The organism is Chelativorans sp. AA-79, from assembly GCF_029457495.1.
In the GTDB taxonomy this organism is placed as follows: domain Bacteria; phylum Pseudomonadota; class Alphaproteobacteria; order Rhizobiales; family Rhizobiaceae; genus Chelativorans.
The window spans coordinates 3858270-3915760 of the sequence record NZ_CP120361.1 but is presented as its reverse complement, the minus strand read 5'-3'; the positions used below and the strand labels follow the sequence as shown (position 1 = coordinate 3915760).

At 64.7% G+C, this 57491-nt stretch carries 50 protein-coding genes and 1 pseudogene (2 of these 51 cut by a window edge); 20 read left to right on the top strand and 31 right to left on the bottom strand.

What is annotated here, in order from left to right:
* The 3 genes from PVE73_RS19220 to PVE73_RS19210 all read right to left on the bottom strand — a co-directional run.
* Positions 1-2549: the 5' portion of an efflux RND transporter permease subunit gene (locus PVE73_RS19220; RefSeq protein ID WP_277363782.1), read on the bottom strand. The gene continues 673 nt to the left of window position 1, outside the view; the window shows 2549 of its 3222 coding nt (coding positions 1-2549); it begins with the start codon at positions 2547-2549; its stop codon lies beyond the left edge, outside the window.
* Between the two features lie 104 nt (positions 2550-2653).
* Entirely contained in the window at positions 2654-3871 is a 1218-nt protein-coding gene (locus tag PVE73_RS19215; RefSeq protein WP_277363781.1) for an efflux RND transporter periplasmic adaptor subunit, read from the bottom strand.
* Between the two features lie 30 nt (positions 3872-3901).
* The gene (locus PVE73_RS19210; protein WP_277363780.1) at positions 3902-4729 is read right to left on the bottom strand and encodes an alpha/beta hydrolase; all 828 of its coding nucleotides are present in this window, start codon (positions 4727-4729) and stop codon (positions 3902-3904) included.
* A 187-nt stretch (positions 4730-4916) separates the two neighbouring features.
* Here PVE73_RS19210 and PVE73_RS19205 point away from each other — a divergent pair, with 187 nt between their 5' ends.
* Positions 4917-5891, top strand: a complete 975-nt coding sequence (locus tag PVE73_RS19205) for a LysR family transcriptional regulator (protein ID WP_277363779.1) — start codon at positions 4917-4919, stop codon at positions 5889-5891.
* 57 nt (positions 5892-5948) lie between these two features.
* Here PVE73_RS19205 and PVE73_RS19200 read toward each other — a convergent pair.
* Positions 5949-6287: pseudogene (locus PVE73_RS19200) on the bottom strand (Lrp/AsnC family transcriptional regulator); the annotation flags it as partial.
* Between the two features lie 148 nt (positions 6288-6435).
* Between PVE73_RS19200 and PVE73_RS19195 the strand changes: the two are divergent.
* The 5 genes from PVE73_RS19195 to PVE73_RS19175 all read left to right on the top strand — a co-directional run bounded on the left by PVE73_RS19195 (position 6436) and on the right by PVE73_RS19175 (position 12486).
* A complete protein-coding gene (locus tag PVE73_RS19195) occupies positions 6436-7437 on the top strand; it encodes a LacI family DNA-binding transcriptional regulator (RefSeq protein ID WP_277363778.1) in 1002 nt (333 codons plus the stop codon).
* A gap of 45 nt (positions 7438-7482) precedes the next feature.
* Positions 7483-8718 (top strand): sugar ABC transporter substrate-binding protein, encoded by a 1236-nt coding sequence (locus PVE73_RS19190; RefSeq protein WP_277363777.1) that lies wholly within the window; start codon positions 7483-7485, stop codon positions 8716-8718.
* 62 nt (positions 8719-8780) lie between these two features.
* Positions 8781-9707: a sugar ABC transporter permease gene (locus PVE73_RS19185; RefSeq protein ID WP_277363776.1), complete on the top strand. Its 927-nt coding sequence runs from the start codon at positions 8781-8783 to the stop codon at positions 9705-9707.
* Positions 9704-10558, top strand: coding sequence for a carbohydrate ABC transporter permease (locus tag PVE73_RS19180; protein ID WP_277363775.1), 855 nt, complete (start codon positions 9704-9706; stop codon positions 10556-10558). The genes PVE73_RS19185 and PVE73_RS19180 overlap by 4 nt, the downstream gene beginning before the upstream one ends.
* 14 nt (positions 10559-10572) lie before the next feature.
* The gene (locus tag PVE73_RS19175; RefSeq protein ID WP_277363774.1) at positions 10573-12486 is read left to right on the top strand and encodes a beta-L-arabinofuranosidase domain-containing protein; all 1914 of its coding nucleotides are present in this window, start codon (positions 10573-10575) and stop codon (positions 12484-12486) included.
* Positions 12487-12600: 114 nt separating this feature from the next.
* Here PVE73_RS19175 and PVE73_RS19170 read toward each other — a convergent pair whose 3' ends face one another.
* Entirely contained in the window at positions 12601-12975 is a 375-nt protein-coding gene (locus PVE73_RS19170; RefSeq protein WP_277363773.1) for a hypothetical protein, read from the bottom strand.
* Positions 12976-13152: 177 nt separating this feature from the next.
* Between PVE73_RS19170 and PVE73_RS19165 the strand changes: the two genes are divergently transcribed.
* Positions 13153-13737 (top strand): 2'-5' RNA ligase family protein, encoded by a 585-nt coding sequence (locus tag PVE73_RS19165; RefSeq protein ID WP_277363772.1) that lies wholly within the window; start codon positions 13153-13155, stop codon positions 13735-13737.
* Between the two features lie 234 nt (positions 13738-13971).
* Here PVE73_RS19165 and PVE73_RS19160 read toward each other — a convergent pair whose 3' ends face one another.
* From PVE73_RS19160 to PVE73_RS19105, 12 genes are all read right to left on the bottom strand, one after another.
* Complete coding sequence (locus tag PVE73_RS19160) at positions 13972-15078, bottom strand: DUF1513 domain-containing protein (RefSeq protein ID WP_277363771.1); 1107 nt, start codon at positions 15076-15078, stop codon at positions 13972-13974.
* A complete protein-coding gene (locus tag PVE73_RS19155) occupies positions 15059-16141 on the bottom strand; it encodes an imelysin family protein (RefSeq protein ID WP_277363770.1) in 1083 nt (360 codons plus the stop codon). Before PVE73_RS19155 ends, PVE73_RS19160 begins: the two co-directional genes overlap by 20 nt.
* A gap of 116 nt (positions 16142-16257) precedes the next feature.
* Positions 16258-17775: a di-heme oxidoredictase family protein gene (locus PVE73_RS19150; protein ID WP_277363769.1), complete on the bottom strand. Its 1518-nt coding sequence runs from the start codon at positions 17773-17775 to the stop codon at positions 16258-16260.
* A gap of 54 nt (positions 17776-17829) precedes the next feature.
* On the bottom strand, positions 17830-19083 hold the full coding sequence (locus tag PVE73_RS19145) for an imelysin family protein (protein WP_277363768.1): 1254 nt from the start codon (positions 19081-19083) through the stop codon (positions 17830-17832).
* A 216-nt stretch (positions 19084-19299) separates the two neighbouring features.
* A complete protein-coding gene (locus PVE73_RS19140; protein WP_277363767.1) occupies positions 19300-20259 on the bottom strand; it encodes a LysR family transcriptional regulator in 960 nt (319 codons plus the stop codon).
* 86 nt (positions 20260-20345) lie between these two features.
* Positions 20346-21998, bottom strand: coding sequence for an OFA family MFS transporter (locus tag PVE73_RS19135; RefSeq protein ID WP_277363766.1), 1653 nt, complete (start codon positions 21996-21998; stop codon positions 20346-20348).
* A 991-nt stretch (positions 21999-22989) separates the two neighbouring features.
* Positions 22990-25002, bottom strand: a complete 2013-nt coding sequence (locus PVE73_RS19130) for a cache domain-containing protein (RefSeq protein ID WP_277363765.1) — start codon at positions 25000-25002, stop codon at positions 22990-22992.
* Complete coding sequence (locus PVE73_RS19125) at positions 24995-26386, bottom strand: sigma-54 dependent transcriptional regulator (protein ID WP_277363764.1); 1392 nt, start codon at positions 26384-26386, stop codon at positions 24995-24997. Before PVE73_RS19125 ends, PVE73_RS19130 begins: the two co-directional genes overlap by 8 nt.
* 114 nt (positions 26387-26500) lie before the next feature.
* Positions 26501-27634 (bottom strand): alpha/beta hydrolase, encoded by a 1134-nt coding sequence (locus tag PVE73_RS19120; RefSeq protein WP_277363763.1) that lies wholly within the window; start codon positions 27632-27634, stop codon positions 26501-26503.
* A gap of 275 nt (positions 27635-27909) precedes the next feature.
* Positions 27910-28239, bottom strand: a complete 330-nt coding sequence (locus PVE73_RS19115) for an HPF/RaiA family ribosome-associated protein (RefSeq protein WP_277363762.1) — start codon at positions 28237-28239, stop codon at positions 27910-27912.
* Positions 28240-28393: 154 nt separating this feature from the next.
* Positions 28394-29434, bottom strand: a complete 1041-nt coding sequence (locus PVE73_RS19110; protein ID WP_277363761.1) for a glycosyltransferase family A protein — start codon at positions 29432-29434, stop codon at positions 28394-28396.
* A 40-nt stretch (positions 29435-29474) separates the two neighbouring features.
* On the bottom strand, positions 29475-30923 hold the full coding sequence (locus PVE73_RS19105; protein ID WP_277363760.1) for a glycosyltransferase family 2 protein: 1449 nt from the start codon (positions 30921-30923) through the stop codon (positions 29475-29477).
* A 667-nt stretch (positions 30924-31590) separates the two neighbouring features.
* On the opposite strand from PVE73_RS19105, the gene PVE73_RS19100 reads away from it, so the two are divergent.
* The 3 genes from PVE73_RS19100 to PVE73_RS19090 are packed head-to-tail and all read left to right on the top strand — an operon-like array spanning position 31591 to position 34641.
* Positions 31591-32160 (top strand): family 16 glycosylhydrolase, encoded by a 570-nt coding sequence (locus PVE73_RS19100; protein ID WP_346772377.1) that lies wholly within the window; start codon positions 31591-31593, stop codon positions 32158-32160.
* Positions 32161-32206: 46 nt separating this feature from the next.
* Entirely contained in the window at positions 32207-33706 is a 1500-nt protein-coding gene (locus PVE73_RS19095) for a lipopolysaccharide biosynthesis protein (RefSeq protein ID WP_277363758.1), read from the top strand.
* Positions 33703-34641, top strand: a complete 939-nt coding sequence (locus tag PVE73_RS19090) for a polysaccharide pyruvyl transferase family protein (RefSeq protein WP_277363757.1) — start codon at positions 33703-33705, stop codon at positions 34639-34641. The genes PVE73_RS19095 and PVE73_RS19090 overlap by 4 nt, the downstream gene beginning before the upstream one ends.
* On the opposite strand, the gene PVE73_RS19085 is transcribed toward PVE73_RS19090, so the two are convergent.
* The 3 genes from PVE73_RS19085 to PVE73_RS19075 form a co-directional block, all read right to left on the bottom strand.
* Complete coding sequence (locus tag PVE73_RS19085; RefSeq protein WP_277363756.1) at positions 34592-35836, bottom strand: O-antigen ligase family protein; 1245 nt, start codon at positions 35834-35836, stop codon at positions 34592-34594. The genes PVE73_RS19090 and PVE73_RS19085 overlap by 50 nt on opposite strands.
* Before the next feature lie 39 nt (positions 35837-35875).
* Positions 35876-37147 carry a polysaccharide biosynthesis/export family protein gene (locus PVE73_RS19080; protein ID WP_277363755.1) on the bottom strand — a complete coding sequence of 424 codons (1272 nt, stop codon included), beginning with the start codon at positions 37145-37147 and terminating at the stop codon, positions 35876-35878.
* A gap of 98 nt (positions 37148-37245) precedes the next feature.
* Positions 37246-37914: a sugar transferase gene (locus PVE73_RS19075; RefSeq protein ID WP_277367511.1), complete on the bottom strand. Its 669-nt coding sequence runs from the start codon at positions 37912-37914 to the stop codon at positions 37246-37248.
* A 587-nt stretch (positions 37915-38501) separates the two neighbouring features.
* Here PVE73_RS19075 and PVE73_RS19070 point away from each other — a divergent pair.
* The 7 genes from PVE73_RS19070 to PVE73_RS19040 all read left to right on the top strand — a co-directional run bounded on the left by PVE73_RS19070 (position 38502) and on the right by PVE73_RS19040 (position 46447).
* On the top strand, positions 38502-38744 hold the full coding sequence (locus PVE73_RS19070; RefSeq protein WP_277363754.1) for an exopolysaccharide production repressor exox: 243 nt from the start codon (positions 38502-38504) through the stop codon (positions 38742-38744).
* A 436-nt stretch (positions 38745-39180) separates the two neighbouring features.
* Entirely contained in the window at positions 39181-39564 is a 384-nt protein-coding gene (locus tag PVE73_RS19065) for a hypothetical protein (RefSeq protein ID WP_277363753.1), read from the top strand.
* A gap of 217 nt (positions 39565-39781) precedes the next feature.
* Positions 39782-40951: a glycosyltransferase gene (locus tag PVE73_RS19060; protein ID WP_277363752.1), complete on the top strand. Its 1170-nt coding sequence runs from the start codon at positions 39782-39784 to the stop codon at positions 40949-40951.
* 26 nt (positions 40952-40977) lie between these two features.
* Complete coding sequence (locus tag PVE73_RS19055; RefSeq protein WP_277363751.1) at positions 40978-41970, top strand: glycosyltransferase family 2 protein; 993 nt, start codon at positions 40978-40980, stop codon at positions 41968-41970.
* Complete coding sequence (locus PVE73_RS19050; RefSeq protein WP_277363750.1) at positions 41967-42917, top strand: glycosyltransferase family 2 protein; 951 nt, start codon at positions 41967-41969, stop codon at positions 42915-42917. Before PVE73_RS19055 ends, PVE73_RS19050 begins: the two co-directional genes overlap by 4 nt.
* A gap of 126 nt (positions 42918-43043) precedes the next feature.
* Complete coding sequence (locus tag PVE73_RS19045) at positions 43044-43937, top strand: UTP--glucose-1-phosphate uridylyltransferase (RefSeq protein WP_277363749.1); 894 nt, start codon at positions 43044-43046, stop codon at positions 43935-43937.
* A 146-nt stretch (positions 43938-44083) separates the two neighbouring features.
* The gene (locus PVE73_RS19040; RefSeq protein ID WP_277363748.1) at positions 44084-46447 is read left to right on the top strand and encodes a polysaccharide biosynthesis tyrosine autokinase; all 2364 of its coding nucleotides are present in this window, start codon (positions 44084-44086) and stop codon (positions 46445-46447) included.
* A gap of 22 nt (positions 46448-46469) precedes the next feature.
* Here the strand turns inward: PVE73_RS19040 and PVE73_RS19035 are convergent, their stop codons facing one another.
* The 11 genes from PVE73_RS19035 to PVE73_RS18985 form a co-directional block, all read right to left on the bottom strand.
* The gene (locus PVE73_RS19035; RefSeq protein WP_277363747.1) at positions 46470-47180 is read right to left on the bottom strand and encodes a metallophosphoesterase family protein; all 711 of its coding nucleotides are present in this window, start codon (positions 47178-47180) and stop codon (positions 46470-46472) included.
* Between the two features lie 240 nt (positions 47181-47420).
* Entirely contained in the window at positions 47421-48743 is a 1323-nt protein-coding gene (locus tag PVE73_RS19030) for a folylpolyglutamate synthase/dihydrofolate synthase family protein (protein ID WP_277363746.1), read from the bottom strand.
* A gap of 28 nt (positions 48744-48771) precedes the next feature.
* Positions 48772-49698 carry an acetyl-CoA carboxylase, carboxyltransferase subunit beta gene (accD, locus tag PVE73_RS19025; RefSeq protein ID WP_277363745.1) on the bottom strand — a complete coding sequence of 309 codons (927 nt, stop codon included), beginning with the start codon at positions 49696-49698 and terminating at the stop codon, positions 48772-48774.
* A 48-nt stretch (positions 49699-49746) separates the two neighbouring features.
* A complete protein-coding gene (trpA, locus tag PVE73_RS19020; protein WP_277363744.1) occupies positions 49747-50589 on the bottom strand; it encodes a tryptophan synthase subunit alpha in 843 nt (280 codons plus the stop codon).
* A gap of 297 nt (positions 50590-50886) precedes the next feature.
* Entirely contained in the window at positions 50887-51168 is a 282-nt protein-coding gene (locus tag PVE73_RS19015; RefSeq protein WP_277363743.1) for a hypothetical protein, read from the bottom strand.
* A 66-nt stretch (positions 51169-51234) separates the two neighbouring features.
* Positions 51235-51564 carry a divalent-cation tolerance protein CutA gene (cutA, locus tag PVE73_RS19010; protein WP_277363742.1) on the bottom strand — a complete coding sequence of 110 codons (330 nt, stop codon included), beginning with the start codon at positions 51562-51564 and terminating at the stop codon, positions 51235-51237.
* Between the two features lie 3 nt (positions 51565-51567).
* The gene (trpB, locus tag PVE73_RS19005) at positions 51568-52788 is read right to left on the bottom strand and encodes a tryptophan synthase subunit beta (protein ID WP_277363741.1); all 1221 of its coding nucleotides are present in this window, start codon (positions 52786-52788) and stop codon (positions 51568-51570) included.
* Between the two features lie 10 nt (positions 52789-52798).
* Positions 52799-53455 carry a phosphoribosylanthranilate isomerase gene (locus PVE73_RS19000; protein ID WP_277363740.1) on the bottom strand — a complete coding sequence of 219 codons (657 nt, stop codon included), beginning with the start codon at positions 53453-53455 and terminating at the stop codon, positions 52799-52801.
* A gap of 102 nt (positions 53456-53557) precedes the next feature.
* Complete coding sequence (locus PVE73_RS18995; RefSeq protein ID WP_277363739.1) at positions 53558-54313, bottom strand: M48 family metallopeptidase; 756 nt, start codon at positions 54311-54313, stop codon at positions 53558-53560.
* A gap of 106 nt (positions 54314-54419) precedes the next feature.
* Positions 54420-54836, bottom strand: a complete 417-nt coding sequence (locus tag PVE73_RS18990) for a DUF2852 domain-containing protein (protein ID WP_277363738.1) — start codon at positions 54834-54836, stop codon at positions 54420-54422.
* Between the two features lie 155 nt (positions 54837-54991).
* Positions 54992-55759: an alpha/beta hydrolase gene (locus tag PVE73_RS18985; protein ID WP_277363737.1), complete on the bottom strand. Its 768-nt coding sequence runs from the start codon at positions 55757-55759 to the stop codon at positions 54992-54994.
* A gap of 180 nt (positions 55760-55939) precedes the next feature.
* Here PVE73_RS18985 and infC point away from each other — a divergent pair, with 180 nt between their 5' ends.
* The 3 genes from infC to rpmI form a co-directional block, all read left to right on the top strand.
* The gene (gene infC, locus PVE73_RS18980) at positions 55940-56476 is read left to right on the top strand and encodes a translation initiation factor IF-3 (RefSeq protein WP_277367510.1); all 537 of its coding nucleotides are present in this window, start codon (positions 55940-55942) and stop codon (positions 56474-56476) included.
* Between the two features lie 57 nt (positions 56477-56533).
* A complete protein-coding gene (locus PVE73_RS18975) occupies positions 56534-57154 on the top strand; it encodes an isoprenylcysteine carboxylmethyltransferase family protein (RefSeq protein ID WP_277363736.1) in 621 nt (206 codons plus the stop codon).
* Between the two features lie 164 nt (positions 57155-57318).
* On the top strand, positions 57319-57491 hold the 5' portion of the coding sequence (gene rpmI, locus PVE73_RS18970) for a 50S ribosomal protein L35 (protein WP_277363735.1). 28 nt of this gene lie beyond the right edge of the window; the window shows 173 of its 201 coding nt (coding positions 1-173); its start codon is at positions 57319-57321; the stop codon falls past the right edge of the window.

The window sequence follows — 57491 nt, the reverse complement described above, 5'->3', positions numbered from 1 at the left end:
GCGGCTTCCGCTTCGCCCGACGAATAGCCGGGTGCCGGCCCGCCATTGATATCGGCGGCCAGGAAACCGTTGTAGCGCATCGCCCGCTCGGGACCGGAGCTTTGCTGCACGTCGAGCAAGGCGGAAAGCGGGATCATCTCGCCGGAACGCGACCTGACTTCGAGCCGGCCGATATCCTCCGCATGGCTGCGGAAATCGGCATCCGCCTGCACGCGCACAGAATAGGTGCGGCCGAACTGGTTGAAGTCGTTGACGTAGAGCGAGCCCAGATAGATCTGCAGCGTATCGAAAACGTCCGTCACCGCGACGCCCAGCTGATGCGCCTTGGCGCGGTCGAGATCGGCATAGAGCTGCGGAACGTTGATCTGGTAGCTCGAGAACAGTCCCGCCAGCTCCGGCGCCTGATAGGCCTCGGCGAGGAATGCCTTGGTGGCCTCGTCCAGCGCTTCGTAGCCCAGGCCGACGCGGTCCTCGATCTGCAGCTTGAAGCCGCCGATCGTGCCGAGGCCCTGCACGGGCGGCGGCGGGAACATGGCGATGAACGCTTCCTGGATGCCGGCGAATTGCTGGTTGAGCTGCATGGCAATGGCGCCGCCGGACAGTTCCGGCGTCGTCCGCTCTTCGAAAGGATCCAGCGAGAGGAAGACGATGCCGGCGTTGGAGCTGTTGGTGAAGCCGTTGATCGACAGGCCGGGAAAGGCGATGGCGCTTTCCACGCCCGGCTGTTCGAGGGCGATGTCGCTCATGCGCCGGATGACGTCCTCCGTGCGATCCAGCGTCGCTCCGTCGGGCAGCTGCGCGAAGCCCACCAGATACTGCTTGTCCTGCGCCGGCACGAAGCCGCCCGGCACCTTGTTGAAGACGAACACCGTGGCGGCCACCAGAACCAGATAGAGCCCCATCACCAGCGTCTTGCGCGACAGGATGCCTCTGACCCCGCCGCTATAGGCGTTGGAGCTTGCACCGAAGGCGCGGTTGAAGCCGCGGAAGAACCAGCCGAACAGGCGGTCGATGAGCCGCGTGAGCCAGTCCTTCGGCGCATCGTGGCCACGCAGAAGCATGGCCGCCAGCGCCGGCGAAAGCGTCAGCGAGTTGAAGGCCGAGATCACGGTCGATATCGCGATGGTGAGCGCGAACTGCCGATAGAACTGGCCGGTAAGCCCCGAGATGAAGGCCAGCGGCACGAACACCGCCACCAGCACCATGGCGATGGCGACGATCGGGCCGGAAACCTCCCGCATGGCGCGGTAGGTGGCGTCGCGCGGCGACAGGCCCTCCTCGATGTTGCGCTCCACATTCTCCACCACGACGATCGCATCGTCGACGACGATGCCGATGGCGAGCACCAGGCCGAAGAGGCTGAGCGCGTTGATTGAGAAGCCGAAGACATAGAGCACCGCAAACGTGCCGACGATGGAGACGGGAACCGCCACCAGCGGGATGATGGAGGCGCGCCAGGTCTGCAGGAAGATGATGACCACCAGTACCACGAGCGCAATGGCTTCGAGCAGCGTGTGCACCACCGCGTCGATGGAGGCGCGGACGAACTGGGTCGTGTCGTAGACGATGCGGTATTCCACGCCTTCGGGCATGGCCTGCTGCAATTCGTCCATCACCGTCTGGATGTCGTCGGAGATCTGGATGGCGTTGGAGTTCGGCGCCTGGAAGATGCCGATGGCGACCGCCTGCTTGTTGTCGAGGAGCGAGCGCAGCGCATATTCGGCCGAGCCGAGCTCGATGCGGGCGATGTCGCGCAGCCGCGTGATCTCGCCGGCCGTGCCGGTCTTGACGATGATGTCGCCGAATTCCTCCTCGGTCTGGAGGCGGCCCTGCGCGTTCACCGAAAGCTGCAGGTCGACACCGGGTACGCTCGGCGAGGCGCCCACGACGCCGGCGGCAGCCTGTATGTTCTGTTCGCGGATGGCCTGCACCACCTCGCTCGCCGAAAGCCCGCGCTCGGCTATCTTCTGCGGGTCGAGCCAGACACGCATGGAGTAGTCGCCCGAACCGAAAACCTGCACCTGGCCGACGCCCTCGATGCGCGCCAGCCGGTCCTTCACGTTCAGCACCGCGTAGTTGCGCAGATAGGTGATGTCATAGCGGTCGTTCGGCGAGAGCAGGTGCACGACCATGGTGAGATCGGGCGAGCTCTTGACCGTGGTCACACCCAGACGCCGGACCTCCTCCGGTAACCGTGGCTCCGCCTGGGAGACGCGGTTCTGGACGAGCTGCTGCGCCTTGTCGGGATCGGTGCCGAGCTTGAAGGTGACGGTCAGCGTCATCACGCCATCCGTGGTGCCCTGGCTCGACATGTAAAGCATGTCCTCGACGCCGTTGATGGCCTCCTCGATGGGGGTCGCCACCGTTTCGGCGATGACCTTGGGGCCGGCGCCCGGATATTGCGCGCGCACGACGATGGAAGGGGGCACGACTTCCGGGTATTCGGAGATCGGCAGGGCCCTGAGACCCAGGAGCCCGGCGACCAGGATGAGCACCGAGAGCACGCCGGCAAAGACCGGGCGGTCTACAAAAAATTGGGAAATATTCATCTTGCCGCCCTTTCACGAAGCGGGAATGAGCACCGGCGGATGACCGGCAGGCCATCCCCGATTTGCACTGGAGCAATGTGGGAGGCGCAATCGCCTCCCTTGGTTTAATGCAACGCCGTCTCCGCGCCGGCTACCGTCTGCTCGGCGGGCGACATGGCGACGGGCTGCGGGTCCACGAGAGCGCCGGGACGGACCCGCTGCAGGCCGTTCACGACGATGCGTTCGCCTGCATCAAGGCCGTCCTGGACGATGCGCAGGCCTTCGGCCGTCGGCCCGAGTGTCACCTGCCGGTAGGCGATCTTGTTTTCGCCATCGACCACGAAGACGAACTTCTTGTCCTGGTCGGTACCGACGGCGCGCTCGCTGATGACGAGCTCGGATTGGGGGTTCGGCTGTCCGAGGCGCACCCGGACGAATTGTCCCGGGATCAGGCGGCCTTCCGGATTGTCGAAGATGGCCCTGACGCGGATGGTGCCGCTTGCCGTGTCGACCGCGTTGTCCACGAACTGGAGCTCGCCCCGGATCGGCTCGCCGCTCGTCGTGCTGATCTCCACCGGGATCCGTTCGACGGCGAGTGCGCCGGAGGACGTGGCCGGAAGCTCGGCCAAGGCGCGCGAGACGAAGTCCTCGCTCACACTGAAGCTCGCATAGATCGGATCGACAGAAACAAGGCTCGTGAGCACCGGCGAACTGGCCCCGGCCGCGACCAGATTGCCCTCGGTGATCTCGAGCTCGCCGACGCGGCCGGAAATCGGCGCGCGGATTTCGGTATAGCCGAGATCGAGCTGCGCCGCCTGCAGCGCGGCCTCGGCCGATCTCACGCTCGCCTCCGCCTCGTGATAGGCGCTGAGCCTCTGGTCGAGATCGCTCTGCGAGACGGTGCGGTTCTCGGCGAGCTTGCGGCCGCGTTCGAGCTCGAGCCGGGTCAGCTCCACCCGTGCCTTCGCGGCAGCGACCACGGCTTCCGCCTGCGCGACCGCGGCGGCATAGGGTGCGGGGTCGATGGAGACCAGGAGATCGCCCTCTTTGACGAGGGCGCCTTCGCGGAAATGCACGGCCTGGATCGCGCCGGCCACGCGCGAGCGAAGTTCGACGCGGTCGACCGCCTCGAGCCGGCCGGAGAATTCCTGCCAGGTCATCACGTCCCGCGGTTCCACGAGGGCCACGGAAACGGGCGTGGCCTGAGGCGCCGCGGGTGCCGCCGATTCGGCGCTCGCGCCGTGCACCTGCAACCAGTTGATGGCCGGCACGCCGGCCGAAATCGAGACAATAAGGGTTAGTCCGGCGCCCCAGAGGAGCCGGCGGGCAGTGATCTTCTTCATCGATAGTCTCCTTGGAGGCCTGTCGGCCGATCAGGTTGAGAGCTTCGCTTGGGCGGAGAACGCTCCTGTTTCTTGGAAAAACTTCGCGAACAGGGCGCGGATGGCTTCCTTCCATTTCGGTTCGGTTTCCGCCGAACCCGAATAGGAGGCGGGCCACCCGGTCGGCCCCGGCAACACATGTTCGCTGACGCTCACGCCCGCCTGGCGCAGGCGCCGCGCGTAATTGAGACTCTCGTCACGCATCGGATCGTCCTCCGCCGTCACGACGAGGGCGGGGGCGACGCTCGCCAGCCGCTCGCAATAGGCCGGCACGGCATAGGGGTGGCAGGCATTGGCGGCAAAGCCCAGATAGCGGTTCCACCCCTCGGCCCAGCGGCAGCCTTTGGAATTCGTGCTCTCCTCGCGGAAAGATCCCGTCGCCATGCACGGATCGAGCATGGGAGAAAGGAGGATCTGACCCTGGAGACCGCCCACGCACTGGTCGCGGGCCATCAGCGCGAGGCCCGCGGCGAGATTGCCGCCGGCCTCCTCACCCGCCACGTAAAGGGCGGATTTCCGGTCGGCCAGCTTGGCGCGAAGGCCGCAAAGGGGGCCCAGGAGATTGAAAGTGAGTTCGAGAGCCTTTGGGAAAGGATGCTCGGTGGCCGTGGAATAATCCGCCGCCACCACCACCGCCCCGGCGCCTGCAAGCTCGATGGAGACACTGTGTCCTTCCGCCAGCGAACCGCCCAGAAAAGTGCCGCCATGCAGATGCAGCACGAGCGGCGGGGCCTTCGTGAAGGACGCGCCGCGATAGACGCGCACCGGCACGAGGCAGGTATCGCTCTTCAGCACGTCCTCTGTCCAGCTCACACTCATCGGCCCGAATCCACGTCCCTCGCTCTGCGCTTCATGGCACACCCCTCCTGACAACATCCTGTCCGGAACCGGTGCGCCGGCGCTGCACTGAACCGGCAGATGGGTATCGTTCTTCCATGGAAAAAGTCTTTGGTTTATAACTTCACTATTTCTATCTGTGAACAATGAAGTCTCTGCAGGAATCATCATGGATCAGCTTGCCGCCATGCGTACTTTCGTCCGGGTCGTCGAGACCGGAAGTTTCACGCGGGCTTCGGAGACGCTTGCCGTGCCGAAGGCGACGGTCACGAAGCTGATCCAGGGCCTGGAGGCGCATCTGCGGACCAAGCTTCTCAACCGGACCACGCGCCGCGTTCTCGTTACACCCGACGGCGCACTCTATTATGACAGGGCCGTGCGCCTTCTGGCCGAGATCGAGGAACTCGACAGCAGCATGGCGAGTTCGCAGCGCCTGCCCAAGGGAAAGCTCCGGGTGGAGATGTCGGGCGCGATTGCGAACCTGATCCTTATCCCGGCGCTCTGCGCTTTCCGCGACCGCTACCCGGATATCCAGCTGGACCTCGGCATTTCCGACCGGCCGGTGGATATTCTGGGCGAGAATGTCGACTGCGCCATTCGTGGCGGAGAAATTACGGATCAGTCGCTGATCGCCCGGCGCGTTTCCGCCATCAGCTTCGTGACCTGTGCCGCGCCCCTCTATCTGGAACGATTCGGCGAACCGCAGCATCCGCTCGATCTCGAGCGGGATCACCATGTCGTAAGCTTTTTCCAGGCACAGACGGGACGGCAGCAGCCTTTCATTTTCAGGCGCGATGCGGAGGAAGTGGAAGTGAACGGGCGCTATGTCGTCTCGACGAACGAGGCGATCACCTATATTGCTGCGGCGAAGGCGGGCGCCGGCCTTGTCCAGGCGCCGTTCTTCATGGTCAGGGATGCCTTCGCGGACGGCAGCTTGCAGCCGGTTCTCACCGATTGGACACGCGATCCCATGCCGCTCTTCGTGGTCTACCCTCCCAACCGCCACCTGAGTAACAAGCTCCGCGTCTTCGTGGATTGGATCGCCAATCTCCTGGCCGGATCGGGAATCGACCAGGAACCCGGCTCGGTTCTCGATGAACGGGAGCAGGGCCCGTCGAGAACGCTGCAGGATAGCCCGGCGTAAAACTGTCCCCAAGCGGCGGTACCGGTCCCGAACCTGCTTGGGTGGGCTCTCTGGCGTTCAGAGCTTCGCGCGGGTGCTGCGCGGTGTAGCCAGCAGGAGGCTGGTCTCGCTCCCGGTGATGCCCGGGACGAGACGGATGCGCCGCAGGACACTGTCGAAATCGGTGAGCGTGGCAGTCGCCAGTTCCACGATCAGGTCCCAACGGCCATTGGTGGTGTGGATGCTGGAAACCTCCGGAAAGCCGCCCAGCGCCTTGATGACGCGGTCGGTCACATGTCCTTCGATCTCGATCATCATGATGCCGCGCACCGGCAGTTCGACCGCATCGGCGCGCAGGATCACCGTATAGCCGAGAATGGCACCCTCGCGTTCCAGCCGCTCCATGCGGTTGCGCACCAGAAGGCGATGAAGAGGGGTGATATTCCCGCCGTTCGGGAATCGCCTCTGCCGTCTCGACCGGGACTTGACTTCGCGTCCATTCTGAGAAAAGGTTTTACCAACGTGAGAAAACCTTTTCTCAATCGATGTGTCGGGAGGATGTCGGATGGCCGGGAGGACGCGTATCTACGACGTTGCGTCTGCGGCCGGCGTCAGCATCGCCACCGCCTCTCGTGCGCTCAACGGCACCGGGCGGATGACCGTCGAGACACGTGAGCGGGTGAAGCGGATAGCGGTCGAACTCGGCTTCCGTCCCAACGCCATGGCCCGCGGGCTTCTCAGCAACCGCAGCTTCACCGTGGGTCTGCTCACCAACGATACCTACGGCCGTTTCACCCTGCCGGTGATGGCCGGCATTTCAGAAGCCCTGATCGACTACGGCGTGTCTGTCTTCCTGTGCGCCATCGAAGACGATCCGGCGCTGGGTGCGGTGCATGTGGACGCCATGCTCGACAAACAGGTGGACGGCATCATCGCTTCGGGCAAGCGCATCGACCGGTGCCTGCCCGTCGATCTTTCCAACTTGCCGGTGCCGGTGGTCTACGCCTTCACGCAAGGGCCGGCGGGCAGCGTCACCCTGACATCGGACGATTTTCAGGGCGCGCGCGAAGCCGTAGACTGGTTGATGCGGCTTGGGCGCAAGCGCATCGTCCATGTCACCGGCCCGGAAAGCTTTGCTTCGGTCGGCCTGCGCGCGGAAGCCTATCGCCGCCTCGTGGGTGAGGGGGCTGAGGTGCTCCACGGCGAATGGTCCGAGCTTTGGGGCCATGCGGCCGTCGACCGGCTGTGGTCGGCGGGCGGCGAGATGCCGGACGGTATCTTCTGCGGCAACGATCAGATCGCGCGCGGCGTGGTGGATGCGCTCAGGGAGAGGGGCATCGAGGTCCCTCGTGACGTTTCCGTTGTGGGTTTCGACAATTGGGAGATCGTGGCCTCTATCACGCGTCCGCCGCTCACGACGGTCGACATGAACTTGAAGGCGTTGGGCCGGGAAGCCGGCCTGACGGTGCTGGCCCTGGCGGAGGGCAGGCCGGCCGAGCCCGGCATTCGCAAACTGCCGTGCCAGCTTGTCGTAAGGGAATCGTGCGGGGGTGGTCTCCGCATATAGCAGCGCTAAAGGGCCGGCGTGTTGGCCCATTTGGGAGGAGTAAAAATGCTCAAACGTCTTTTGTCCGCGAGCGTTGCGACGCTCTGCCTGGTTTCCGGCGCCTCGGCGCAGGAGACGATCAATATGTGGGTGCGCACCGGCATCGGCACCGCCTTCACCGATATGGTAGCCGCCTACAATGCGAGCCACGAGAACAAGGTGGAGGTCACGGAAGTGCCCTTCGCCGAGATGGTGCAGAAATACGCCACGGCGATCGCTGGCGGCCAGGCGCCCGATGCGCTCTCGCTCGACCTGATCTACACGCCTGCCTTCGCCGCGGCGGGGCAGCTCGAGGATCTGACGGACTGGGCGAAGGCGCTGCCTTACTTCAACGCTCTTTCGCCGTCGCATGTGAAGCTGGGCACTTATGAGGACCGAATCTACGGGCTGCCGCTGCTGGTCGAGACCTCGGTCCTTGCCTGGAACAAGAACCTCTACCGGGAAGCGGGCCTCGATCCCGAAAAGGCGCCGGAGAACTGGGACGAGATCGAAGCCAACGCCGAGAAGATTAACGCGCTCGGCGACGACATCTACGGGTTCTATTTCTCCGGCGGTGGCTGCGGCGGGTGCATGATCTTCACCTTCACGCCGCTGGTCTGGGCTTCGGGCGCCGATATCCTCTCCGAGGACGGCCAGACCGCCACGCTGGACACGCCGCAGATGCGTGCGGCGGTGGCGAAGTACCGCTCGATGGTGGAAAAGGGCCTGGTGCCGGAGAGTGCGGCGAGCGACAACGGCGTGAACTTCCTGACCTTCAACAACAACAGGATCGGCCACCAGAGCCTGGGCGCCTTTCAGATCGGCTCGCTGATCAACGACCACCCGGAGATCGATTTCGGCGTGACGATGATCCCCGGCATCGAGGGCGGCAAGTCCTCTTTCGCCGGCGGCGACAACATCGTCGTGACCAAGGGCACGGAGAAGCTCGACGCGGTGAAGGAGTTCATCGAGTTCAGCTATTCGCCGGAGGGCCAGAAGATCCTGGCCGAGCGCGGCAGCCTGCCGAGCCGGTCGGACATCGCCGACGAAGTGTTGGAGGGGCTCGACCCGCGCCTGAAAGTGGCGGTCGATGCCATTGCGGTGGCCAAGACGCCCTACACGCTGCTCTTCAACGACCTGATCAACAGCGCGAACGGGCCGTGGGCCACCTTCATCAACGCCGCGATCTACGGCGAGGATGTCGATGCCGCCTTCGAGAATGCCGGAGCCGAGATGCAGTCGATCATCGACAACGCCCGCTGAAGCAAGGATGCCGGGCAACTCGCTGCCCGGCATCTTCCATCAACGATCGGGATCGAGCACCGATGGCCAGCACCGCATTCACCACGGCCTCCAGTGTCCGCACCAGCCGCCGCCTCGTGAGCGCGGCGGAATGGAAGGGGCTTCTCTACATCGCGCCGGCCATCCTGCTCGTCGGCATCTTCTTCGTGCTGCCGGTGCTCATGACCATCTGGATGAGCCTGCACGACTGGCCGCTGATGGGTGCGCCGAAATGGATCGGCCTCGACAATTACGCGCGGATGCTGGGCGACCGGCGCTTCATGGCCGCACTCGGCTTCACTGCGCGTTACACGCTGGTGGTGACGATCGCGATCTTCGCCGTGGCCTTCCCGCTCGCCCTCTTCGTCGAGCGGCACAGGCCTTTCGTGTCCACCTACAGGACCGTGTTCTTTCTGCCCGTCGTGGTCGGGCTCGCTACGGCCTCCCTTTTATGGGTGTGGCTCGCCAATGTGGACAGCGGCCTGTTCGGCCCGGCGCTCAGGGCGCTCGGCCTCACGGAACGCAAGCTCAACCTGCTCGCGGACTTCGACACGGCCTTTGCGGTCGTCATCGTCATGGTGGTGTGGAAGATCGCTGGCTTCACCATGATCATCCTGCTGACGGGCCTGCAAAGCATCCCCGGAGAACTCACCGAAGCGGCGAAGATCGACGGCGCCAACTGGTGGCAGCGCTTCCGCCTTCTCACGCTGCCGCTCATGCGGCGGACCATCGCGCTGGCGCTGATGCTGTCCGTGACAGGCTCCATCCTCGCCTTCGACCAGTTCTACATCATGACGAGCGGCGGCCCGCAGAACCGGATGATCTCGGTCGTCTACTATATCTTCAATCAGTCCTTCGTCTCCTTCCGGCTGGGCTACGGTTCCGCGCTCTCGATCGTGCTGCTCCTGATTCTGGTCGCCTTGAGCCTCGTGCAGCTCAAGCTACTCCGCGTCGGGGAGGACCGGTCGTGACGGCGGCGGGACAGAGCAAGCGGGCTTGGGGCGCGGCGCTCTATCACGCCTTCGGTCTCGGTGCGGCCTTTTTCTTCCTGGCGCCATTTTTCTGGGCGTTTCTCGCCTCGCTGCGGCCGGGGCCGGAGGCGCAGCAGCCGCCGCTGCCACCCTGGCCCACGACGGGCATCAGCTTCGACACCTACCGGACGCTCGACAGTTTCGGCGCGGGCATCTGGCAGCACATGGCCAATTCCCTGCTCGTTTCGGCAGGCACGGTGGTGCTGACGGTGTTCGTCAGCGTGCTTGCGGGCTACGGCTTCTCCCGCTACCGCTTCCCGCTCAAGAACGCGCTTTTCATTCTCGTCATCGCCACGCTGATGATCCCGTTCCAGTCGATCCTCACGCCGCTCTTCATCATCCTGGCAAAGCTCGGGCTCAACAATTCGCTGGTGGGGCTGATGCTCGTCTACGTGACTTTGCAGCTTCCCTTCTCCGTTTTCATGATGCGCAACGCCTTCGATGCCGTGCCCCAGGAGATCGAGGAGGCGGCCCGCGTGGATGGCGCGACCGACTTCCGCCTGCTCGCATCGATCCTGATGCCGCTCGTCATGCCGGGGGTCGCGACGGTGGCTATCTTCGCCTTCCTCAATGCCTGGAACGAGTTCCTGGCCGCCCTTGTGCTTCTGTCGAGCAACGACAAATACACGCTGCCCGTCCTGATGACTGCGGTGCGCGCAGGCCGGCTCGGCGCCATCAACTGGGGCGCGGTGCAGGCGGGCGTGATGGTCATGACCATCCCCTGCCTGATCGTCTTCCTTCTCCTGCAACGCTACTACATGCGCGGGCTGATGGCCGGCGCGGTGAAATAGAGAGGGTGTCTCGCATGTCCGAACCGAACCGCGGCCGCCAGTTCCGGCCGCTCCCCGTCCCCAACGTGAAGGTTTCCGGCTTCTGGGGCGACCGCCAGGAGGCGGTGTGCGACCATACCGCCGAAACGCTGCTCGACCGCTGTGTGGAGGCGGGCATGCTCGACCAGATCGACGTGAGGAAGCCGAGCCCCGGCATCGTCATCCCCCGCCACAGCGGGCTCGTTTCCACGCAGATGTTCTGGGACAGCGACCTCGGCAAGTCGATCGAGACCATCGCCTATTCGCTCTACCGCAAGCCCAACCCGAAGCTGGAGGCGCGCGTCGACGAGATCGTCGACATGTATGAGAGGCTGCAGGCGCCGGATGGCTATCTCAATTCCTGGTTCCAGCGCATCGAGCCCGGCCGGCGCTGGACCAACCTGCGCGACACGCACGAGCTCTATTGCGCCGGGCACTTGATGGAGGCGGCGGTCGCCTACTACCAGGCGACCGGCAAGCGCAAGCTGTTCGACATCGTCTGCCGCTATGCGGACCACATGATCACCGTCTTCGGCCACGGGCCGGGGCAACTGCCCGGCTATTGCGGCCATGAAGAGATCGAGCTGGCGCTGGTGAAGCTCGCCCGCGTGACGGGGGAGCGCAAATACTTGGATCTGGCGAAATTCTTCATCGACGAGCGCGGGCGGGAGCCGCATTTCTTCACCGAGGAAGCGCTGAGGGATGGCCGCGACCCGAAGGACTTCGTCTTCGGCACCTATGAATACGGCCAGGCACACATGCCCGTGCGCGAGCAGCGCAAGGTGGTGGGCCATGCGGTGCGCGCCATGTATCTCTATTCGGGCATGGCCGACATCGCCACGGAGTACAAGGACGACACGCTGACGACGGCGCTGGAGGCACTCTGGAGCGACCTCGCCGACAAGCAGATGTACGTCACCGGCGGCATCGGCCCGGCCGCCTCCAACGAGGGCTTCACCGACTATTACGACCTGCCCAACGAGAGCGCTTATGCCGAGACCTGCGCCTCGGTCGGCCTCGTCTTCTGGGCGAGCCGCATGCTCGGCCGCGGGCCGGATCGCCGCTACGCCGACATCATGGAGCAGGCGCTCTACAACGGCGCGCTCTCCGGGCTTTCGCTCGACGGCCAGACCTTCTTTTACGAAAACCCGCTGGAAAGCGCGGGCAGGCACCACCGCTGGACTTGGCACCACTGCCCCTGCTGCCCGCCCAACATCGCCCGCCTGGTCGCCTCCCTCGGCGCGTACATGTACGGCGTGGCGGACGACGAGATCGCGGTGCATCTCTATTGCGAAAGCGTGGCGGAAGCCACACTCGGCGGCGCCAGGGTGAAGCTCACCCAGAAGACGAACTATCCCTGGCAGGGCGCGGTCGGCATCGGCCTTTCGCTCGACCGGCCCGCGCGCTTCGCGCTTTCGCTGCGCATTCCCGGCTGGGCGAAGGGCGCGACGCTTGCGGTCAATGGCAGGGCTGTCGACCTCTCCCAACTGATCTCCCATGGCTATGCCCGCATCGAGCGGGAATGGCGGGATGGCGACCGGCTGGAGCTTCACCTGCCGCTTGCCGCCCGCGCGGTCTGGGCCGATCCCCGCGTGCGGCAGGATGCCGGTCGCGTGGCCGTCATGCGCGGCCCTCTTGTCTACTGCGCGGAGGCCGTGGACAACGGGCCGGGCCTCAATTCCATCATTCTGGACGGGCAGGAAGAGGCTCGTGAGAAGGCCATGCCCGATATTCCCGGTGCGGTGGCGATCGAACTGCCTGCTTTGCGCGAGACGGCTGAAGGTTGGGGCGAGGGGCTCTATCGCGAAACCCCGCCCGAGCGGCAAAAGGACCGCGCGGTGCTCGTCCCCTATCACCTCTGGGACAACCGTGCGCCCGGCGAAATGCTCGTCTGGATGCGCAACGGGTGAGGCGGCTGTCCCCGGAATGGAGTCCCTTCGCACCCCTGTCCGCGCTTCGACAAGCTCAGGAGGAAAGGGGTGCGAAGGGCGCGGCTTTCAAAAATTTCCGGCCCACTCAATAAGCTATTCCGACTTCATTCCATTGAAAACGCCGGCTCCAAACCGCCTTCTCGGCTTGTAGGGACTGGCAGGATTCACATCGAGATCCACGTCCTTGACGCAGCTTTGCGACTGCCGATGGCTGGAGCCCGCATGCCAGGGGCCGTCGCGAAGGCGCGCATTTCTGACCTTGGCAAGTTCCAGGCATTTCCAATTCCTCCGAGGCGGTAGGCCGCTACTGCTCCCTCCGCCGAACTGGAACACCAGCGCCTTCTCCTTGCCGTCGCTATGGCCGAGGATGATCGGGCAGATCTCGCGCGAATAGCCGCCATAGGTGCAGATGACCTGCTTGCGGTCCCGCATGGCCTCGGCGAAAAGCCTGTAGGTTGCGCTCGGCATGGGTTCTCCTCGCTTCCACGCAGATAGGGTGATGCGGGACCGGCGTCGAGCTTCGGCTCGATGGCCGGCAGGCCAGAGGGGGCGCGAAGGGGCGCAATCATCTCGGGTGAAGAATCCACCTTGCAAATGTTCACTATTTGTTCTAAAAGGATGCATGCGTGCATGTGGAGTTTGCGTATGTATGCCCAATACGCTTTCGATTTCATGGAGCCCCTGCCGCCAAGACCCAAATTGGCGGAGAGGCTGATCTTCATGCTCTTCCCGGATCCCGTCACCGCCGTCGAGGTCGACCGGTTCGGGAGCCGCTTCATCCGCGAGCACTCCCTTGCGGGCAAGCGGCTGCGACGGGCGCGGCTGCACATCTCCCTGCACCATCTTGGCGACTACAGGAAGCTGCGCAGCACAATCGTCTATGCGGCGACGCAGGCGGCCAAGGTGGTCTTCATCCCGCCATTCGATATCACCTTCCGGTCTATCGTGAGCTTTGCGGCGCCGCCGCGAAAGAAGGAGCGGCCGCTGGTTCTGCTGGGCGAAGGGGAGGGGCTGACAAAACTCCATCAGGCGCTCGCCGAAGCCCAGCGGAAGAACGGCTTGCGCGCGTCGGACCGTCTTACGCCGCATATGACGCTCTTCTACGGGGAAGGCGTTCCCGCGCAGGCGATCGAGCCGATCCGCTTTACGGCGCGGGATTTTGCCCTGGTTCACAGCAAGCTTTGGCTCTCGGAATATGATGTGTTGGGGCGCTGGCCGCTTCGGGGGTGAGGTGCGGAGATGGGGGCGGCGGCTATACCAAAGGTCTTAACTCTTGACCGGTGGTAGCGTGTCGATGTTCAGGCATGGATCCTCGGGTCAAGCCCGAGGATGACGACGGCATGGGCTTTCTGCCAACCACCACCGTTCGAGATTTGCGGAGACCTCTCCACTTCGTCATCTCGGGCTTGACCCGAGGATCCATGCCTCAACGGTTCAGCCGGCAAGGCGGTTGAAGTAGGGCCGTTAATATGACCAGAGCCGGCGCAGGTGGTTGTCCCAGGCGGGCTGACCCGCGCCCTCGTCGCGGATGGGGTTCGAGCCGGCGGGGCCGGCCATGACGATCGCGCCGCGCCCGCTGGTGGCGAGCACCGTCTCGGCCGCCGCGGGCGCCACGCCGCAGCCGTCCGCGAGCGGCTGCTGTCCGAGCGAGCGGCCCGTCGCCGTGTCCCAGAAGGCGATGAGCCCGCCATGCGGGCTGGAGGTTGCGAGAACGCTTCCGGAGGCATCGATCGCTACCGAGCCCACATAGTTGCGCAGCCCGTGCAGGATTTCCCTGGGGCCCGGGAAAAGCTCGATTTCGCGCCCGCGTCGGTGCCGGCCCACGAGCGGCGGCCGGTCGGAGGCCGGGCCCTCGTACTGGCAGCCGAACCAGACATGGCCGGCGCGGTCGATCGCCATGTGGCGGATCGAGAGCTGGTGAAGCTCCGGCGCGAGCGAGACCTTCTCCATCGCATTGCCGGAGGCGACGTCGACATAGGTGAGGTTCGGCGCCATGGTGGCGAGGTTGAGCTTTGCGCCCCCATAATCGGGATGGGTGAGAATGCCGCCATTGGCGATGCAGAGCGTTTTCCCGTCGCGCAGAAGCACGGCCTCGTGCGGCCCGACGCCCTCTGTCGGAAACTCGCCGATGCGGCGGAACGCGTCCGTGGCGTCGTAGATGCCCATGACGCCCCGCCCGCCATCCAAATCGTTTTCCGTGGCAAGCATCAGCTTGCCGTCCGGCGTGAAGACGCCATGGCCGAAGAAATGACGTCCGGGCATGGAGGCAATGGCGAGCGGCTCCGTCCCGCCGTCCACGTCGAAGGCGACCGCGAAGCGGCCGGGCGAGCGCGCGAAGGCCACGGCCCGGCGGCGCGGCGCGTCTATCGCGAAGGAATGCCCGCGGGCTTCGAGCGGCAGCACGAGCCGGTCGCGTCCCTGCTCGTCCATCACCGCGGCTTCGTAGCTGGCGCCGTTGAGCCGCGCACCGAGGAAGAGCGCTTCCTCGGCCGCGCCGGCAGTCGCCGGCGCGAAGAGCGCGCCGCCCGCGAGCGCGAGGAATGTCCTTCGATCAATCGCCGTCGAGCGCATTGAACCCCATCGTCAGTCCGATGACGGCGGAAAGCTGCTCGCCCAGCGTGCGGTTGGCGCCCTGCAGCGCCACCGCAGCATAGGAGATGCGGCTGCGGTCTTCTTCCGCGGCAAATGCGGTCTCGGCCGGAGCATTCACAGCCGCGATGGCATCGCGCGCATGCGTCAGGTCGAACAGGAGCGAATTGACGATGCCCCGGCCGTTCCCGTCCAATTCGGTCTCGAAGCCCGCCGCCCGGAGGAGTCCGATGACGCCTTCGGCCTGGGAGCCAATGAACTCGAAAGAGAGGTCGGAGCGCCGGAACGGGGCGCGCCGGCCATTCGCTTTCTCGATACTGTCGCCCAGCGCCGGCAGAATCTCCGCGTCGCGGACGAATTGCAGCGCGGTGCCGAGCGCCTTGACCACTTCGCCGGCCACTTCGTCCGGCGAGCGGTAGGCTGCGTTGTCTGGAGCAGGCTGCGTGAACGCGGTGTGGAAGGGAGCGCCCGGCGCCCAGGCGGCGGCGATATTCCCTGCACGATCCGCCACATTGGCAGTGATGGCCGCGCCGTAGCGGCAGCGATAACTCTCGTCACCCGAGGCGAGCGCCTCCGAGCCCGATCCGTAGAGCACGAATTCGAGCGCCGGCAAGCCCTGCACCGCGACGCTCTTCTGCTTGAGGCCGTCGGGCAGGGCGGCCTGTTCGTCCTTCTGTGCGAGCACACCCTGCACCTGGCGCAGCGTCACGCCGCGCACGTCCGGCCAGAAGAACAGATGCTCGAACCGGTTTTCCTCCACGAGCGGGCCGAAGCGCAGGACCGACACTGCCCCCCAGGCCTTGATGGTCGCGGCAAAGGCGGTGCGAGCCTCTTCCAAGGCGGCTTGGCCGGGGTCGGCGCAAAGCGCCTCCATTTCGTTCCGAAGCTCGCCTGCCGTGCTGGAGAAACCGGCAAGACTAGGGATCACATACTCCTCCGCCACGCGTGCGCCGATGTCGGCGGGGATGCGTGCGGTGTCCTGGGCGGCGGCGGGGAGGGAGGAAAGGATGTGGGCAGCGAGGATGAATGCCTTCGCTCTTTTCACCCCCCTCTGGCCTGCCGGCCATCTCCCCCTCAAGGGGGGAGATCGGGCCGGCAGGCCAGAGGGGGGTGTGGAAGAGTGCCATCCAAGGCGGCCGGGTATGGAAAAGCATTCAGCCATTACAGCGACTCCAGGAAGCGGATGAGATTGTCGCGCTCGGCCTTTTCCATTTCCACCACCTTCTCCCGCGCGGCTTCGGCTTCGCCGCCATGCCAGAGGATGGCTTCCAGAAGGGTGCGCGCGCGGCCGTCATGCAGGAAGGTCGCCTCGCCGTTCACCGTCTTGGCAAGGCCGATGCCCCACAGCGGCGGCGTGCGCCATTCCCTTCCTGTCGCTGTGCCTTCGGGCCGGTTGTCGGCAAGGCCGTCGCCCATGTCGTGCAGCAGCAGGTCAGTGTAGGGCCAGATGAGCTGGAAGGCGAGGGCGGGCACCGCGGCATCGCGCCGTGTCACATATTTGGGCGTGTGGCAGCCGGCGCAGCCGGCCTCGTAGAAAGCCTTCTTGCCCGCAAGCACGGCCGGATCCTCGATGTCGCGCCGGACGGGCACGGCGAGATTCTGCGAATAGAACGTGACGAGGTCGAGAAGGTCGCCCGGCACCTCCTGCTCGCCCAGCCGTGGCTGGGCGCCATGTGGCATGGCGCGGCAGGCCGTTTGCGCCTCCGTACACTCGCCCCAGTGGTCGGGTGCGAGCGGTGTGGAAAGCCCCATATCGTGCGAGAAGGCATCCGCCGATTGCTGCTTGATGCTCGCGGCATTGCCCTTCCAGCCGAAACGGCCGAGCTTCCATTCACCCGCCTCGTCGCGCACCCAGCGCGCCCGTCCGGAGATGCCGTCGCCGTCGGCGTCGTCGGGGTCCTCGCGGGCGAGGACGTCGCCTTCGTCCACCGCTTCCAGCAGGCCCAACCCGATCATCTGCGGGGCGACGCGTGCCGAAAGCATGGCGTCCGGCTGCAACGGGCCATAGCCGAGATTTTCAATGGAAAGCATGGGTTTGCGCAGATGCACCGTCTCGCCGCCCGAAAGCCGCACGAGCACATCCTCGTAGTCGATGCGCACGTGCCCTTCCCCGGGCAGGCCCGCGGCCGCGAAATCCTGCATCTGGCCGCCATAGGTGGGCTCACCGACGCTGGAGAGATAGCCTGCGAGGATCGCCTTTTCCTGCTCCTGCGTGGGAGGTACGGAAAGCCGCACGAGCAGCGAGGTCGCCGGATCGCCGGCTTTCGCGGGCGCATGGCCGCGGCCGTCCTTGATATGGCAGGACTGGCAGGCACGCGCATTGAACAGGGGCCCGAGCCCGTCCGAGGCCTGGGTGGAGGAGGGGGCCGAGACCCAGTCCTTGCGGAAGAGCCCGTTGCCGAGCAGGAAACGCTCCTGCCCGTCGAATTCCAGATTGGCCGAGGGGTGGGAGAAGATGTCGGCGTTGAGGCTCTTTGTCGTGGTGGCGGCTCCCGCCTGCATCCTCTCGAAGCGTTCAGCTTCGGTGAAATCCGTCGCAGGTCGCGTGACCTTTTCCACCCGCGCCCGGTCGCGCGGACTGAGATCGCCGCGCGGTTTCGCGACCTTGGCCTGAACGGCAAAGGCGGCGGTGAGAACCGCCGCCGCGAGAGGCACTGACATACGAACAAGCAGATGCATCAGATCGCCGAAAGCCGAAAGGCTGCGGCCGATCCGGCAGCAGCCTGGTCCGTCTTATTGGAAGACGGCGTCGGGATTGTCCAGGCTGTCCGAACCCTCGATCGACACGCCGGAGAGGTCGAGCGCCGCGATCACGCGTTCCAGCGAGCGGGTCTGGTCGACCAGCCCGTCGATCACCGCCTGCACCGCTGCGTTGCCTTCCGCATTGCCCTCGCCGATCATCTGGTCATAGGCCTCGACCGTCTCTCCGCGCGTCTTCAGCGCCTCCGCCGCCGCGTAGGTGGCGGCAAGCTTGGCTTCCATCTCATCGGCGAGCGCGGGGTCCTTCTCGCGCACCAGCGAGGCGAGGCTCGGGCCCTCGACGGTTTCGCGGCCTACCCGCTCATAGCGGCCGAAATAGACATTGTTGATGCCCTGAATGTCATAGAAGTGACTGTTGTAGGTGTTGTCGGAGAAGCAGTCGTGCTCCTCCTCCGGGTCGTTGAGCAGGAGGCCGAGCTTCATGCGTTCGCCGGCGAGTTCGCCATAGGAAAGTGAGCCGAGGCCCGTCAGTATGGCTGTCAAACCTGCATTGGGGTCGCCCTCGATCAGCGATTGGCGCGCCTCGCCACCCTCCTTCCAGTTGGCCACCATCTCCTCGATGTCCGAGACCAGGAGGTCGGCCGCCGCCGTCAGATATTGGGTGCGGCGTTCGCAATTGCCGCCGGTGCAGTTCGCCGGGTCGAAATCCGTGTAGGGGCGGTCGCCGGCGCCGGGGCCGGTGCCGTTCAGGTCCTGCCCCCACAGCAGGAACTCGATGGCGTGGTAGCCGGTCGCGACATTGGCCTCGATGCCGCCCATTTCGTGCAGGGAGCGGATGAGATCCGGCGTGATGGTGGCCGCGTCGACGGTCTCGCCCCCGGCGCTCACCGTGTCGTTGGCGATCACATTGACCGTATAGAAGGCATTTATGTCGGACTCGGTGCCGTAGCTTACATCCACATAGTCGATCAGCCCCTCGTCGAGCGGCCAGGCGTTCACCCGCCCTTCCCATTCGTCGACGATGGCATTGCCGAAACGGTAGGCCTCGGTCTGCTGGTAGGGCACGCGCGCGGCAAGCCACGCCTCGCGCGCAGCCGTGAGTGTTTCTTCAGACGGCTCGGCGACGAGCGCGTCGACCGCGCTCTTGAGCGAGCGCGCCGTCTCGAGGCTGTCCTCGTAGCCTGCAAGAGCGATGTCCGCATAGGTCGTCAGGACGGCCTGCGGCTCCTCAGCCTGCGCGGCGGAAATGCCGAGTGCCGCCGCGGCAATGGCAATGGAAAGCTTCATCGAAAAATCCCCCAGGCTGGCGATGACAGGAAGTTAGGCGGGCCAAGCCTACCCGAAAATAGTGGAGTGTTTCAATCCTGTTTAGCGGCTGCGCATGCGAATGGCGGTTGTGGAAGGTGCTGGCGGCGGACATCTACGATGCGGAGCATCACTTCACGCCGGAGAATGGTTCTGCCGGACCACCCGCGCATTCCGGCGAGGGCGGCTTTCCTGGCTCTAGCCGGAAAGGCTGGGCAGGGCCTTTGGGCGTTCCTGCCCGCCCGCGTCCGTCTCGGTGGGCTCGGAGGAGCCGTCTCGTCCGATCTGGGATGCCTCCGCCAGCAGCGCGGAGACGAGCGGCGTGTGCGGTTCACGGCGGGTGGTGACGAGGCCCACCATGTGCAGCACGTCCGGTTCCACGATGGGGATCGCGCGGATCGGCTCTGAGAACCCGAAGGTCTGCGCCAGGTTGAGCGGCATGATGGACGACCACTTGCCGGTGCGAACATGGGAGAAGAGGACGGTCATCGAGTTGGATTCGAGTGTCGGGCGCAGGTGCGCACCAGCTTCCGCCAGATGCTGGTCGATGATCCGGCGGTTCTGCATGTCCGGCGTCAGCAGGCAGAGCGGCAGCTTTGCCACTTCCGTCCAGGTGACCTGCTTCTCCTCCGCCAGCGGATTGCCGCGCGCGGTAATCAGCCGATAGCGCTCGGTGTAGAGCGGCACCGAGGAGACGTTGCCCAGGGGCTCGTTGTCGAGATAGGTGATGCCGGCATCCACATCGAAATTGCCGAGCGCCGAAAGCACGTCGACGGAGGTTCGCGAGAGCACCGAGAAGGTGACGTCCGGGTGCTTCAGGCGGAAAGGCGTGGTGAGGCTGGCCACCATGGGCAGTGCGGTCGGGATGACCGCGAGCCGGATGCGTCCGGAGAGCCCGCGGCGTGCAGCGCGCATCTCCTCCTTCATCGCATGCGCGTCGGAGACGATGCGGCGCGCCCAGCCCAGCACCTGCTCGCCTTCCGCGGTGAGACCGAGGAAGCGGGAGCCGCGCTGCACGAGCATCACGCCCAGCGCGTCCTCGAGCTGCTTAATGGCCGCGGAGAAGGTCGGCTGGGTAACGCCGCACTCCTCGGCGGCGCGCCCGAAATGCCTCTGCCGGGCAAGCGCGAGAAAGAATTCCAGGCGTTCGATGAGCACGGCCCTGTCTCCGCTGGATCAGCCGTCGTGTGCACGCGTGACAGCGAGCCCTCCGGCGGTGGTGTTCGCGCCGGAGGGCTTCGGTATCAGAACAGTGCTGCTGTCTTCTGCAGGGTGATCCACACGCCCCAGAGGATGGGAATGCCGACCACGGCCCAGGCGGCGAGTGCCTTGGCGTCGAAGCCGCCCTTGCCGATGCCGAAGGAGCCCGTCGGACCCTCGCTGGCCGCGGCGGATTTGGCCTGCAGCTTCGCCACTTCTTCGTCGGACATGTACCACTTCTCCGGGAGCGGCTTGACCATGGCATTGGCGATCAGGCCCAGCACCAGCATGCCGGCGAGGATATACATGGTGAAATCGTAGACCTGCTCGCGCGGAATGCCGGCATTGAGCTGGAACTCGCGGATGTAGTTCACCACCACCGGGCCGATGATGCCGGCGGTCGCCCAGGCCGTGAGCAGCCGCCCGTGGATGGCGCCCACGAACTGCGTGCCGAAGATGTCGGCGAGATACGCGGGGATGGTGGCGAAACCGCCGCCATACATGGAGAGAATGATGCCGAACATCAGCACGAAGGCGACCTGGCTGCCCAGATGGGCGGCCGTCGGGGCAAGCGCGTAAAGCACGATGCCGAGAATGAAGAAAGTGTAGTAGGTGTTCTTCCGCCCGATCTTGTCGGACAGGGAGGCCCAGAAGAAGCGCCCGCCGATATTGAAGAGCGACAGGAGCCCGGCGAAGCCGGCCGCGATCGCCGCGATCGCCGTCTTCTGCGAGGCGTCGAGTTCGTTGAAGGAAAGCTCGGGCAGGCCGATGAGCCGTCCGCCGAAGATCTCCTGCAGCATGGGCGAGGCCATGCCGATGACGCCGATGCCCGCCGACACGTTGAGCGTCAGCACGGCCCAGATCAGCCAGAACTGCTTGGTCTTGTGGGCGTCGCGCAGATGCACGTGACGCGTGGTGATCATCGCCTTCTGGTTCTTCACGGGCGGCGTCCACCCTTCGGGGCGCCAGCCGGCCGGCGGGATGCGGTAGCCGAAGGCCCCGCCCATCATGAACACGAAATAGATGAGCGCCATCACGAGGAAGGTCTGCCACACGCCGACGGAATCGGCGGTTCTGAACGTGTTCATGAGCATGTCGGCCAAGGGCGCACCGATCATGGCGCCGCCGCCGAAGCCCATGATCGCCATGCCGGTCGCCATGCCGCGCCGGTCCGGGAACCATTTGATGAGCGTCGAGACGGGCGAGATATAGCCGAGGCCCAGGCCGATTCCGCCGATCACGCCGGCACCGAGCCACATCAGCCAGAGCTGGTGCATCATCACGCCGATGGCGGCGATGGCGATGCCGCCGCACCAGCAGAAGGCGGCGACCACGCCGGCCTTGCGCGGGCCAGCCCGCTCCAGCCATCCGCCCCAGATGGCGGCGGCGGAGCCGAGCAGCACGAAGAAGAGGGTGTAGATCCACCCGAGATCGGAGACGCGCCAGTCGCAGCTTGTGGTGAACAGCGCCGTAAGCAGGTTGAGGTCGGCGCATACCACGGGCTGGTCGACGCCGATGGCGCGCGTGAGCGGCAGCCAGAAGACGCTGAAGCCGTAGGCCATGCCGATGCACAGGTGGATGGCAAGGGCAGCCGGCGGGACCAGCCAGCGGTTGAAGCCGGGTCTGGCGATGATCCTCTCGCGGTCGAGAATGCCGGCACCCGCCCCTGCGGAAAATGTTTCGCTTGCTGTGGACATTGATTTCCTCCCTGCCGCCTCTGAACCCCCGGCGGCTCTTCAACTGCGGTTCGGCGCTGAACGCGCCGCCTCCGCAGCATGGCAAGCAACCTGCATGCCAGTTATCCGGCTTAACGATTTCAAATGCTTATCGATCGAAAGGAGAAGCCTATGGACAATATGTCCGTATAAGGCGGACAAAATGTCCGCCACTTGGAGCGGCTGCCTTGAAGCGGAATCGGGAACAGGGATCGCCGCATCAGTGGCCATGCCTCACCGTCGCCACGCCCGCTTTCGCGTCTGGCCATTGTCAAAGAACTTGGGAAGCGGGGCGCACCGTTCGCGCCACAAAAATAAAAAAGGCGCTCCCTTTGGCCCTCCGCTTTCGCTCCGGGCGTTCGTTCGCTCGAAAAGCCAAATCGTTGGCTTTTCGTCCGCTGCGCGGACCGCTCCTCACCCCCGCCGGAGTCTGTCCCGACCTCGGCCGATCACTCGGACCCTTCTCCTTCCCGGCTGCACCCAATGAAGGGGGTGGTTTCTGCCGGGCCGAAGGAGAACCCTAGCGGCTTCTCCGCGGTTTCCGCGATGCCGTCTCTCACCCAGCATCCGTTTTCCGGAAACGGCGTCTGCCACCCACCGCCCCGGCACCGCCGGCCTGTCGCGGGCCCTCGGATCCCCAGGTTCCGATCCTGGGGAGGGAGGTTTCCGCCGCCCTCCCGAACACCCGGTGCGCATCCGGTTCCCGCGAGAGCGATGGGGAAAGAATAAAACGGGCGGAGGGAGTGGGGAGAAAAAGAGTGCAATGAGCGAATGACGAAACAGCGAATAGCGAGTAGAGGCAAAGGGTTGGCCGCCAGGAAAAATCCGCGGAGTGGAAATTTTCTCCCCGTTTGAGCGCCTCCGTTGGCCACGATGCGATTGCCATCGTCCTCTGGACAGAGACGGCGAACCGTTCTCGGGATTGATGACGGTGAATGCAGCCGCCGCTTGGCCGATCCGACACATTGCCGATTCAGCTCGCTTCGGGCAGCCAGATCATAAAGGTGGTGCCCTTGCCGGGCTCGCTTTCGACGGAGATCTTGCCGCCCTGCCGGGTGACCAGCGTCTGACTGATGGATAGGCCCAGACCGGTCCCCTCGCGCCGCTTCGTGGTGAAGAAGGGATCGAACACTTTCCGGATCACCTCCGGCGCCATGCCGACGCCCGTATCCGCCACCTCGAGCACAAGGCCGGGCTTGCCGTCGACATCTTGGTCGAAGGAGCGCAGCGTGAGCGTCCCGCCGTCCGGCATGGCGTGGACGGCGTTGACGATCAGGTTGACCAGCACCTGCTGCAATTCGGTGCGGTTCATCAGCACCAGCCGCGTGGCGCGGTCCTCTCGTTTGACCTCGATCGCGGCCTTGTTGAGCAGGTGCTGGACCAGGGGAAGGCTGTCGGAAACGACCTCCGCCGGCGTGTGCCGCTCGACGAAGCCGGCATATTCCTCCGGCTTGGCGAATTGCAGGAGCTTCGTGACGATCTGGCTGATGCGGTGAATCTGCTCGTCGAGCAGCCGGAACTCGGTCCTGGCGAGCTCGGCCTTTTCGCCCACGAGATTGCGGACGACTTCGAGATTCCCCTGCATCACCGCGATCGGATTGTTGATTTCGTGGGCGACACCCGCGGTGATCTCGCCGATCGCGGCCAGTTTCTCGGACATGATGAGCTGCTTCGTGGTCGCCTCGAGCTGGCGGTTTGCGAGCTGCAATTCGCGCGTGCGCTCCTCCACGCGGGCGTTCAATTCCTCGTTCCAGGCACGCAGCTCCCGGTCCCGCTCCTGGAGCTGATCGAGCAGGTGGTCGAGATGCGCCGCCACGCGGCCGATCTCGTCCTTCGCCGCGACATGGCCCGTGCGCGCGCCGAGGTCGCCGCTCTCCACGCTGGCGATGGTGCCCGTCATTCGTTCGAGCGGCATGAAGATGGCGCGCGCCCAGCGCAGGAAGATCGGCACGCTCGCCGCCGCGATCGCCAGGAAGGCGAGTGTGATGGTGATGAGCGTCTGGTACTTGGCCTTGGTGAACGGCGCTTCGAGGAAGCCCACATAGAGCATGCCGACACGCCTGCCGTAGCTGTCGACGATCGGCTCGTAGGCGGAGATGTACCAGTCATTGACGACGAAGGCGCTGTCGAGCCAGGTGCGGCCCTTGTCGAGCACGGCGGAGCGGACGATGGCCGAAACGCGCGTGCCGAGCGCGCGCCGGCCTTCGAACAGGCGCACATTGGTGCTGATGCGCACGTCGTCCAGGAACAGCGTCGCCGTGCCCTGGCTGCCCTCGGGCAGGCTCGCCTCGCGATAGACGAGATCGTTGATGGTGTCGATGAAGACGAGGTTCTGGTTGAGCAATATGCCGCCCACCAGCGCCGCCTGCCTTCCGCCGGCGAGCGTCACCGGGCTTGCGGAATGGACCACCATGCCCCGCGTCTCTTCCGTGCGCTCGGTCGGCACGGCATTGGGCGTGGGCACCAGCTCCAGCAGCGCGCGTTCCGCAAGCGCCGGGGAAATGGCGCGAAGCTGGTCGTGGTCGAAGATGTCGATCGCGGTGGAGGGCGCTCCGGACAAGGCGGAGGCGACCGCCGGCCAGTTTGTTTTCGCAGCGGCGATGCCCGGGGTGGAGGCAAGCACGACACCTCCCGGGTCGACCAGATACAGAAAGTCGAGGCCGAGCTCCGCCCGGCTTGTTTCCAGCAGTCCGGGCATGGCGGCCGGATCCGAAGCGGATATGTCCCGGAAACGCGCCGAGCTCCCGAGGGCTACGATCTGCTCGCCCGTGTTCTCCAGGATGCGCGAGAGATATTGATGCGCGATCGTCAGGTCGCCGTTCACCTTGGAGATCAGCATCGCGTCGAACTTGGCGTTCCATCGGATGACGGTCACGCCCAGAAGCAGCGGCGACACTACCAGCGTCGGCAGGAGCGCGATGGCGAGAAGGCGGAAGCGTACCGACCGCCCGCCCCCCTTGGCCGGCGATGGGGGATGCTCAGACATTCCAGGCCGCGCATTTGCGGTCGATCGTCTTGCGCGAGATGCCCAATCGCCGCGCGGCCTCGTCCCGGTTTCCGCCGGCCTCCCGCAGCACCTTCAGGATATGACGGCGCTCCACGTCCGCGAGACTGCCTTCCGCGCTCTCTTCCCGCTCCTCCCGGCCGGAAAGGAACTCTTCCGGGAAACGCTGCAGGATCAGCGTGCGCTCGATGAGGTTGCGCAGCTCACGCACATTGCCGGGCCACGGATAGGCCATCAGCGCGGCACCGACCTCGTCCGTGATCGGCACCGGCGGCATGCCGAGCTGCTGCGACAGCTTGCGCATGAACAGCGCTGCGAGATCCAGCACGTCGTTGTCCCGGTCCTTGAGCGGGGGCAGGTGAATTTGCATCACATTGATGCGGAAGAAGAGGTCGGCGCGGAAATGGCCGCGCTCGACCTCCTTCTCCAGTTCCGCATTGGTGGCGAAGATGAAGCGCAGGTCGACCGGGACCTCGCGCTCGGAGCCGACGGGCCGCACGCGCCTGTCCTCCAGCACGCGCAGGAGCTTGCTTTGCATCGGCGTGGGCAATTCGCCGATCTCGTCGAGGAACAGCGTGCCGCCCTGCGCATGCAGGAAAAGCCCTTCGCGCCCGTTGTCGGCGCCGGTGAAGGCGCCCTTGAGATGCCCGAAGAGCTCGCTCTCGATCATGTCGGGCGGGATCGCCCCGCAATTGACGGGAACGAACGGCTTCTCGGCGCGATCCGACAGTGAATGCAGCGAGCGCGCGGCCACCTCCTTGCCGGTGCCCGACTGCCCGGAGAGCAGCACGGAAGTGGGCAGCGGCGCGACGCGTGCGATCGTGTCGCGCACCCGGCGGATGGCATCGGATTCGCCGATGAGCTTGTCGCGCAGGAGCACGTGGTCGGAGGTGGCGCGCAACTCGTGGCGCAGCACCTGATTTTCGCGCAGCAGCCGCATGCGGTCGAGACAGCGGGCGACGGCGTTGAGCATCTGGTTCGACCGGAAAGGCTTCAGCACGAAGTCCACCGCGCCGGCACGGAGCGCCTGGATCGCCGTTTCGAGATCGGCATAGGCCGTCATCAGGATGGCGTCGGAAAAGAAGCCGATGGCGCGCTGCTCGGCCAGCCAGTCGACGCCGTTCTTGCCCGGCATGATGTTGTCGATGATGACGACGTCGTAATGGGCCTGATCGAGCTTGCGCGAGGCCTCGTCCGTGTCAGCCGCCTCGTCGAGCCGCTTGCAGCGGGGGCCGAGCGTGCGCATGAGAAAGTTTCGCATGCCGGGCTCGTCGTCGACGACAAGGATGGAGGCCTGTGCAAGCCATGGCCCGAACTCGGGGTCCACCGCAGGCTCTCGCGATTTCCGTAAGGCTTCAGTCGGCACCGCGTTCCTCCCCGACCAACAGTGCTTGCCGCAAGCATATTGCTGATTGCGCGGATCGCAAACAAGCAGTCACGCCGGTGGTCGGCTTCGACCTCCGCCCGCTGGCCCGATCATCTATTCCACGACGGCGCCCAACACGTCCAGCGGTGTGGTGATGACGATGTCGGCGGCCGTTCCGATCGTCTGCCCGATGCTGCCGGCGAGCGCGTTGATGCGGCGAACCAGTTCCTGGTCGGCCGAGGGAGGCTCGTCCGAATCGGCCAGCCCCTCGCCGAGAAGCCGTACGAGGAGCGGGTTTTCGGCAAATTTGGCGTGGTTGAGCCTGTCGGGCGAAGAGACATCGGTCACGTCGACGACGATCACGCCGTATTTGGCGAGTTCCGCGGGGTCGATCGACCCGCCCACTCTTGCCTGGTTGCCGGCAAGGAACCGCGACAGGTCCAGCGCCCGGTCGTCGCGCGAGGTCAGCACGAAGAAGCTGCGGTCCGGCACGCCGTAACGGCGCATCTGCGTCTTGAACACGTCCACGTCGATATCCGGCGAGGCGAGCACCACGTCGGCGAGCTTCCCGCCCAGATCGCGGTTGCCGGTGATCGCGAGCTGGCGCAGGGCCTCCATCGTCACCCAGGTGCCCATGGAATGGGCCACGATGTCGATGCGCCGCGCGCCGGAGCGGGCGACGAGCCGAAGCAGGTCCTCGAGCGCGTCGCGGCTCGCCGTGGCGCTGTTGTTGTCGTAGATGTAGTCGACCAGCCGGCCCGCCGACGGCCAGGTGAAGAGGATCGGCGCGCCTTTGTAGCCGGCGTCATGGACGATCTGGGTCATCCGGTAGACTGCGCTGTCGAAGCCGGTATTGAAGCCGTGCACGAAAACGAGGGCGCGCCCTCCATTCTCCTCGATGTTCTTGCTGATCGCCCGGCTGAAGGCCTGGCTGTCCGCATAGATGCCGAGCCGGCGCGCCGCGAAATACCGGGCTGGATCCGCCACCTTGGGCGAGGGGGACCGCTCCAGCTTCCCGGTCTCGTGGACAGCGGGCACCGTCATGTCCACGAACGCGAAGGTCGTGGCCAAAGCCCGGTTGCCGGAGAAGACGACTCCGGGCCTGGGGGTCTCCGCACGGGTGGTCGCCACGAGGATGCGATGCTTTCCGGCGATCTGGGACTGGGAGGCGGGCGCGATGGTCTGGGCGATCAGGCGATGGCTCTCCTGATGCATGCAGCCTGCGGGCAGCAGGAGAAGCAGGAGCATCAGGATCCGCGATCCGACAGGATGGAGCAGCATGTCAGGTCGAGCCCGTGATTCGTTTCACCTGACGATAGGCCATCCGAAACCTTATGCGAACAGGACGGCGGCGGCTATTCCTTCGCCTGTCTTCCCGAGATCCGGTCGATGGAGATCCGGAAAAAGACGTTCGCGCCATATTCGGAAAGGGGCGGCGTCACCGGTTTGAGCCCGCCGGGTTCCCACCAGTTCGCATAGCGAATGGCTCCCGATCGCTCCGGTCCGCATGCCGCAGCACCCGTTCAGTGCCCCGCCATCTGCTGCTTGCGGTCGAGCAGTCGTCGGGCTGCGGCGCTGAAAGCCTCATGGACGGCGAGGCTGATATTGTCGGCAGCCGCGCCTCTTCCGATCAGGCGTGCCAGGTCGATGTCCTGTCCGGGAACGTGCAGGTTGACATGAACCTTGAACGCCCGTCCGGAAATCCTCTTCCTCGCCGCAGCCTCGATCACCACTTCGCAGTCCACGATCCGGTCGAAGCGCTTTTCCAGTTCCTTCATGCGGCGCAATACATGCGCCTCGACCGCTTCCGACGGTTCCATGTTGCGGAAGGTGATTTTCAGCGGCTTCTGCATGTTCGACGACCTCGCGACGAAGAGACAATGTCGAAGTCAGTCTATCGATCCATGACGACGGGATATTGACGGAAGTCAAGCCCGGATGCAGGTGCTGCCGGTTCCGCGCTGAACGCCTGCCGCCGGTCGAGCGCGCCGTGCAGCGCGCCGCGCCTCACGAGAAAGGTGTTTCGGGGGCATCGCCTGAACTGGCGGTCCCACCGGCCGCCCGGTTGCCCGTGCGCGCGGCGATGAAGGCCTCGAGATTGTCCTCCGGGCTTCCCGCCGTCCTGATCAGGAGGCCGCGCGCGGTGAGTTCCAGCTTCTCCCGCCAGGTGAGGATGTCGCCGACACGGGTGGGAATCAGCGCCTTCACGAGGCCCCGTGCCCGGGCGCGCCGGTCGTAGCGGAAGCGGTCCGTGTCGAGGAATATGCGGCGCCGGTTCTCACCGGCAAGGCGCCAGGTCTCGCGCTGGAGGAGCTGTATGCCGCGCTTGAGGTCCAGTTCGCGGCGCAGATAGGAGGCGCGGTCGCCCAGGTCCCGCGTGGTCTGCTCACCGTTCTGCGCCCATACGGCAAGCGGCTTCATCGCCACGTAGATGTCTTCGATGATCGTGAAGGTGCGCATATATTCCTGCAGCGTGGCATTGCAGGGATAACCGATTTCGAGGTCGCTCCCAGCCGATTTGGACCAGAAGAGGCCGCCGTTGGAAACGCCGATGCCGGGAATGAGCGACAGCCGGAACAGGTCGGGCTCGTAGCGGCCTTCCACCAGGCACCTGTCCAGGATGCCGAAATCGCTCAGGTAAGCCTCGGGCGTGCCGCTCTTGTATTCCATGAGCTGATTGCGCAGGACGATCTCGACGCCCTCCCGCTCGCAGAGCGCGATGTTTTCCTCCATGAATTCCGGCAGGATGAAATTGTCGTCCTCGGCGACGCAGAAATAGTCGGCCTTGCGCGGGTTCCGGCGCGAGAAGCACTGGTCGATATTGGGCGAGGCGAATTTCTGCGGCCGGTTGCGATTGTAGAAGATGCGCCGATCGCCGAGTTCGTCGCAGACTGCCTTGGCCGAGCCCTGCGGGTCGTCGTCATAGACGTCGCACACCCAGTTCTGCCAGGTCTGCGCCTGCAGTGTCCGGAGACAGCGGCGCAGGGCGTCCGGCCGCTTGTAGGTCGGCGTGCGAACCTGAACGAGTGCCGTCTGCTTCTCCGACATCGAGCGTCTCCGTTGCATTGTCGAACCGTCTTCCACGGGGCTAGGCATTTGCGGCTCTGGAGCGCGTCCTCCTCGCAGGCTTTGCCGGGGCGTGCTCTTTCCTGACCAGAAGCCGGTATCCGGGGCAGAAGGGCAGCGTCTCGAGGGCGGGGGCGTGCGGCAGCAGCGCCTCGGCGATCACGAGCCGGCTCCCCGCCTCCGGCCATTCCAGAATCCGGTCGAGTTCTTCCGGCCGGTCCACCACCGTGGCCATGATCCGCTTCCTCGGCAGGAAGCCCGTGGCGTGGAGCCCGGCGAGGCCGTGGCAGACGACCTGCATGTCCGATTGCATGGCCATGGCGGCGAACCGAAGATGCAGCGCGCGGCTCGCCCCGTCGGAAGGGCTGCGGCTTGGCGGCGGCTCGTAAGGGGGCACCTCCGCGATCTCTACATCGAGGTCGATGCCCGACGCGGCGTGAAGCGCGCGCGCCTCCTGCGGCGGATGCGCCGCGTCGTGGAAGGCAACCGCGCCGGCTGCCTGCATCGCAGGGCGCTTCCGTTTGAAGCGCGCTTCCAGGTTTTCCGCGACGGAGCGCGCGAGCGGCCGCACAAGGCCGGGACTGGCGGCCAGCTGCCTCAAGGCGCGGGTCATCCGCCGCTCCTTGATCGAAAGTACGAGGTGCTCGAAGGAGAGCAACGCACGGAGCGCGGCCATTCTGTCTTCCAGCAAGCCCTCGATGTCGGGTGGAAAGCGTCCGCAAGTCGCCGTCAGCTTCTGCTGGTTGGCGATCATGGCAAGAACCGTGCCCTCGGAGAGCCTGTGCGAGATCGACTGTGCATGACGCCTGTAGAGATAGAGCAATTCCGGGGTGATGAAGAAGCGCCCGCCTGCAAGGAGGAAGCGCAGGAGGAAATCATAGTCCTCGCCGATGCGGACGGCTTCGTCATAGCGCAAGCCCGCGAGCTTCTCTCTTTTCAGGAGCGGCTTGACATAACCGAGCGGGGGGAGACCGTTTCCCGACGTGTTGCTTCGGATGAACCGGGCAGGGGTGATCTGCTGGGGGCCGGCCTTCGCGGTCTCGCCGAGGAGGGTTCCGCCGGGGCCGGCATCCGAGAAGAAGAGCAGGTCGTCGGCGATCCCGTCGGCTCCGAGCTGCGTGGCGGCCGCGATCAGCATCTCGAAACGCTCGGGATGGATGATATCGTCTGAATCGACGATGGCGATCCAGACGCCACGCGCGGCCTCCAGCGCCCGGTTGCGGGCGGAGGCGGGGCCGCTGTTCTTATCCGTCGTAATCAGCTGGACCCTCGGATCCCGCTCCATGTATCGCCGCACCACATCCGCGCTCTCGTCCGGCGAGGCATCGTCGGAGACGATCACTTCAAGGTCGCGCACCGTCTGTGCCAGGACGGAGTCCAGTGCCGCAGGCAAATGTTCGGCGCTGCGATAATTCGCCATGATCACCGAAACGAGCGGCTCGGACTCGCGTCCCGGTTTGGCGCCGGTCACGACTCGGTCCTCCTTCCGGCCGGCGCATCGCCGGATGCCACCATGCGCCGGGGCGAGATCGGTCTGGGCATCATTGGCGCCGTCCCCACATCCGACGATCAGGATAACGCGTTTTTGCTGCAGTGCAACACAAATTCACCCGCAACGCCACACCGTACTTGCATCAGGCAGAAGAGAGAAGGGAAAACGGCGCAACCTTGAGTAGTTTCGCCAATGATAACCGTATCGACATGATATATTATAAAGATGCATCGCCATGTGAAGTCTCTATCGAGATCACATTATTCGAACGTCGTTTATATAAATTTCGAAACACCATACGATATTTTCCATAGGCAAAATTTTACGGGTTGCCTGCCCCGAAACATGGTGCCATTCTATATTGCGTTGCAGCATTTTGGATGTTCCTCCGAATGCGCGAACCCGAAGCGGTATCCTTGCGGAAAGGTGAGGCCTCGATATGGCGAAAAACTGTCCCCCAACTCCTCTTGTGGTGATCGCAGCACTTCTGGCGGCGGGAAGCCTGGGCACGGCTGTCCCGGCTTCGGCTCAATCGACGGGGACATCCTTCTTCGAGGATTTCGACACCTTCAGCCGAACACGGTGGTATGTTTCGGACGGCTGGTCCAACGGCGCGTGGCAAAACTGTACATGGTCGAAGAACCAGGTGAGCCTGTCGAATGGCATCGTGACGCTTGGATTCGAAAAGAGGCCCTACAACAACCGCCAGTACTCCTGCGCCGAAATCCAGACCACGGCGCGTTTCGGCTACGGCGTCTACGAGGCGCGGATGAAGACGGACGAGGGTTCGGGCATCAATGCGGCCTTCTTCAGCTACACGAATTCCCCCCATGACGAGATTGATTTCGAGGTGCTGGCGAAGGACACTTCGAAGGTGAGCCTCAACACCTACGTCTCCGGAAAGCCGAACCACGGCACGACCGTGGACGTGCCGGGCGGCACGACGCAATTCAACCATTATGCCTTCGTATGGGAGGAAGGACGGCTGCGCTGGTACGTCAACGGCAAGCTGGTTCACGAGGCAACGGGGAGCGACCTGCCGACCCATCCCCAGAAGCTGATGCTCAGCCATTGGGGCAGCGACACGTTCACCGAGTGGATGGGCCCTTTCGAGGATCCGGGACGGAAGCTGATCATGGAGGTGGATTGGGTTGCGTATACGGCACCCGGAGAATCGTGCCAGTTTCCCGAATCCGTTGCCTGCGCCCTGAACTGATGCCTCGCCCGGGTGCGGTGGCGGGTAGCTGAAAAGAGGACGAAGCGTGCTCGCCGACGGAGAGCAAAAGCCTCAGGACGGTTCTTCTTTCGGGCATCTGCGCGCGGGGAGGGCGCGGGCTGCCGTGCGCGGGGTCATCTGGGCAGGGCTGAACGGCTTCGCTCCCGCGGTCGTGGCGGCGGGCGTCTTCACCCTGACCTCTCGCTATCTGACACCGGCCGAATACGGCCTCGTGATGCTCGCCGCCAGCATCTCCTTCTTTGCCTCGGCCATCGCGCCGGCGGGCTTCGGCGACGCACTGATCCAGCGGCAGGACGTGGCGAAAAGGCATGTGGACGCGGTGTTCTGGCTCTGCATCGGCACTGCGCTCGCGATCTATGGCGGGCTCCTGCTGCTGACGCCGCTGCTTGCGAAATTCCTAGGCCAGGCCGGCCTCTTGACGCTCATTCCCGTCGTCGGCCTGCGCGTTATCTTCGACCAGGCCGCCATTGTTCCGGGCTCCCTGCTCGCGCGGTCTATGTCGTTCGACAAGATCGCACTGCGCACCACCGTCGCCTCGCTTGTCTCGGCGGCCGTCTGCGTGCCGCTGCTCCTCATGGGCTACGGCGTCTGGGCGTTGGCGCTCTCCTTCGTCGCGGGTTCCATCGCCACCTTCCTGGCGTCGTTTCTGTCGGTCACCTGGAGACCGGCCCTGAGCTTCAGCCTGAAATCGCTGCGCGAAGTCGCCCGCTATGGCGCCTTCGCCTCCGGCACCCGCACGGTCCAGCTGCTCAACGTGGATCAACTGCTGATCGGCTGGCTGATGGGCACCGCGCCGCTCGGCATCTTCGGATTCGCGCGGCGCATCTACCAGATCCTCAACGACCTGATCGCGGGCGCGTTGCGGGCCGTCTCCTTCACCATGCTCTCCTCGCTGCAGACGGAGCACGAAAAGCTGAAGGAGACCTATCTTTTCGCCACCTTCGCATCGTCAGCCTTTTCCTTCCCGGTTTTCGTCGGTCTCGCGCTCATCGCCGGCGATCTCGTGCCGCTCGTCTTCGGCAGCCATTGGGCGGAGGCGGTTCCGGCGCTGCAGGCCTTCTGCGCCATAGGTCTGTTGAGCTGCATCGGCGTCCTGCAGTCGTCGCTGATCACCAGCCAGGGGAAGGTCGGCTGGTGGATGAGCTATCAGGCCGCGCAACAGATCCTCTCGGCGGTGGTGGTCCTGGCGCTCTTTCGTTTCGGCATCACGACGGTGGTCGTCGCCATGGCGGTGAAGACGTTGCTCGCCTGGCCCGTTTCGGTGGGACTTACATTGCGCATCCTGCGGCTTGGCGCATTCGCCTATGCCCGCCAGTTCGTGGCGCCGACCGTGGCCTCCCTCCTGATGGTCGCGGGCGTTCTTGCCGTGCGCTACACGATGCCGGAAACCCATTCAGTCGTGAATCTGGCGGTGGAAGTGCTCACGGGGGCCGTCGTCTACGTGGCCGTTCTCCTGGCGATGGTGGGCCGGCGGCTGCTGCGCATGCGTGATCTGATCATGAAGAGAGGTGCCGTTCCCTCATGAAGCTTGTTTATTTCCGTGGCCATGTGCCGAATTTCGGCGACGAACTGAACACCTATATGTGGCAGCATCTGCTGCCCGCGAACTTCCTCGACGAGGATGAGAGCGAGCTTTTCATCGGCATCGGCTCCATTCTCTGGGATACGTTTCCCCGGACCGCGCGGAAATATGTGATGGGCTCCGGCTATGCCGGTTACACCGGCCTGCCGGATGTGCATGACGGGACCTGGGACATCGTCTTCGTGCGCGGGCCGCAGACGGCGCGTTTGCTGGGCATCGCCCCGGAAAAGGCAATCTGCGATTCGGCCGTTCTCCTGCGGGCGCTCCAGCTTCCCGCACCGGCGCCGGCCTTCGATGTCGGTTTCATGCCCCATTTTGAGAGCCTCGACCGCGGCCTGTGGGAAGAGGCCTGCAAACTCGCCGGAATTTCCCTGATCGACCCGCGCGACGATGTCGAGAAGGTCATCTCGCAGATACGCGGCGCCCGCATGATCATCACGGAAGCCATGCACGGCGCGATCGTCGCCGACGCCCTGCGCACACCGTGGGTGGCCGTGAAACCGATCAATCCCAGCCATCGGGCCAAGTGGCAGGATTGGTCCGGCGCGCTCTCCCACGAGGTGCGCTTCAGCGATCTTCTTCCCTCAAGCCTGGTGGAGTTCTATATCGGGATGACCGGTGGTCGCAGGGGCGCTGCGAACGGCCGGGTAGGGCGCCTGGGCAGAAGTGCCTTGGCGCGCCCGCTGAACAAGCTCTTCACCCATCGCGCCGCCGCGCATCTGCAGCGGATGGCCAGGACCGAGCCGCAACTGAGCAGGGACGAGCATGTCTCCGGTGTGACCGAGCGCGCCCTGGCGGCGCTCGACGGCTTCGTGCGCTCGCGCCAGCTCAGTTCGACCTCTTTGCACCTCGAGCGTGCGCGCGCGCCGTATAGATGAAGGCGCAGAAGACGATGATCGAGGTGATGCTGAACTGGAAGAACACCGCCACCTCGACGAAGCTGCCGCACACGACCAGCGTCAGGAAGGACGCCAGGAAGGCGCTCTCGGGCGAGGGGGCCCGAAACGCCAGAACATAGCTCCTGACAAGCGCGCCGTAGAGGATCAGGACCTGGATGGCGAGGCCGATGAAGCCGATCTCGACGGCGTTGTTCACATAGGTGTTGTGGAAGTTGAAGCCGGCGCGGGCCTGGATCCCGAACGTCGCCCATAGCAACTCCGCCGGCGGATAGCCCTGCACCCAGAAGGCCTGGTAGCCGAGGCCGAGCCACGGATGCTCGCGGATGAACCGCATCGCGAAATCCCAGAGTTCCGTCCGCCCCGTCAGTGTGACGTCCTTGCCCGAGGCGTCGAGCAGGTTCTGGAACAGCAGATCCGAATATTGCAGCGCGAGTATGAGGGCGGCGACACCCATGCAGATCACAAGGCTGCCCGTGAAAAACTTCTGCCAGTGGCTGAGGCGTCGGCTGAAGATGACGGCGAAGGCCATGGCGGAGGCCGGGATGACGAAAATGATCGCCCCCGTCGACTGGGCCTTCATCAGGAGGGGCCCGGCCGCCGCGACGCCCGCCAGGGCGGCAAGCCGCATCGCGCGTGGAGCCGTGCGGTCGAAGAGCACGGCGATCGAGGTGAGTGCGAACGCACAGATCACCGCGGCGAAGGCGTTCTTGCTGCCGAACAGCCCCACCCACGCGCCGATATCGTCGCGCACATGGCCGAAGAGCACGCTGCCGGCGACGCCGATTCCATAGATGATGAAAAGGCTGCGCAGGAACGTGGTAAGCGATATCCGGTTGGCGATGACGACGGCGATCGCCATGGTGATGGCGAACTGTACCGAATAGCGCAGCGTGAGGGTGGGAAACTGCGACCACAGGACGGACAGGATGCAGAAGGCCGGAAGGATCAGGAGATACCAGTAATGCAGCACCGCCTGCAGGCTGGCGGTCGGCCTGGAGGCGATGAGCAGCCCGCCGAGACAGAGGAACAGAAGGGCCGCAAACGACCCGAACACCGCCTCGAAGATAAGGACGGCCATTGTGGCGAAGCTCAGGCTGGCGGCGACGCCGATCCTGAATCCGCCTCCCTCCTGGCTGGAGGCGGCCTGCGGCTGCGACAGGCCTAGCGCCGACATCGATATGCCCGGCCATCTTCCCCGCGCGGCATCACGGACTCACTGGCCCACGGAAGACTGCAGAGGCGCAGGCAGTTCCTGCCTCACCTTCACGACATCGCCCGGCCATACGGCCGAATTCTCGTCGGCGAGGATCGCTGTCGGCTTGCCGTTGACGCTGCGCACGATGGTGATCGTCGGTTCCGGCAGGTCGTTTCCCGCCGCAGCCGCCGGCGCTTGCGCCAAGGCCTCCGACATCAGCTTGCGCTGCGTCTGCAGTTCGATCTCGTTCTCGATCAGCTTGGCCTCCACTTCCTGCCGCTCCACGGCCAGTTCCGAGGTGGCGGTGTTCTGGAGCTCGATGGCGTCCTGGTCCGCCTTGCTGATGTCCTGGCGCGCAGTCAGGATCGCCGTCTCGAAATCGAGCAGCTTGCTTTCCATGTCGGCGATGTTGCGCTCCGAGGTAAGCACCCGCGTGTTGACCACGAGGCCTTTTTCCGCAAGCGACCCGACACCCTCCAGTTCCTCCTTGGCAAGCTCCACCTGCCGCGTCTGCGTGGCCACTTTCTTTTCGAGCGAGGCGATCTCCTGCTGGAGCAGTTCCTTGAGATCGTCGAGCGCTTGAAGCTGGAGTGTCAGCTTCTTCTGCCGGGTGTCGAGGATGGCCTTCTCTTCGGCCAGGATGCTCGGCAGCTTCGGATCGGAAGCGATTTCGTCGGGCACCTTGATCTCGGACTTGTCCTGCTGTTCCGCCTCGATCCGTGCCCGCTTCACGAGCAGGCGCAGCCGTTCGTCGGCAAGCGCTTCCGCGCTTCCCTGCGCGCTGATCAGGTCGCGCTCGGCCCGGCTGCCGGTCGAATCGCGCCGCAGCCCGCCTGCGATGCTGATCGCCTTCACCACCGTCAGATCCGGCACGAAGGGGTATTGCCCGGGCGTTTGCACGTCTCCGGCCATGTAGAACGGCCTGTACTCGGCCAGTTCCACCGCCGCTTCCGGCTTGTCGGCCAGGCCGAACTTTTCCTGCAGCGTGGTCTCGATGGTCTCGGATATCTCTTCGGTGGTCTTGCCCGTGGCCTGCAACGCGCCCACGAAGGGGAGGGACAGCTTGCCGGACGCGCTGATCGTGTACTGGCCGCTGACGGCCGACCATTCACGGAACGCGCCCTCCACCGTCTGCCATTCCACGACACGGATGCTGAGCTTGTCCTGGCTTCCGAGGCGGTATTCCTGGTCCTGGGCGGCGGCGGAAGACGCCGTAAAGGCGCAGAGCATGGCGAGAAGCAGCGCCTTCACGGGAAAGCCGCGCATGAAAGGGTGATTGGAACGTGGCAAGGATCGCTGTCCTCTCCTGAATCGGGAACCCGGGCAGAGCCCGGGTCGTTTGCAGCCCCCACGGCCGGCAGGCGATTTGTATGCCCGCTCCCCCGGCTTCAGTAGCTTCCCCGTGACAGGCATACGGCCGGCACGGTCTTTGCGATGATGCGGATGTCCTGCGCCAGCGACCAGGTCTCGACATAGTGGCGGTCGAAGGCCACCCGCGTTGCGTAGGATACGTCGTTGCGCCCGCTGACCTGCCACAGACCGGTCAGGCCGGGGCGGGACTTGAGATAGAACACGGCGGCATTCCCGTATCTCTCCAGCTCTTCCTGGACGACGGGTCGAGGGCCGACGATGCTCATGTCGCCCGCCAAGATATTCAGGATCTGGGGCAATTCGTCGAGGCTCAGCTTCCGCAGGACCGCACCCACTCTCGTGACGCGCGGGTCGTGCTTGAGCTTGCACGTGGTCTCCCATTCCGCGCGGGCTTGCGGATTGTCGCACAGATAGGCCGCGAGCACGAGATCGCCGTCCTGGCGCATGGTCCGGAATTTCAGGCAGCGGAAGGAGCGGCCGCCCCGTCCTATTCTGGGATGCCCGTAGAATACCGTCCCACCATCGGACAGTTTCACCAGTGCCGCCACGAGCAGGAACAGCGGACTGAGAAGGATGAGCCCGCAGGCGGCTCCGACGACATCGAACCCGCGTTTCAAAACGCCCCCCAGAGGGGGCGAGAGGTCGACATTCGTGTCTACAGTGCTGAAGTTCACAGACTTGGCCATTTCCCGCATGAAACGCCCCATCCGGCAACAGATCAGATGACGCTACGTTAGCAAATTTATGGTGCGCTGCAATATGACTTATTTGGGGAATGCGAATATTTTTTCGCTCAATTAATAATCACAAACTGCACAAAAAGTGATCTTTGTGATAGATTTGTGAAACGTGCTAATCTGAGGTTGCGGTTCGATTAGCGAAGCTGACCTGCAAATGTCTGTCCTGGTCATTGTCACATCTGTGTAATATTCTGTTATGAACGGCGAGGTCGATTGAATAGATGGATAACTGTACCGAATTTGGTTTGTTCTTCGGTTGCAGTTCAAGGATCACCATTGGCCCTGCTCCAAAGCTCCGTCGGATATCTTGCATTGCAGCATGGTTTTTTCGGTCCGTTTGAAAGCCGATTGGCTTGCCTATGACTTGCCGCGTCTGTCCCGCACCTATATATTTCAAAGGATAACGGCCATCGGGCAGGCCGAGGATATTGGTGGGGAAGGCTGACGCCAAGGTGTCTCGTTTTCGGACGAATGCTGCTCTTGCGCGAAACCTTCAAGGCTTGGATATGTCACTGCCGAAGTTTATGATTGGCATGCTTTTCGTCATCCTCGTGGTGGCGCTTTGGTCGGTGATGGATGCAGCTCCGCTGGGCACGGTGATCTTGCGCGCCGTCCTTTGTGCGGTCGTCCTGCAGATCGGCTACTTCCTTTATGTGCTCGCTATGGTAGCGAGGCCATCGCGCAGGCCGCGGACGTCCGGCGCGGCGGGATCCGCTTCATCAGGTGACGGACCGCCGGCCAAGGAAATCTCCGTCGAGCGCCCACTGTCCCGTTGATTGCTGCGAATTCCGGGCTGCGCCTCGGATGTTTCCCACCTTTTGCTGTTGTTCCACCCGGCTGTAGTGACCGTTTGTAAACTGATTTATCTCACTTTTGCATTTCGTAACGAAACATAAGTTTCGAAGCGACAGTATTGCAAAACGCCACCAAATGTAGGCCCCAATATATACTAACGCATTCCGGCCTACCCTTTTTGAAGGTGAGGCTGGGATTGTGCGGTGCACACTTGGCCCGGCTGCGGGCTTGACCGGACCGGCGCGTCTGCGTTGTGCGGCGTGCAGTGATCGGTGGCCTGGCGGGTGCCGGGCCGTTGTGCGGGAGGATGTCGGGGCGCTATATTCCCGCATGGGATGGCGGTTCCGGCGCGAACAGGCCGTCGTCTCCTGACCGGGGCCGCCGGCGCGTCGTCCTCAAGGTGAACGGAGACAGGAATTGGCTTCACTTTTCGGTTTCAGGACCCGCAGTCCCGATCGGGATCGCGACACGGATCGCGAGCGGCATATGCGGCTGGACGGGGTGATGCAGGAGATCGCCTTGCAGATGCTCGCCGAGCGGACCGGTCTTGAGAGGCGGTACAGGGAATCGTCAGCGAATGCCGGGTTCCTGGTGGATGCGATGGACAATGACGAAGCCGCATCCGGCTCCAGCGCGCGCCTGGATGCCATGACAGACGACCTCATCAACTGCGAGCGGCGCCTGGCCGCGCTCTCGCGTCAGATGGCCCTGATGGAGGATCTTCGCCGACAGGCGCAAGACCTGGTCGAGGAGGACCGGCAGGCCCCGCCCGCCAAGCGGAAGGCAAAAGGGGCCGTCTGAGGCGCCTGCGCCGGTGTCAAATAACTGCCAAGTCCGGGTCACCGTTTGACTGCTTTCGCCCGCAGAAGTTCTGCCTGTCATTTCGCCAAATGACCGCTTTTTTGTGCGTCGCGAAAGAAATCGCGAAAAAATCTACGCAGTGCAGCATGGAAATATTGCGATGCAACACAGGCTGCTGTAGCCTGACCGAGGGGCGGACTAGCCATAGGTATGTCCAATGCTGCATGTGCTTTACCTCGTCTTCAACCTGGCCGACCCGGCGGTTCGCCGCCGTGTCTTGATGTTGAAGGCGGGCGGGGCCAGCGTCACGCTTGCGGGCTTCCGCAGGACGGCGGAGGCTCCCGAGGAGATAGAGGGCATCCGTCCGATCGACCTCGGCGCAAGCCATGACGGCCGGTTTGCGCAGCGCGCGCTCGCGGTGCTGGGCGCCGCAGCGTCCTTGGGCAGGGCGCTCAAGGATACGCCGAAGCCTGATGTGATCGTGGCGCGCAATCTGGAGATGCTGGCGCTTGCCCGGCGGGCGAAGGCTCTTTTCCAGGCGGGCGACATGCCTGTCGCCTATGAAAGCCTCGACATTCACCGCCTGCTTCTGCGCGGCGATGCCGTGGGCGGCGTGCTGCGCGGGCTGGAGCGGTATTTCGCGCGGGACGTGAGCCTCCTCATCACGAGCTCGCCGGCCTTCGTGCGCAACTATTTCGCGGCGCGCGGCCAGGTCGCAGCCCCGGTGGCGCTCGTTGAGAACAAGCATTTCGAACTGCAGCCGGGGGCCGATGGAGAGATCGGGGCGGAACGCGCGGGCCCACCCTGGCGCATCGGATGGTTCGGCGCCCTGCGGTGCAGCCGCTCGCTCCGGATCCTGTCGGCATTCACGCGCGGGGAGGAAGGCCGTTTCGAGGTGACGCTGAGGGGGAGGCCGGCCCTTCGGGAGTTCGAGGATTTCCACGGCACGGCGGCAGCCGAGCCATTTCTGTCCTTCGAGGGGCCGTATCGCAACCCGGAGGATCTCGCCGCGATCTACGGCCCGATTCATTTCTCCTGGGTCATCGATTTTTTCGAGGAGGGGCAGAATTCGCAATGGCTCCTGCCCAACCGCCTCTATGAAGGTTGCCGTTTCGGAGCCGTTCCCGTCGCCATGCGCGGTACGGAGACCGCGCGCTTTCTTGAGGAGCGGAACATCGGCATCGTTCTCCCGGAGCCCACGCCGCAGGCTTTGCGGCAGGCGATCGGCGGTATGGATGCAAAGCGGTACCGCGACTTGCGCCGACAGGTGCTCGCGATCGACCGGGGCACATGGACCTGCAGCCGGCAGGACTGCCTGGACCTTGTTGCAAGGCTCGGCCATCTGGCGGCCGCCCCACCCCACATTGCCGCCGAGGCGCTTGCTTGAGTTCCCGACCCAACGGAGATGAACGGATGACGGATCACTGGCCTCCCTCCTGCCTGATCATCATTCCCTGCCTGAACGAAGCCGCCCATATCGGTCCCCTGCTGGAACTCCTGCAGCCCTCCGCTCGCCGCCTCCATGCCCGGATCGTGGTCGTGGACGGCGGAAGCACCGACGGCACGCCGGAGATCGTGGCGGGCTACGCGCGGGAGAACCCGGCTGTTCTCCTTCTGGAGAACAAGAAGCGGCTGCAGAGCGCGGCGGTGAACCTTGCCGTGAAGCTCCTCGGCGACGGTGTCGATTATTTCATCCGCATCGACGCCCATGGCAAATATCCCGACGATTATTGCGACCGGCTTCTGGAAGAAGCCGTGGCGACGCAGGCGGATTCGGTCGTGGTCTCCATGGAAACGGTCGGGTCGGGCCTCATCCAGCGCGCCGCCGCCGCGGCGCAGAATTCGAAGCTGGGCACCGGCGGCTCCAGGCATCGCCATCACACCAGCGGCGAGTGGATCGATCATGGCCACCACGCGCTGATGCGCATAGCCGCCTTCCGCGCGGTGGGCGGCTACGACGAGAGCTTCAGCCACAACGAGGACGCCGAGCTCGATCACCGCCTGCGGCAGGCGGGCTACCGCATCTGGCTCACGGCCAGGACGCGGATGACCTATTTCCCGCGCTCCACTTTCAGAGGCCTGTACCTGCAATATCTGGGCTACGGCCGGGGCAGGGCGCGCAATATCCTCAAACACCGCGTCGTCCCCAAGCTCAGGCAGACGGCGCCTCTGCTGATCCTGCCCCTGGCGGCCTTGGCCACCTCGTCCTTCCTGCATTGGATCCTGGCCGTTCCATTTCTCTGCTGGGCTGCGACCTGCCTCGTCTACGGCGCGCTCCTCGCCATCAGCGAGCGCGATCCGAAGCTCCTTCTTGCCGGACCCTCGGTCATGATCATGCATTTCGCCTGGTCTTCCGGGTTCTGGCAGCAGCTTCTTGCGGCCGGTTTTCGAAGGAGGGCCGCATGAGCGGGGAGACCGTCGCCAAGGATGGCATCGACATCTGCGTCTGCACGTTCCGCCGCCCCGCCCTGGCGGAAACCCTGCGTTCGCTGGCCGCTCTGAAGCAGCCGGACGGCTACAGAGTGGGCATCATCGTCGCCGACAATGACGAGGAGCCGAGCGCCCGCGAACTCGTCACGAGACTTGTGCAGGAGCTCGATCTGCCTTTGCGCTACGTCCATTGCCCCGCCCGCAACATCTCCATCGCCCGCAACGCGTGCCTGGATGCGAGCCGCGCGCGCTTCATCGCCTTCATCGATGATGACGAGACGGCGACGCCGGACTGGCTGGTGCGGCTCGTCAAGGCCGCCGAAGGCAGCCGCGCCGACGTCGTCCTCGGCCCGGTACGGGCCGGCTACGGCGAGAATGCGCCCGAATGGATGCGCCGCGGCGACTTCCACTCCACCTTTCCGGTCTGGGTGGGCGGCGAAATCCGCACAGGCTACACCTGCAACGTGTTGATGCGCATGGACGCGAAAGCCATTCGCGGCCGCCGCTTCAGCCTCGACCGCGGCCAGAGCGGCGGCGAGGACACCGCGTTCTTCGATGAGGTTCATCAAGCGGGCGGGAGGCTGGTCTATGCGCCGGATGCCTGGACGGAGGAGGTGGTGCCTTCGGACCGCGCCACTTTCGCCTGGCTCCTGCGCAGGCGCTACCGCGTCGGTCAGACGCATGGCCGGCTGATTGCCGGCCGAAAGACGGGCGTGGCCTACCTCGTTGAACTGGTCCTTGTCTGCGCCAAGATCGCCTACTGCTTTGCGATGGCGGGCCTCACCGCACCGTGGCCGACGAGCAGGAATCGCAACATCCTGCGCGGAGTGATGCATGGCGGCGTGCTGAGCGGCCTCATGGGTGCGAGCGAGATCCGCCAGTATGGCGCACCGGCGGAAGAAGGGCGGGGCCATGCGACCTGACCTGCCGCCTTGCTTACCCGAAATCGAACAGCGGCGGGAACGCCGCGACCATTTGGGACGGGGGATCCACCGCGGCCGCCTCGGGACAGGCGGCGGCACAGTTCTAATGGCTCAAAGGATTCTGCGATGAAGAAAGTCAGGAAAGCCGTCATCCCTGTGGCCGGACTCGGAACCCGGTTCCTGCCGGCCACCAAGGCGCTGCCCAAGGAGATGCTGACGATCGTCGACAAGCCCGTCGTGCAATATGCGGTGGACGAGGCGCTCGAGGCCGGTATCGAGCACATTGTTTTCGTCACCGGCCGCAACAAGGCCGTCATTGAGGATTATTTCGATCTGCAGCCGGAGCTTGTCGGCACGCTGGAAAGGGCCGGCAAGACGAAGCAGATCGAATTGCTCGAGGACCTGATGCCGGTCGCTGGTTCCGTAAGCTTTACCCGTCAGCAGGCGCCGCTCGGGCTCGGCCACGCGGTGTGGTGCGCGCGCGATATCGTGGGCGACGAGCCCTTCGCGGTGCTCCTGCCGGACATGGTCTCCTTCGGCAAGACGGGATGCCTGGCCGAGACGATGGAGCTCTACGGCGTCACCGGCGGCAACGTGCTCGCGGTGGAGCAGTGCCACCCGAGCGACACGGCCAAATACGGCATCGTCGGCCGGGGTGCCGATGTGGTGCCCGGTTTCGAGATCACCGGCATGGTCGAGAAGCCGGCACCCGCCGAGGCGCCGTCGAACTACTACATCAACGGCCGCTATATCCTGCAGCCGGAGATCTTCGAGCTGCTCGGCCGCCACGAGCGCGGCGCGGGCAACGAGATCCAGATCACGGACGCGATGGAGCATCTCCTGAAGCAGCAGCCCTTCTATGCCCGGCCGTTCACGGGCAGGATGTTCGACTGCGGCTCGAAATCCGGCTTCATCGAGGCCAATGTGGCTTTTGCCCTGGCGCGCGAGGACATCCGGGATTCGGTTTTCGAGCCGATCCGCGAGATGGTCGGCCTGCGGCGGGCCGAGCAGGCGGCTTAGATTGAGCCGCCTTTGAGCGGCGAAGAGACGAACCCGGAGCCGCCCGCCCATCCGGATGGGCTGGCGGCTCCGGGACAACCGGCAGGCGGGCCGGAATGCAACAGGAGCTGCAGCCGAGCATCTGCCGAAGCGAAGCGAGGGCGCATATGAACCATCCCGGCTTTCTTTTGAAGGGCACCATTCCATCGGGCGCGGCCGAACCGGGGAGGGCGGATGACTTCATCGACGTCGAACGCCTGCTGGCGATGGTCTACCGGCAGGTGCGCGTGCTCGCCCTGTGCGCGCTGATCGGCCTTGGCCTGGGCATCCTCTATCTCGCGACGACGCCGCCCACCTACACGGCCGTCAGCCACGTGCTGATCGACGAGAGCTTGCGCAAGATGGTGGATAGCACCACCGCCTCATCCTTCACCTCCGAGATGGAGACAGACTCGGCGATGCTGAGCCAGATCGAGATCATCCGGTCGGCCCGGCTGGCGGGCGAGGTGGTCGAGCGGGAGGGGCTGGATCAGAACGAGAGTTTCATGAATCCGCCCAAGTCGCTCTTGTCGGAGATGATCGGCCGCGCCCGCTCGGTCGTCCATCTCCTGCTTGGCCGCTCCGGCGCTCCGGCCGCCGCAACCGAGCAGCAGGACGCCGAAGCCCGCCGCCAAGCGGCGATCCTTGCGCTGCAGCGCCAGGTGATCGCGCAGCGCGCCGGCCGCAGCCTCGTAATCGTCATCGGGTTCAGCTCCCATGATCCCCAGCTTGCCGCCAGGATCACCAATACCTACGCCAAGGCCTATGTGGACGATCAGCTCGATGCCGGCTTCGAGGCAACCGAACAGGCAGCCGTCTGGCTCGAGGGCCGGCTGGCCGAGCTGCGTGAAAGCTCGCAGGCCGCCGCCCTTGCCGTGGAGCGGTACCGCACCGAATATGGGCTTTCCGCCGCAAGCGGCGAGCTGATGGCGGACCGCCGGCTCTCCGATCTCAACAGCCAGCTCGCCATCGCCAAGGCCGACACCGCCCGCGCCTACGCGCGCTACCAGCAATATCAGGCGATCGCCGATGCGGGGCCGGAGGAAGCGGTTCGCAACGCGACGATCTCGGACGAGGAGCAACAGCCGAGCGAACTCCTGACCACGCTGAAGACGCGTTATCTCACCATCACCCGGCGCGAACAGGAGATCGCGAACCAGTTCGGGGCAGACCATCCCCAGGCCGTCGCCCTGCGCCGGGAGCAGGCGGATGTGGCACGGCAGATCCATGGGGAGCTGACGCAGCTCGCCGTCAACTACCGCAACCAGTACGAGGTGGCCCTTTCCCGCGAAAAGGCGCTGCAGGAAAGCGTGTCGACGGCCAGCGGCGAAAGCGCCGAGGCCAAGCAGTCGCAGGTGCAACTGCGCGAACTCGAGCAGCAGGCGAATGCCTTGAGCTCGCTCTACCAGTCCTTTCTCGCCCGCTACGAGGAGGCGACGCAGCAGAGCACGTTCCCGGTCTCCAAGGTGCGCATCATCTCCGCCGCCAGTACGCCGGAATCGCCGTCGAGCCCGCGCACCACCCTGGTCCTGGGGCTGGGGCTCGTGCTGGGTCTGATGATGGGGGGCGCCTTCGCCGGGCTCAACGAGTTCAACGAACGCTTCTTTCGTACGAGCGAGGACGTGCGTGAAAGGCTCGGCGCCCGTTTCCTCGGCTATCTGCCGCTTTTCGGCGGCGAGGATGCCAAGGGCCGGCGCGCCGGCAGGAAGGAGCCGCCCGCGCTCCACCCCGCTCCCGCCGCTGACGTCAAGGCGCAGCGGTCGAGGCGCGCCACGAGGATCACCATCGATGCGCCGGGCTCGGCTTTCGCCGAGACGCTGCGCAATGCGAAATATGCTGCCGACGTGGTTCTGCAGGAGCGGCAGAGCAAGGTCATCGGCATCGTTTCCGCGCTCCCCGGCGAGGGCAAGTCGACGGTCTCGGCCAATCTCGCGCAGCTCCTGGCCGCGAACGGCCGCAAGACCCTTCTCATCGACGGTGATCTGCGCAATCCGGGCCTGAGCCGCGCGCTGGGCATGAGCAGCGAGCATGGGCTGCTCGAAGCGGTCATGAACGGACATTCCTGGCGGGCCGTGGCGAAGATCGATCCGCAGACGCGCCTCGCGGTGGTGCCGGCGATGGTGCGCGGCCAGTTCTCGCACACCAGCGAGCTGCTTTCCTCCGCCGGCATGCGGAACTTCCTGCAGGAGGCGAGGAACAGTTTCGACTACATCATCGTCGACCTGCCGCCGCTCGGCCCCGTGATCGACGCCAAGGCCTTCGCGCCTCTGGCCGATGGACTGATTGCCGTGATCGAATGGGGCCGCACCCCGCGCGCGCTCGTCCGCTCCGTCCTCGGGTCCGAGCCGGTCGTGGCCGACCGCATCCTGGGTGTGGTGCTCAACAAGGTGAACATGAAGACCCTGTCGCGCTACGGCGGCTTCGGGAGCTCCGAAAAATATCTGGGCGAGTATGTGAGCTACTACACCTCGGCCGCGAAGAAGGCGGCCTGAAACGGCTGGACCGGAAGAGGATCTATGCCGTGAAGAACCGCGCGCGCCCGGCGCCGATCTGAACCGCGGTGAGCGGGCCGCCCATATAGGCGCCCGTATCGATGTTGAGGCGCCGCCCTTTCAGTTCCGGCTTCTCGACAGGCGTGTGACCGTGGATCACCCACCGATCCAGCAGGTGGATATTGTCGAAGAATTCGTCGCGAATATAAAGGATATCCCGCTCATCCTGCCGTTCCAGCGGCAGGCCCGGCCGGATGCCGGCATGCACGAACGCAACCTGTCGTGAATAGGCCATGATGGGCAGCGTGCGCAGGAAATCCCTATGCTGCTGGGGAATGCCGCTGCGCACCATGTCGTCGATCTGTGCGCTCGAATAGAGGTTGGAGAGATAGGCAAGGTCCATTCCGTAGGAGCGCAGTGCAGCGCCGCCGCCCATGGCCAGCCATGCGTCACGGGGGAGCCTTCCTTCCAGATAATCGAGAAACGCCGCCTCATGATTGCCGGCGAGGCAGATGCGGTGGAAGCCCTCCGGCGGCGTCTGCAGAAGGTGCTCGATCACCTGGGCCGATTCGGGCCCCCGGTCGATATAGTCGCCGAGCATGACGATGAGCTTGCGGCCCTTGAATCCTGCCGCATCGGCCTCGATTTGGCGCTCCAGGGACAGCAGTTGCCCGTAGCAGCCGTGAACATCGCCCACGGCGTAGACAATGGCGCCGCCAAGCTGGATTTTCATCCGCTGGCGCCCCCCGTCGTCCTTCTTCCTGCCTGGCAACAGGCTGCGAAGTTTCTCCCTCAGCGCCTCATTCTCCTGGTTGCTGAAAATCGACCGGATTTATCCTTCTATACGGCTTTTGGCTAAGTGCGTCCGAAATCAAGCGATATTCGAGATTTTCCGGGTGCGAGCAGGTCGGGCAGCGCCCGGCGGAGCTTGCCGCACCCGCAGCGGGTGCGCAGGGTGGCATGCAGCCCGCGCTCACTCCGGCGGCGTGCCGTTTTCCGCCAGCACCTCGCCCGCGAGATAGAGCGAACCGCTGATGAGGATGCGCGGCGGCGCCGGATCGTCCCAGCTATCGCGGAGGAGCCTCAACGCGTTCGACACGGAGTTTACGGGCTCGGCCGAGAGGCCCGCGACGATTGCCCGGGCGGCCAGCTCGCTGTTGGGCACGCCGGCGTCGCTGTTGTTGACCGGCACCGTGTAGACATGCCGCGCCATATCCTCGAACGCCCGGAAATACCCGGTCTGGTCCTTGGTGTTGATCATGCCGGTGATCAGCACCAGCGGCCTCGGGCGCTTCTCTTCCGCTTCCGCCATCGCCTCGGCGATCACCGTGCCCGCGCCGGGATTGTGTCCCCCGTCGACCCAGATTTCCGCGCCCTCGGGCGCGAGCGCCACGAGGCGTCCTTCCTGGAGGCGTTGCATGCGGCCGGGCCAGGAGACGTTGAGCATCGCCTGTTCCGCCGCCCGGTCGCTCACCGCAAAGCCGGCCGCCTTCACGGCGGCAATGGCCGCCGCCGCGTTGGCGAGCTGGTGCCGGCCCACGAGGCGGGGCAGGGGCAGGTCCATGAGCCCGTCCTCGTCCTGGTAGACCATGCGGCCATTCTCCTCGACCGCGATGAAGTCCTGCCCGTAGACTTCGAAAGGCGCGCCGAGCCGCTCCGCCGTTTCGATAAGTACGTCGCGCGCGGCATCCCATTCCTGCTGGCCGATGACGGCGGGCGAGTCGGGCTTGATGATGCCCGCCTTTTCGGCCGCGATCAGCTCCACCCGGTCGCCCAGATAGGCCTCGTGGTCGAGCGAGATCGGCATGATCAGGCTCGCTGCCGGGTGGGCAATGACATTGGTGGCGTCGAACCGGCCGCCGAGCCCCACCTCCACCACGGCGGCATCCGCGGGATGCTCGGAAAAGAGCACGAACATGACCGCCGTGAGGATCTCGAAGACCGTGATCTGTTCGTCGCGATTGGCCTCCGCCACCCGCTCCACCGCTTCCGCCAGCACCGCATCCTCGACGAACTTGCCGCCGCCGGGAGTACCCATGCGGAAGCGCTCGTGCCAATTCACCAGATGGGGCGACGTGTGGACATGGACGGTCCTGCCCGAAGCCTCGAGCAGAGCGCGCGCGAATGCCGCCGCCGAGCCCTTGCCATTGGTGCCCGCGATGTGGATCACAGGCGGAAGCCGCTCGTGCGGATCGCCGAGGCGCTGGAGAAGCCGGCTGATGCGCTCCAGCGACAGGTCGAAGCCTTTGGGGTGGAGCGCCATCAGCCGGTCGATGGCGCGCTCTGCGGCACTCATGGGATGTTTCGGAACCTTGCCGGTGGAATCAGGCATTCACCGCAGCTTCGGTGGTGGCTTCGTCGGGAGCAGGCAGCTGCAGGTTCGTGTCTTCCTCGACTTCCAGCGGCTTCTTGAGCAGGATCTTGAGCAGGCGGGCGACCGTGGCTTTCATCTCGATGCGCGAGACGACCATGTCCACCATGCCATGCGCCATCAGGTACTCGGCGCGCTGGAACCCTTCGGGCAGCTTTTCACGGATCGTCTGCTCGATCACACGCGGACCGGCAAAGCCGATGAGCGCGCCGGGCTCGGCGATGTGCACGTCGCCCAGCATGGCGTAAGAAGCCGTCACGCCGCCGGTCGTCGGGTTGGTCAATACGACGATATAGGGCAGGCCGGCTTCCTTGAGCCGGTCCACAGCCACTGTCGTGCGCGGAAGCTGCATGAGCGAAAGGATGCCTTCCTGCATGCGCGCCCCGCCGGAGGCGGCGAAGAGGACCAGCGGAAGACGGCGCTCCACGGCGGTCTCGAAACCGCGCACGATCGCTTCGCCGGCCGCCATGCCGAGCGAACCGCCCATGAAGGCGAAGTCCTGCACCGTGGCGAGGATTTCCAGGTCCTCCACGCGGCCGACCGCGTTCAGCACCGCGTCGTCGATGCCGGCCTTCGCCTTGGCATCGCGCAGGCGGTCGACATAGCGGCGCTCGTCGCGGAATTTCAGCGGGTCGACCGGCACTTTGGGATTTTCCAGCGTTTCATAGGCGCCGTCATCGAAGAAATGTCTCAGCCGCTCCTTGGCCGAGATCTTCATGTGGTAGCCGGAGGAGGGGATAACCCACTGGTTCTCCTCCAGGTCCTTGTGGAAGACCATCTCGCCCGTCTCCGGATCCTTGATCCAGAGGTTTTCGGGCATCTCGCGGCGGCCGAGCATGGAATTGATCTTCGGCCGGACGTAGTTGGTGATCCAGTTCATGGCAGATACTCCTTCCTCTCCGAACATAGTTCCGGGGGAAATTGTCCGTTATTCGGCGGTGGCAAGCCTCGCCTCGCCTACGCCATCGGCAAGGCCGCGCACAAGCGTGGCGACGGCCTCCGCCGGGTCGGCGGTCGTCCTGCCGTCGGGGCCGAGGACGCTGGCCACCGCGTTGACGATGGCCGTGCCCACCACCACGCCGTCCGCCGCCGCCCCGATCGCGCGGGCCTGGCTCGCCGTCTTCACGCCGAAGCCGACGCAGACGGGAAGCGGCGTGTGGCTCTTGATGCGGGACACCGCGGCCGCGACCTTGGAGGTGTCCGGCAGGGCGGAACCGGTGATGCCCGTCATCGACACGTAGTAGACGAAGCCCGAGGTGTTCTCGAGCACCTTGGGCAGGCGCCTGTCGTCCGTGGTGGGCGTCGCAAGCCGGACGAAGTTTATGCCCGCCTCGAGCGCCGGCAGACACAGTTCCTCGTCCATCTCCGGCGGCAGGTCGACGATGATGAGCCCGTCGATGCCGGAGGCCTTCGCGTCGGCGAGGAAGCGGTCCACGCCGTAGATATAGATGGGATTGTAATAGCCCATCATCACGATCGGCGTGTGGTCGTTCTCTTGCCGGAAGACCCGTGCCATCTGAAGGGTCTTGGAAAGCGTCTGACCGCCCTTGAGCGCGCGCAAGCCGGCCGCCTGGATCGCCGGCCCGTCCGCCATCGGGTCGGAGAAGGGCATGCCGAGCTCGATGACGTCGCTGCCGGCCCTGGGCAGTGCCTTCATGATGGAGAGCGACGTCTCATAGTCGGGATCGCCGCCCATGAAATAGGTGACGAGCGCCGGCCTGTTCTCGGTCTTGAGCTTGGCGAAAAGCCTGTCGATGCGGGTGGTGGTCATGGGAATGCCCCTAGCGAGCCGTCCTGGGTTGTTCTTCTGCGCGCCCGTCGCGAACTCGCAAGATCTCTATGCGCTCGTTAGCGATTCGATAGACGAATGAGAAGGGGGTGCGAAGCACGGGATAAGCGCGATGCTCGTTGTTTTCGGACGGGCGACCAATCTCGGAATTATGCCGCAGAGCGGCCATAGCCCGGCTGTAATGTTCACGTGCTCTGTTGGCACCCTCTGGAAAGACTTTTTCATAGTAACGTCGAAACCACTCGAGATCGCGCCGTGCCGAAGGCAGGAAGACAATCTTCATGAACGTTTGGCGGGGAAAATGTCCGGTTCAGGAGGAGGCAGTTCGTTCTCCGTTCCCCAACTCCCCACCCACCGGTGCATCGCCTCCTCGGAAACGAAGATGCCCTTGTCGGCTTCGGCGACCCGCTCGCGCATGATCTGCCGGTCATGTTCCTGAAATTCGAGATACATGCGGACTGCCCGTTCGACCAGTTCGGCCTCGGACGTTTCCTGCAAGCGCGCCTCGCGCTCAAGGTCTTCCCTTGTTTTCGGGTCCAGGCGCAGCGGCAGTTCACCCATCTCAGTGCTCCTTCGGTTGCCTGAGTTTACCATGGGCCGCGGCCGATGGTCGAATCGCGATGCGGGTCATGCCGGCTCCCTCGTCTCCTTGCGCAGCCAGTCGGCATAGGGCTGGTCGATATTGCAGATCTCCGTCGCGGTGATCGATGGCACCTCAAAGGGATGCAGCGGGCGCACCACCGCGCAGACGGCGTCGAAATGCTCCGCGCGCGTCTTGAGGAGCAGCGGCACTTCCTCCGCCGTCTCCACTGCGCCCTTCCAACGGTATCGGCTCGCGATGGGTGCAAAGACGTTGGCGCAGGCGGCAACTTTCTCGCCGATGCAGGCATCGGCGATCTTCTCCGCCGTTTCCCGGTCGGGACAGTTCACCCACACGTCGATGAAGATGAGCGCCATGCCTCAAATGTCCATCTTCAGATGCTTCGCCACGGCGAAGATATCCTTGTCGCCGCGGCCGGAGAGGTTCATGAGGATGATCTGGTCCTTGCGCATCTTCGGCGCCCGCTTCATCACCTCGGCCAGCGCATGGGAAGGCTCCAGCGCCGGGATGATGCCTTCAAGGCGCGTCAGAAGCTGGAAGGCCTCCAGCGCCTCATGGTCCATGATCGGCGCATATTCCACGCGCCCCGCCTCCTTGAGCCAGGAATGCTCCGGACCGATGCCGGGATAGTCGAGGCCGGCCGAGATGGAATGGCCTTCCTTGATCTGCCCGTCGTCGTTCTGAAGGAGATAGGTGCGGTTGCCGTGCAGCACGCCCGGCCTGCCCGCCGTGATGGAGGCGCAGTGCTCGTCGCCCTCGAGGCCCTTGCCGCCCGCTTCCACGCCCACCATGGCCACTTGCCGGTCGTCGAGGAAGGGGTGGAACAACCCGATCGCGTTGGAGCCGCCGCCGACGGCCGCCACCAGCATGTCCGGCAGCCTTCCTTCGGCTTCAAGGATCTGCTCCTTCGCCTCCTTGCCGATGACGGACTGGAAGTCGCGCACCAGCTCCGGATAGGGGTGCGGGCCGGCGGCGGTGCCGATCAGGTAATACGTGTCCTCGACATTCGTCACCCAGTCGCGCAGCGCCTCGTTCATGGCGTCCTTGAGCGTGCCGTGGCCGGAGGTCACGGGCTTCACCTCCGCGCCGAGCAGCCGCATGCGGAACACGTTCGGCGCCTGCCGCTCCACGTCGGTGGCGCCCATATAGACCACGCACGGCAAGCCGAAGCGCGCCGCCACGGTGGCCGAAGCGACGCCGTGCTGGCCCGCACCGGTTTCGGCGATGATGCGCGTCTTGCCCATGCGCCGGGCGAGCAGGATCTGCCCCACGCAGTTGTTCACCTTGTGGCTGCCGGTGTGGTTCAGCTCCTCGCGCTTGAAGTAGATCCTGGCGCCGCCGAGATGCTCCGTCAGCCGCTCTGCGAAATAGAGCGGCGAGGGGCGGCCGGTGTAATGCGCGCCGAGATGGGCGAGCTCCGCCTGGAAGGCCGGATCGTTCTTGGCCGCGTTCCAGTGCTCCTCGAGGTCGAGGATCAGCGGCATCAGCGTTTCCGCCACGAAGCGGCCGCCGAAAATGCCGAACATGCCCTGCTCGTCGGGTCCGGTGCGGAAGGAATTGGGTTCGACCGGCTTGTTCATGCCGCCTCCGTTACTCGCGCTCGCCCCGTGCGGTCTGCACGGCGCTGAAGAAGGCGCGTATCAAATCCGGGTCCTTTTCGCCTGGCGCGCGTTCCACGCCGGAAGAAACGTCGATGCCGCGCGGCTTGGCGGTGTTGAGCGCCTCGCCGATATTGGCCGCGTTGAGACCACCCGAAAGCATGTAATCCACTTTTCCGTCAAGGGAAGCAAGCAGCGCCCAATCGAAGGGCACGCCGTTTCCGCCCGGAAGCTCCGCGCCGGCGGGCGGCTTGGCGTCGAGCAGGAGGTGGTCGGTGATGTCTTGATAGGCCGCGGCCGCCTCCAGATCCCGCGCCTCCCGCACCGATATGGCCTTCATCACGGGCAGGCCGTAGCGCGCTTTCAGCTCTTCCAGCCTTTCGGGGCTTTCGCGCCCGTGAAGCTGCAGCATGTCGGGCCGCAGTCCCTCGACGATCCGCTCCAGCGTCTCGTCATCGGCATCCACCGTCACGGCCACGGCTTTCGCGCGGCCGGTCGCCGCCTGCCGCAGCCGGGCCGCCGTCTCGACCTCCACGTTCCGCGGGCTCTTGGGAAAGAAGATGAAGCCGACATGGCTCGCCCCGCCGTCAAGCGCGGCGGCGATGGCGCCCTCGGTCTTCAGCCCGCAGATCTTGATGTCGAGTTTCATCGGCGTGGGAGTGGCATGAAATGAGGATGGAGTCGATAGTAAGCGAATAGCGGGTAGCGAATAGCTGCCGCTTCCCTGCTCGCTATTCGCTACTCCCTATTGCTATCCGAACCGTATCGCCTGCAGCGCGGTCCCGTTCCTCTTGAGCCACGCCTTGCAGCGCTCGGTGTCCGGGCAAAGCTCCTTGCAGAGCTTCCAGAAACCCGGCCCGTGGTTCATCTCCCTGAGATGCGCCACCTCATGCGCCACGAGATAGTTGATGACCGGGGGAGGGGCCATCATGATGCGCCAGGAGAAGGACAGCACGCCGTCCGAGGTGCAGGAGCCCCAGCGGCTCGTCGTGTCTTTATAGCGGATCGCCTTGGCGCGCCGGCCGGCCGCGCCTGTGTGGCGCGCCACAAGCATCTCGACTTCCCGCCGCGCCTCGCGCTTCAGGAAATCCGCGATGCGCCGGGGCAGATGCCTGACGTCCCCGTTCACGACGAGGGCCGGTTGACCGTCGATCGCGGTGACCGTCACCATTCCCCGCATGCCCGGCTGGTGCACGATGAGATGCGGCACGCCGCGCACGGGAATCCTGATCCCCGGCCGCACCAGCGGCTGCTCGGGCAATTTCTTGAGCCTCTCTTCAAGCCAGCCGCGATGGCGTTCCAGGAAACGGTCCACCTCGCGCGCCGAGACGCCGGGCGGCACGGTGACCCGCAAACCTGCGCCGCCGGCCGCGATCCTGAGCGTAAGCCTGCGGGCGCGGTCGTTCTCCACGACCTTCAGCGGCAGTTCGCGCCCGGCCACGACATGCGTGCGCTCGGCGGGAGGTGCCGCTTGTGGAGGCGTGCGTTTGAGGAGGCGGGGCAGCATTCGGTGAATATATGTGATTCGGACAGGGAAGGTGCGGCGGCGGGAGTCGCGCAAATGAAAACGGCGCCCGTTGGGGCGCCGCGGAGGTCGGAAGCGGTTTCGCCGCTCAGCCGAGGTCGGTGACCTCGTTGTCCTTGGGGCCGCGATTGTTGCGCTCACGCATGAACCGGTCGAACTCTTCCTGGTCCTTGGCGCGGCGGAGTTCGCGCATGTACTCGTCGAACTCGTCGCGCATGGTATCGAGCTTGCGGCGCTCCTCTTCCAGGCGCTCCAGTTCCTTGGTGCGCCAGTCGTCGAAGGCGACATTGCCGGTTCTCGCATGGCTGCGGCTGGCCCGGCGGCAGTTGGAGAACAGGCCGTCGGTCGTGCGGTTCACACCGCGCTTGAACTCAGGGAGCCGGTCGCCCCATAGAATATAGGCGAGCATGGCAAGGCCCAGTGGCCAGAAGACCATGAAGCCGACCACCATCAGGGCGATCGTCGCCGGGGTCCAGGCCGGGCGGATCAGGGCAGAATGGGTCATTGTCACCAATTCCTCATCGAGGGTTGAAGGTCGGGGCGCGGCCGCCTTTTTTGAAATGGGAGGGCCGAAATGCGCTTTCAAGACATTGCAACCTAAAAAAGCGAATGGCCTTGGAAACGGCTTCCGCCGGTTGCCGGGCATTTTTTCAGCCAGATCTATCGCGCTCTTTGTATCAGCGATCCCGCCACCCGCAGCATCAGGTCGACGTCCTGCGGGCGGGAAAGCCGGTGATCCCCGTCGCGGACGAGCGAGAGCGTCACGTCGTCGGCCGGCAGGTGCTCCACCAGCCGCATCGCATGGGTGTAGGGCACGTCCGGATCGGCCATGCCCTGGAGGATGTGCACCGGACAGTGCGTGTCGATGATGCCCTCCAGCACACGATTCTGCCGCCCGTCATCGATAAGCGCCCTGGTGTAGATGTCAGGCTCCGGCGAATAGTCCGACGGCTCCTCGAAATAGCCCTGGCGCTCCAGCGCCTCCCGTTGCGCCTCGCTCAGCCCCGGCTCCACGAGATCGGTGGTGAAGTCCGGTGCGGGTGCGATGAGCAGGATGCCGCCGACGCGCCGGCCTTCGCCGGCCTTCTGCAGCTCCTGTACCATCCTGAGCGCGATCCATGCGCCCATGGAGGAGCCGACGAGGACCTGCGTCCCTTCCGTGAAGCGGCGGAAGACGGCGAGACTTTCCTTGAGCCACCGCGAGATGGTGCCCTGTTCGAAGGCGCCGCCCGATTCGCCGTGGCCCGAATAGTCGTGCCGTGTGCAGGCGATGCCGTGCTCCTCCGCCCAGGCGTCGAGTGCCTCGGCCTTGGTGCCTCTCATATCGGAGCGGTAACCGCCGAGCCACATGAGCCCCGGTGCTCTGCCGGGGCGATGGCGAACGGCGATCGCATTCCCGTCGATGTCGATGCGTGCGGCTTCGTCCATCTGAACCTCTCTCCTTCAACTTTTGGGCGAAATTTTTCGCTCCGGCGGATCTCGATTGCGCTTCTGGCGTGATTCTTCCGCCGGGTTATGCTATTGACAGCGAGCCCTGCAAGCCCACATAGCCGGCGGCTTGCTCTTTCGGGCGTCAGCCATTTCGTAAACTATCGGGAGATAACGACCATTCGCAGACCGTTCAAAGCGCCGCCGACCGTGAAGGAGGGCCCGCGCTCCAACCGGGATATCCGGGTTCCCCGGGTCCAGCTTATCGATGACGATGGCAACAATCGTGGCATTGTTTCCACCGACGAGGCCTTGAGGATCGCCGAAGACGCCGGGCTCGACCTCGTCGAGGTGTCGCCCAATGCCGATCCGCCCGTCTGCAAGATCACCGATCTGGGCAAACTGAAATACCAGAGCCAGAAAAAGGCCGCCGAGGCGCGCAAGAAGCAGAAGACCATCGAGATCAAGGAGATCAAGATGCGTCCGAACATCGACACCCACGATTACGAGGTGAAGATGCGTTCGGTGCGCCGCTTCTTCGAGGAAGGCGACAAGGTGAAGCTCACGCTTCGGTTCCGTGGCCGCGAGATGGCCCATCTGGAGCTTGGCATGAAGCTGCTCAATCGCGTTCGCGAGGATGTGGAGGAGATCGCCAAGGTGGAGGCCGAGCCCAAGCTCGAAGGCCGCCAGATGATGATGGTGCTCGCCCCGAAATAGCCAAGATGCGGTTCGACCCTCGCCAGCGAATCATCGGTTGTCTGTCGGGGGTTGAGGATGAGTGGCGAGACCGCCAGGGCGATGGCTGCGTTCCAGTCGTCGCGCCGTTACGTGCTTGCGTTTCTGATCGGCATCATCTGCGTGCTGCTCATCTTCGGCGGCTCGCTGCATGATGGGTTCGCGCATGAACGGATCGAGTCCTTCGGCCTCGCCTTCATCCTCGTCGGCATAGGCGGCCGGCTCTGGTCGATCCTTTACATCGGCGGGCGCAAGTCCGCCGAACTCGTTTCGACCGGGCCTTATTCGCTCACGCGCAATCCGCTCTATTTTTTCTCCACCATTGCGGCGGGCGGCGTGGGTGCGCAGACCGGCAGCCTGTTCATCGCGGCTTTCGCGGCGGCGGTCTGCGCCGCCGCCTTCTATCTCGTCGCGCTCAGGGAGGAGCGTTACCTGAAGAAGACGCTCGGGGCGCCGTACATTGCCTATGTGGAACGGGTGCCCCGCTTCATTCCCGATCCGCGGTTGTTCCAGGATCAGGCGGAGGTCACCTTCAAGCCGCGCATATTCAACCGAACGCTGATCGACGGCCTGGTCTTCCTTGTGTCGATCCCCTTCTTCGAACTGGTGGAGGAAGGCCAGGAGCTTGGGCTGATCCCGGTCCTCTTTTGGCTTCACTGACCTTTTCGGGAATCGAAGCCTGTTGCGCTTTTCACGACACACCGCTATAAGCGCGCCGTTCGTTTGAGCCGTCCGGCAGGGCATGCCGTGGCGGCTCGTAATGCTTCCGGGCTGGCCCGGTAAGAATCAGGCGCTTCGCGCCATAAGAATATCGGAGAAGCAAAATGCCCAAGATGAAGACCAAATCTGCGGTCAAGAAGCGGTTCAAGGTGACCGCGACCGGCCGGGTGAAAGTCGCTGCCGCCGGCAAGCGCCACGGCATGATCAAGCGTTCCAACAAGTTCATCCGCAACGCGCGGGGCACGATGGTTCTTTCCGATCCCGATACGAAGATCGT

Coding starts and splice junctions, on each gene's coding strand:
- PVE73_RS19215 (WP_277363781.1), bottom strand. CDS start 3,871: ATGAAGAAGATCACTGCCCGCCGGCTCCTCTGGGGCGCCGGACTAACC.
- PVE73_RS19210 (WP_277363780.1), bottom strand. CDS start 4,729: ATGAGTGTGAGCTGGACAGAGGACGTGCTGAAGAGCGATACCTGCCTC.
- PVE73_RS19205 (WP_277363779.1), top strand. CDS start 4,917: ATGGATCAGCTTGCCGCCATGCGTACTTTCGTCCGGGTCGTCGAGACC.
- PVE73_RS19195 (WP_277363778.1), top strand. CDS start 6,436: ATGGCCGGGAGGACGCGTATCTACGACGTTGCGTCTGCGGCCGGCGTC.
- PVE73_RS19190 (WP_277363777.1), top strand. CDS start 7,483: ATGCTCAAACGTCTTTTGTCCGCGAGCGTTGCGACGCTCTGCCTGGTT.
- PVE73_RS19185 (WP_277363776.1), top strand. CDS start 8,781: ATGGCCAGCACCGCATTCACCACGGCCTCCAGTGTCCGCACCAGCCGC.
- PVE73_RS19175 (WP_277363774.1), top strand. CDS start 10,573: ATGTCCGAACCGAACCGCGGCCGCCAGTTCCGGCCGCTCCCCGTCCCC.
- PVE73_RS19170 (WP_277363773.1), bottom strand. CDS start 12,975: ATGCCGAGCGCAACCTACAGGCTTTTCGCCGAGGCCATGCGGGACCGC.
- PVE73_RS19165 (WP_277363772.1), top strand. CDS start 13,153: ATGTATGCCCAATACGCTTTCGATTTCATGGAGCCCCTGCCGCCAAGA.
- PVE73_RS19160 (WP_277363771.1), bottom strand. CDS start 15,078: ATGCGCTCGACGGCGATTGATCGAAGGACATTCCTCGCGCTCGCGGGC.
- PVE73_RS19150 (WP_277363769.1), bottom strand. CDS start 17,775: ATGCATCTGCTTGTTCGTATGTCAGTGCCTCTCGCGGCGGCGGTTCTC.
- PVE73_RS19145 (WP_277363768.1), bottom strand. CDS start 19,083: ATGAAGCTTTCCATTGCCATTGCCGCGGCGGCACTCGGCATTTCCGCC.
- PVE73_RS19135 (WP_277363766.1), bottom strand. CDS start 21,998: ATGTCCACAGCAAGCGAAACATTTTCCGCAGGGGCGGGTGCCGGCATT.
- PVE73_RS19130 (WP_277363765.1), bottom strand. CDS start 25,002: ATGTCTGAGCATCCCCCATCGCCGGCCAAGGGGGGCGGGCGGTCGGTA.
- PVE73_RS19120 (WP_277363763.1), bottom strand. CDS start 27,634: ATGCTCCTGCTTCTCCTGCTGCCCGCAGGCTGCATGCATCAGGAGAGC.
- PVE73_RS19115 (WP_277363762.1), bottom strand. CDS start 28,239: ATGCAGAAGCCGCTGAAAATCACCTTCCGCAACATGGAACCGTCGGAA.
- PVE73_RS19110 (WP_277363761.1), bottom strand. CDS start 29,434: ATGTCGGAGAAGCAGACGGCACTCGTTCAGGTTCGCACGCCGACCTAC.
- PVE73_RS19090 (WP_277363757.1), top strand. CDS start 33,703: ATGAAGCTTGTTTATTTCCGTGGCCATGTGCCGAATTTCGGCGACGAA.
- PVE73_RS19085 (WP_277363756.1), bottom strand. CDS start 35,836: ATGTCGGCGCTAGGCCTGTCGCAGCCGCAGGCCGCCTCCAGCCAGGAG.
- PVE73_RS19075 (WP_277367511.1), bottom strand. CDS start 37,914: ATGGCCAAGTCTGTGAACTTCAGCACTGTAGACACGAATGTCGACCTC.
- PVE73_RS19070 (WP_277363754.1), top strand. CDS start 38,502: ATGCTTTTCGTCATCCTCGTGGTGGCGCTTTGGTCGGTGATGGATGCA.
- PVE73_RS19060 (WP_277363752.1), top strand. CDS start 39,782: ATGCTGCATGTGCTTTACCTCGTCTTCAACCTGGCCGACCCGGCGGTT.
- PVE73_RS19055 (WP_277363751.1), top strand. CDS start 40,978: ATGACGGATCACTGGCCTCCCTCCTGCCTGATCATCATTCCCTGCCTG.
- PVE73_RS19050 (WP_277363750.1), top strand. CDS start 41,967: ATGAGCGGGGAGACCGTCGCCAAGGATGGCATCGACATCTGCGTCTGC.
- PVE73_RS19045 (WP_277363749.1), top strand. CDS start 43,044: ATGAAGAAAGTCAGGAAAGCCGTCATCCCTGTGGCCGGACTCGGAACC.
- PVE73_RS19040 (WP_277363748.1), top strand. CDS start 44,084: ATGAACCATCCCGGCTTTCTTTTGAAGGGCACCATTCCATCGGGCGCG.
- PVE73_RS19035 (WP_277363747.1), bottom strand. CDS start 47,180: ATGAAAATCCAGCTTGGCGGCGCCATTGTCTACGCCGTGGGCGATGTT.
- PVE73_RS19030 (WP_277363746.1), bottom strand. CDS start 48,743: ATGAGTGCCGCAGAGCGCGCCATCGACCGGCTGATGGCGCTCCACCCC.
- accD (WP_277363745.1), bottom strand. CDS start 49,698: ATGAACTGGATCACCAACTACGTCCGGCCGAAGATCAATTCCATGCTC.
- trpA (WP_277363744.1), bottom strand. CDS start 50,589: ATGACCACCACCCGCATCGACAGGCTTTTCGCCAAGCTCAAGACCGAG.
- PVE73_RS19015 (WP_277363743.1), bottom strand. CDS start 51,168: ATGGGTGAACTGCCGCTGCGCCTGGACCCGAAAACAAGGGAAGACCTT.
- cutA (WP_277363742.1), bottom strand. CDS start 51,564: ATGGCGCTCATCTTCATCGACGTGTGGGTGAACTGTCCCGACCGGGAA.
- trpB (WP_277363741.1), bottom strand. CDS start 52,788: ATGAACAAGCCGGTCGAACCCAATTCCTTCCGCACCGGACCCGACGAG.
- PVE73_RS19000 (WP_277363740.1), bottom strand. CDS start 53,455: ATGAAACTCGACATCAAGATCTGCGGGCTGAAGACCGAGGGCGCCATC.
- PVE73_RS18995 (WP_277363739.1), bottom strand. CDS start 54,313: ATGCTGCCCCGCCTCCTCAAACGCACGCCTCCACAAGCGGCACCTCCC.
- PVE73_RS18990 (WP_277363738.1), bottom strand. CDS start 54,836: ATGACCCATTCTGCCCTGATCCGCCCGGCCTGGACCCCGGCGACGATC.
- PVE73_RS18985 (WP_277363737.1), bottom strand. CDS start 55,759: ATGGACGAAGCCGCACGCATCGACATCGACGGGAATGCGATCGCCGTT.
- PVE73_RS18975 (WP_277363736.1), top strand. CDS start 56,534: ATGAGTGGCGAGACCGCCAGGGCGATGGCTGCGTTCCAGTCGTCGCGC.